We start from the raw sequence: 56,914 nt of genomic DNA on the forward strand, positions 1-56,914 counted from the left end.
CTCTGCGTGTTCATCCTGTCCGAATTCATGAAGCAGGTGTCCGACGATTTGAAGAATGCCGGCCGCATCGACGGGCTCAGCGAATACCGCATCTTCTTCCGCCTCGTCCTGCCGCTGGTGCGCCCGGCCATGGCGACCGTTGCCGTCTTCACCATGATCCCGATCTGGAACGATCTGTGGTTCCCGCTGATCCTGGCGCCTTCGGAAGCGACCAAGACGGTGACGCTCGGCGCGCAGCTCTTCATCGGCCAGTACGTCACCAACTGGAATGCGGTGCTGGCAGCGCTTTCGCTGGCGATCCTGCCGGTGCTGGTGCTTTACCTCATATTCTCGCGGCAACTGATCCGCGGCATCACCTCGGGAGCCGTCAAGTGAGTGCCTCCACCGAAAAGCCCCTGCGCGTCGTCGTTGCCGGGCTCGGCAATATGGGCCGCAGCCATGCGCTGGCCTATCACAACAATCCCGGCTTCGAGATCGCATCGCTGGTCAACCGCTCGGACGTGCCGCTTCCGGCTGAACTCTCGGGCTATGAAATCCGGCGTTCCTTCGAGGATGCGCTGCGCGAGCTGAAGCCGGACGTTGCCTCGATCAACACCTATTCCGACAGCCACGCCGATTACGCAGTCGCTGCCCTCGATGCCGGCTGCCACGTCTTCGTCGAAAAGCCGCTGGCAACGACCGTTGCCGATGCCGAGCGCGTCGTGGCGGCGGCGAAGGCCAATGGCAAAAAACTGGTGATTGGCTACATACTGCGCCATCACCCGTCATGGATCAGGCTGATCGCCGAGGCGCGCAAACTTGGCGGGCCCTATGTCTTCCGCATGAACCTGAACCAGCAGTCGAGCGGCCACACCTGGGAAACCCACAAGCAGCTGATGAAGACGACCTCGCCCATCGTCGATTGCGGCGTGCATTATCTCGACGTCATGTGCCAGATCACCGATGCCAGGCCGGTCGAAGTGCGCGGCATGGGCGTGCGCCTGTCCGACGAGATCGCCTCTGACATGTATAATTACGGCCATCTGCAGGTGCTGTTCGACGACGGTTCGGTCGGCTGGTATGAGGCCGGCTGGGGGCCGATGATTTCCGAAACCGCCTTCTTCGTAAAGGATGTCATTTCGCCCAATGGCTGCGTCTCGATCGTCATGGACGAGAAGGCGAAATCCGACGATGTCGATGCGCACACCAAGACCAATATGATCCGCGTGCACCACGCCGCCACCGGCAAGGATGGCCGCTTTGCAGCGCCGGACCAGAACCTGTCGATGAGCGGCGAGCCCGGCCATCAGGATCTGTGCGACCTCGAGCAGGCCTTTCTGCTGAAGGCCATCCGCGAGGACATCGACCTCACCCGCCATATGAGTGACGCCGTGAAATCGCTCGCCGTCTGCCTCGCGGCGGATGAAAGTGTGCGCACCGGCCGCGCTGTTACGCTGTAGGAAACGGAAGGTAACGACCAGTTGGGTTCGCTCAAAATCGAGAACGTCAAAAAATCCTTCGGCAGTGTCGACGTGCTGAAAGGCATCGACCTGGAAGTGAACGACGGCGAGTTCGTCGTTTTCGTCGGCCCCTCCGGCTGCGGCAAGTCGACCTTGCTGCGCGTCATTGCCGGGCTGGAGGACGCAACCTCCGGAAATGTGCTGATCGATGGCCGCAAGGTCGATGCCGTGCCGCCGTCCGATCGCGGCATCGCCATGGTCTTCCAGACCTACGCGCTCTATCCGCATCTCTCCGTGCGCAACAATATGAGCCTGGGTCTCAAGCAGGCCAAGACGCCGACTGAGGAGATCACGCGCCGCGTCGCCACGGCTTCGTCGATGCTGTCGCTGGAACCCTACCTCGAACGCCGGCCGGCCGAGCTCTCCGGCGGCCAGCGCCAGCGCGTCGCCATCGGCCGCGCCGTGGTACGCGAACCGAAACTGTTTCTCTTCGACGAACCCTTGTCGAATCTGGACGCTGCCCTGCGCGTCAACACGCGGCTCGAGATTGCGCAGCTTCACCGGCGGCTGTCGGCAACGATGATCTACGTCACCCATGATCAGGTCGAGGCGATGACGCTGGCCGACAGGATCGTCGTGCTGAATGGCGGCCGCATCGAGCAGATCGGCAGGCCGATGGAGCTTTACAATTCGCCGGCTAATGAATTCGTCGCAAGCTTCATCGGTTCACCGAAGATGAACTTCATCGATGGCGCGCGTCTTGGTGAGCCAAAGGCCAAGACTGTCGGCGTTCGCCCCGAACATCTTACCGTCGACGTCAAATCCGGCACCTGGAAAGGCACGGTCATCCATGCCGAGCATCTCGGCGCCGACACCAATCTCTATATCGACACGGAAAAGGCCGGCCTGTTGACCATCCGCATCTTCGGCGTCTACGACGCCGAGCCGGGTGCGACGCTCTATGCTACGCCCGATCCCGCGCGGACCTATCGGTTCGACGCGGAAGGCAAGACGCTGGCTTGAAAGCTGCTTTCGGCCGCTGCATCCTGCCTGTTGAAACGGTGCGGTGTCGATGAACGAAGAAAGCCTGAACCACCTTGCAGACTGGATCGTCCAGCGCGGTCTCGCCGGCGACAGCGAGATCGCGCTTCTGCACGGCTTTTGCGATCGCTGCGTCGAGGCCGGGCTCGATCTCTCCCGCAGCGTTGCCATCGTCGACACGCTGCACCCTGTCTATGAGGGCCGGGCTTTTTTCTGGGCACGCGACCAGCTGCTTGAAACGCCGGTCGTGGAATACGGCCCCAGCAATCAGGGCGAAGGCCTGGAGGAGTGGAAGAAGAGCCCGTTCTACCAGTTGCTTCAGAGCGGCGAGAACGAAATGCGGCGGCGGCTCTGCGACGGCGAGACCGAGGGCTTCTCCCTTTTCAGCGACTTGCAGCGGGAAGGCCAGACGGACTACCTGGCCATGGTACACCGGTTCGGCCGCGACGCCGCCATCGGCGAGCTGGACTGCATCCTGTCGCGCTGGACGACGGACCGCGCCGGCGGGTTCAGCGAAGCCGATGTCGCAGCGCTTCGGCGTCTGGTTCCTGTGCTCTGCCTGGCGATCAAATCGACATCGCTCGCGCGCATCGCCCAGTCGCTGGTGGAGGCCTATCTCGGTCGCGATGCCGGCCAGCGCGTCCTGCAGGGCCGAATATCGCGCGGCATCGTCGAAAGGATAAACGCCGTCATCTGGTTCTCCGACATGCGGGGCTATACGGCGCTGTCGGAGAGGATCGATTCCGACCAGCTCATTCCGCTTCTGGATGATTATGCGGAAATCGTCATTACGGCAGTGCAGGGTGCAGGCGGCGACGTGCTGAAGCTGATGGCCGACGGCATATTGGCTATCTTCACTGCTGACGATCCGGCCAACGCCTGCGCTTGCGCACTTCAAGCCGAAGCCGACCTTCGGCTGAGGCTGGAAGCACTCAACAGCCGGCGGTCGGCCGAAAACCAACCGGTCACCGGCATTTGTCTCGGGCTGCATATCGGCGATGTCTTCTATGGAAACATCGGCAGCAAGGACCGGCTGGACTTCACCGTGGTCGGCCAGGCCGTCAACGAGGCGAGCCGCATCGAGACGATGTGCCGCTCGGCCGGGCGCGGCACGCTCTTTTCTTCGGCATTTCGCGACACCTTGCCGGACGCGGAAAGGGCAAAACTCGTCTCGGTCGGACGCTACGCCCTGCGCGGGGTCGGCAAGGCGCAGGAACTGTTCACACTCGACCCGGAAATCGCCGGCTGACAATTTCCGGTCGGGTTTGGCTCAGGCGTCAGCCTTCACATCCTGCCGCTGCTGGCCAAGGCCTTCGATGCCGAGTTCGACGACGTCGCCCGCCTTCAGATAGCGCGGCGGCTTCATGCCCATGCCGACGCCGGGCGGGGTGCCGGTCGAGATGATGTCGCCGGGATGCAGCGACATGAACTGGCTGAGATAGGAAACGAGGTAGCGCACGCCATAGACCATCGTCTTGGTCGAGCCGTCCTGCACCTTCTCGCCATTGACGGTGAGCCACATTTTCAGGTTCTGCGGGTCCGGCACCTCGTCCTTGGTCACCAGCCATGGCCCGATCGGCCCGAACGTGTCGCAGCTTTTGCCCTTGGTCCATTGGCCGGAACGCTCGGTCTGGAAGGCACGCTCGGACACGTCATGTGCCGTGCAATAGCCGGCGACATAGTCGAGCGCGTCGGCCTCGGAGACATATTTGGCCTTGCGGCCGATGACGACGCCGAGTTCGACTTCCCAGTCGGTTTTTTCCGAGCCGCGCGGGATCAGCAGATCGTCGTCCGGACCGACAATGGCCGATGTCGCCTTCATGAAGATGATCGGTTCCGGCGGCACGGTGGCGCCGGTCTCGGCGGCGTGGTCGGAATAGTTGAGGCCGATGCAGATGAATTTTCCCGTGCCATGCACGCAGGGGCCGATGCGCGGATTGCCGGTGACCACGGGCAGCGAAGCCGGGTCGATGCGCGCCAGCCGGTCGAGTTCCTTGGGATCGATGGTATCGCCGCCGAGGTCGGCAATATGCTGTGACAGGTCGCGGATCACGCCATCCGCATCGATCAGGCCCGGGCGCTCGCGTCCCGCTTCTCCATAGCGCAGCAATTTCACGTCAAAACTCCTTCAATGAAAATCAGATCGTCCAGCCGCCGTCGATGGCATAGGCCTGGCCGGTGGTGTAGGTGGCGCCGGCAAGATAGACGGCGAGTGCAGCGATTTCATCCGGCGTGCCGAGTCGGCCCATCGGCTGGCGGGCGATGAAGGCGGCGCGCGCCGCCTCATAGTCGCCGCCGGCGCGCATACGGCTCTCCAGCGACGGGCTCTCCACCGTGCCGGGGCAGATGGCGTTGCAGCGAATGCCCTGGCCGATATGGTCGGCGGCGACCGCCTTGGTCAGCCCGATCACCGCTGCCTTGGTGGTGCCGTAGGCGAAGCGGTTCGGCACGCCCTTTATGCTCGATGCGACCGACGACATGTTGATGATCGAGCCGCCGCCGCGCTCGATCATGCCGGGCAGCACAGCGCGGATGGTGCGGATCATGGCCCGCACATTGAGGTTGAAGGCGAAGTCGAGATCGCTGTCCTTCATCTCGAGAATGGAGCCCGAATGGACGAAGCCGGCGCAGTTGAACAGAACGTCGACCGGCCCGGTCTCGGCAAAGGCTTTTTCCACTGCCGCGTCGTCGAGCACGTCGAGTTTTCGCGTCACGATACCGGTTTCCCGCGTGAGTTCGGCAAGCAGCGTCTCGTTGATGTCGGTGGCGGTCACCGCTGCGCCTTCGCGCGCAAAGGCAAGCGCAGTCGCCCGGCCGATGCCCTGCGCCGCAGCCGTAATCACCACGCTCTTGCCGGCTAATGTCCCCGTCATGCTTCCTCCCGACGCAAAGCTGGCCCCCTGGCGGACCAGGCCATCAAATTGTTTATTTATCGGTAAAGAACAAGACCAGAAGCGTCAAGCCCGATTGCCGCATGAGAAGACCGCTCAGTCGCCATAAGGAACCCAGACATTCTTCACCTCGACGGCGCGGCGCAGGAAGGCATCGCCGGCGACGAGATCTGAGCTCCAGTCGACATTCTTGCCGCCGCTGGTCCAGACCCGCTTGAGGTTGCCGATCGACTCCGCTTCGACCAGCTTGCAGGTGTCAGCATCAGCCACGCACCACAGTCCGTCGACATCGTCATGCTTGGCCAGCACCGCCGCCAGTTCGGCATGCTTGCCGGTGACGATGTTGATCGCGCCGCCTGGAACGTCGGAATATTCGATGACCTGATAGAGGTCGGTTGCCAGCAGCGCGTGCTTCTGGCTCGGCACGGCCACCACCGTGTTGCCCATGGCAAGTGCCGGTGCTGCCAGCGAGATCAGGCCGAGCAGCGGCGCCTCGTCGGGTGCGACGATGCCGATGACGCCGACCGGCTCATGCAGCGCCAGTGTGACGGCGCGAGCGGGCGGCGCATGCACGCGGCCTTCGAACTTGTCGGCCATGCCAGCAAAGGAAAACAGCCGCTCGATCGAAAGCTCGACCTCCTCGCGCGCCGCCTTGGCGGTTGCGCCGGTAAGTTGCACCAGCCGCGCTGCGAATTCGTCCGCGCGGGCGGCGAGATTTTCGGCGAGGAAATAAAGCACCTGGCTGCGGTTGTAGCCGGTGGCCTCGGCCCAGGCCTTGGCGCCCCGCGCTGCCGACACCGCATCGCGAATGTCCTTGCGGCTGCCGAGCCCGACTTCGCCGGCGAGTTTTCCTTTCCTGTCAGCGATAGCGAGCGAATAATTGCCGTCCGGCCGAACCTGCTTGCCGCCGATAAACAGCTTAGCAGTCCGGTCGATGCCGATGCCGTCGGTTTCGGCGCGCTCGGTGACCCTGTCGATCGTCGCCGGCTTGATCACCGAGCCCAGCGGCAGCTTTGCCGCCAGATATTCAAACATGCCTTCGCGGCCACCCTCGCGGCCGAAGCCGCTTTCGCGGTAGCCGCCGAAGCCGCATGCGGCGTCGAACATGTTGGTGCCGTTGACCCAGATCACGCCCGCCTTGATCTGCGGGGCTGCATGCAGCGCGAGGTTGATGTTTTCGCTCCACACCGAGGCCGCGAGGCCGTAACGCGTGTTGTTGGCAAGCTCGATCGCTTCCTCCGTCGAGCGGAAGGTCATAGCCGCCAGAACCGGCCCGAATACTTCTTCCTGAGCAAGGATATTAGCCGGCGAAACACCTGTCGCAAGCGTCGGCAGATAGAAGTAGCCCGCCGAAGGCAGGGGGCAGTCCGGCTGCCAGCATTCGGCGCCCTGTTTCGCGCCCTCGGCCACCAGCCCGCTCACCCGGTCAAGCTGGGTCTTGTCGACCAGCGGACCGATATCGGTGTTCTTGTCGAGCGGGCTGCCGACGCGCAGACGGCCCATGCGCGTCTTGACCTTGGCGATGAAGGCGTCGGAAATACCTTCCTGCACCAGCAGGCGCGAGCCGGCGCAGCAGACCTGACCCTGGTTGAACCAGATGCCATCGACCAGCCCTTCGACAGCGCTGTCGAGATCGGCATCCTCGAAGACGATGAAGGCAGACTTGCCGCCAAGCTCCAGCGACAGCTTCTTGCCCGACCCGGCGGTGGCCTTGCGGATGATCTTGCCGACTTCAGACGAGCCGGTGAAGGCGATTTTCTGCACGCCCGGATGATTGACGATCGCCGCACCGGCGTCCGGCCCGCCGGGCACGATGTTGACGACGCCCTTCGGCACGCCGGCGCGCTCGCAAATCTCGGCAAACAGAATGGCCGTCAGCGGCGTGTATTCGGCAGGTTTCAACACCACGGTGCAGCCGGCAGCCAGAGCCGGCGCGATCTTCCACGCCAGCATCAGCAGCGGGAAATTCCACGGGATGATCTGGCCGACGACGCCGACCGGCTTGTGATCCGGGAACTCCTTGTCGAGCGACTGCGCCCAGCCGGCATGATGGATGAAATGGCGGATCGCCAGCGGCACGTCGATGTCGCGGCTTTCGCGGATCGGCTTGCCGTTGTCGATCGATTCCAGCGCCGCGAACAGCCGCTGGTGGCGCTGCATGGCGCGGCCGATGGCGTAAAGCACCTTGGCTCTGGCGTAGCCGGATTGCGCGCTCCATTTCGGCAGCGCCTTGGCCGCCGCTGCGACTGCCGCGTCGATATCGGCGTCACCGGCATCGGAGATTTTGGCCAGCAGCTTGCCGGTTGCCGGCTCGCTGGTCTCGAAGGTCTTGCCGCCTGCCGCCGCCTTCCACTCGCCGCCGATGAACAGCGCCTTGCCGAAATCGCGCCCGGCGAGCCAGGCGTCGGCCTCGTTGCGGGCCTCGGGGGCTGCGTCATATTCCATCGCGGCGTAGCGTTCGAGAATGTTCATCGAAAAATCTCCCGAATTCTTTGCCGTCACGCCATCGCGTGGCGATGATTGGCCGAGTAGCGGCCGGTCAGATGATGCTCAAGCTGGCGCTCGATGTCGGTGAGCAGGCTGGACGCCCCGAAGCGGAACAGCTCCGGCTCCAGCCATGGCCGGCCAAGCTCTTCCTTCATCAGCACCAGCCAGTCGAGCGAGACCTTGGCGGTGGAAATGCCGCCCGCCGGCTTGAAGCCGATGAGATAGCCGGTGTGTTCGAAATAGGCACGGATCGAGCGCACCATGGCGAGACCGACGGGCAGCGTGGCGTTGACGCTTTCCTTGCCGGTCGAGGTTTTCACGAAATCCGCGCCCGCCATCATCGCCACCATCGAGGCGAGCATGACATTGCGCAAGGTCGCCAGATCTCCGGTGCCGAGAATGACCTTGAGATGCGCCTCGCCGCAGGCGGCGCGCATGGCGACGATCTCGTCGTAAAGCTCCTGCCATTTGGCGCCGAACACCAGCCCACGCGGGATGACCACGTCGATCTCATTGGCGCCATCCTTCACCGAGGCCTCGATTTCCTGAAGCCGGGTGGCGAGCGGCGCAAGTCCATGCGGGAAGGCGGTGGAGACGGCGGCGACATGAATGCCGGTGCCCTTCACGGCTTCAACAGCCGTGGCGACGAAGGGGTGGTAGACGCAGACAGCGGCTGGCCGGATCACCGTGTCGCCGAGGCCGAGGCCTTCCGCGATGTCGCGGCGCAGCGGGTTGATCGCCTTGGCGCAGAGCCGGCGCACGCGCTCGTCGGTGTCGTTCGAATTCAGTGTCGTCAAATCCATGCAGGCTATGGAGCGCAGCAGCCAGGCGGCCTGGTTGTCGGCCTTGATCGAGCGGCGCTTGGTGAGCGAGGCAACGCGGCGCTCCAGTGCCGAGCGGTTGACGTTGCGCATGGATTCGAGAAAGCCGAGATCGAGCGCCATGCCGGGGTTGCGGGCGATGCCGTGCACGGCGGCTGTGTTGGCGGCAACGCGCGTCGGCAACGAAGTCACCTTGAGCCCCTGGGACTCTTCGGCACCGAGATCGGCCTCAAGAAACTTGCTGCTCATCACCTCCCCTTTCACTCCACACTTTTCGTAGAGGATAGCTCGTGAAGTGACGCTTCACGAGTCCCGTGAGCCGTAATAGCGAAGAAAGCGACCCAATGCAGCTAACTTTTGACCGTATGGTCAAAACCGGCCGGTTCGCCGGTGGTATCCGAGGTCCGCTTTCCCGCGACCCGGCTCTTAGTTCTTTGCAACTGGGTGTCATCTGGCGCATATTCCGAGCATGGCAAAGCAGAAGAATCAGAAGCCCGACTACGAAAAAATGCTGCGCAAGGCAGGGATCAGGATCACCCGCCCGCGCCGCATCATCGTGGAGATATTGACGGCGACAGATGACCACCCCGACGCGCTGGAAATCTTCCGGCGTGCGGCCGAGATCGATTCCGGCATCTCCCTGTCCACCGTCTATCGCACGATGAAGGTGCTGGAAGGCCTGGGGGCCATTCACCGCCATGCCTTCGAGGGCGGGCCCTCGCGCTTCGAACAGGCCAGCGGCGAGCATCACGACCATTTGATCGATCTCGACACGGGCGACGTCATCGAATTCAAGTCCGACCGCATCGAGCAATTGCAGAACGAAATCGCCGAGGCGCTGGGCTACGATATCGTCCATCATCGGCTGGAACTCTATGGCCGCAAGCGGCGCGGGCGCTGAACCGTGCTTGCCCAGCGAAATGACATCGGCGCTACGCCGGGAGCAAACTGCGCTGCCATGCATTATGGCAGGGGCAGACCCGCGCCGTGACGTGTTGACGCGGCCGGCCCGCCGGTCGATCATCCGCCCCATAAGGTGAGGCACTTCTCAAACCAAAAACAATCCGGGATGAAAAAATGGAAAAAGCCGAAATCGGCCTGATTGGCCTTGGCGTCATGGGCTCCAACCTGGCCCTTAATATCGCCGAAAACGGCCACCCGATCGCCGTGTTCAACCGCACCACCAGCCGCACCGGCACCTTCTTCGAGGCCGCCGGCGACCTGCGCAAGATGATCGTGCCCTGCACGACGCTGGCCGAACTCGCCGAGGCGATCCAGCCACCGCGCCCGGTCATCATCATGGTGCAGGCCGGCCAGCCGGTGGACGAGCAGATCGCCGCACTTCGCCAGGTGCTTTCGGCGGGCGACATCATCATCGATGCCGGCAACGCCAATTTCCGCGACACGATCCGGCGCTTTTCCGAACTCGAGGGATCAGGCCTGACCTTCATCGGCATGGGCGTTTCCGGTGGCGAGGAAGGCGCGCGCCACGGCCCGTCGATCATGGTCGGCGGCACGGAAGATTCTTACAAGCGCGTCGAAAAAATCCTGACCGACATTTCGGCCAAGTTCGAAGGCGAGCCCTGTGCCGCCTGGCTCGGCACCGGGGGTGCCGGGCATTTCGTCAAGACCATCCACAACGGCATCGAATATGCCGACATGCAGATGATCGCCGAAATCTACGGCGTGCTGCGCGACGGGCTTGGCATGAAGCCCAAGGAAATCGGTGCGGTTTTTGCCGAATGGAACAAGGGCCGGCTGAATTCCTACCTGATCGAGATCACCGCGACCGTTCTTGCTGCTGACGATCTCGATACCGGAAAGCCGATCGTCGAGATGATCCTCGACCGTGCCGGCCAGAAGGGCACCGGCAAATGGTCGGTGATCGAAGCGCAGACGCTCGGCGTTTCGGCAACCGCGATCGAGGCCGCCGTTTCGGCCCGCATTCTGTCATCGCTCAAGGACGAGCGGCTGGCGGCGGAGAAGGCTTATGGCACCGGCGGCGTCTCGAAGTTTTCGGGCAATCGCGACAAGGTCCTGCACGACCTGGAACTGGCGCTGTTCGCCGGCAAGATCGCAGCCTATGCGCAAGGGTTCGCGGTGATGGACGCAGCCTCGAAACAGTTCGGCTGGAACCTGCCGATGCCGACGATCGCCAAGATCTGGCGCGCCGGCTGCATCATCCGCTCGCAGTTCCTCGGCACGCTGGCCGACGCTTTTGAGAAGAGCGGCGCGCTCGCAAACCTTTTGATGGCACCGGCTTTCATCGAGATGATGAAGGAGGCGCACCCCTCGCTGCGCCGCATCGTGGCGCAAGCCGCCGAAGCCGGCCTGCCGACGCCGGCGCTGTCGTCGGCGCTGGCCTATTTCGACAGCTATCGCCAGGGACGCGGCACCTCCAACCTGATCCAGGCGCAGCGCGATTATTTTGGCGCGCATGGCTTCGAGCGCATCGACGCGCCCGGCGCACATCATGGTCCGTGGGCCGGCGGCGGCTGAGCCTTCCCAAGCTCCAGAATGCAAAAGGCGCAGCCGGCAATCCGGTTGCGCCTTTTTTTGTTTTCAGCGAATGCGCGAAAATTACTTCTTCCGCACCGGCCCCGTGCGCTCGGCTGAGCGAGCCCACAGATTGATGTCGGCCTCGCGGGCGTACTGATCGATCTCAGCAAGCTCGGCATCCGAGAAATCCGGGTTCTTCAGCGCACCGACGCAATCTTCCACCTGCTCCGGCCGGCTGGCGCCGATCAGCGCGGAGGTCACGCGCCCGCCGCGCAGCACCCAGGCCAGCGCCATCTGTGCCAGCGTCTGGCCGCGCTTCTCGGCAATGGCGTTCAGCGCCTTGATGTTGGCGAGCGCCTTGTCGTTGAGGAACTCCTGGCGCAGCGACTTGCCTTGCGCGGCACGGCTGTCTTCAGGGATGCCCTTCAGATATTTCGTCGTCAGCATGCCCTGCGCCAGCGGCGAGAACACGATCGAGCCGACGCCCAGCCCGTCCAGCGTATCGAGCAGCCCGTCATCCTCGACCCAGCGGTTGAGCATGGAATAGCTCGGCTGGTGGATGAGGCAAGGCGTGCCGAGCTCGCGCAGGATCGTGGCGGCCTCGCGGGTGCGCTGCGAGTTGTATGACGAGATGCCGACATAGAGCGCCTTGCCCGAGCGCACGGCATGGTCGAGCGCCATCATCGTTTCTTCCAGCGGCGTCTCCGGATCGAAGCGGTGCGAATAGAAGATGTCGACATAGTCGAGACCCATGCGCTTGAGGCTCTGGTCGAGACTCGCCAGCACATATTTGCGGCTGCCCCATTCGCCATAAGGCCCCGGCCACATGTCGTAGCCGGCCTTGCTGGAAATGATCAGCTCGTCACGCAGGCCGGCGAAATCGGTACGGAGGATTTCGCCGAAAGCGGTTTCGGCCGAGCCGGGCGGCGGGCCGTAATTGTTGGCGAGATCGAAATGGGTGATGCCAAGGTCGAAAGCCTTGCGGCAGATCGCCTGCTTGGTCTGGTGCGGCGTATCATTGCCGAAATTGTGCCAGAGCCCGAGCGAGATCGCCGGCAGCTTCAGGCCGGAGCGGCCGCAGCGGTTGTAGCGCATCGTCTCGTAGCGGTTGTCGGCGGGATGCCAGGCCATGGTGATTTCCTTAAAAGATTGGGTGCGTCCTTCGAGGCTCGCTGCGCTCGCTCCTCAGGATGAGGGAGGTTGGTGCTACTATAAAGATCAGGAAAGTTGGCGCTATCCTTCACTCGGATTCTGCCACCCTTCGACCAGATCCTGATGAGCACGCTCTCCAGAACCTGGCTTGAAGCGCACCAACCTCCCTCATCCTGAGGTGCTCGCGAAGCGAGCCTCGAAGGACGCACCTATCATTCATTCATCGTCCGAAACAACCTCGCTTTTCGGGCGCTTTATTTCTTCGCCAGCAGCGCCTTGGCTTCCTTGATGCCAAGCGCTGCTGGCCGCTCGCAGCTGGTCTGCATGTCGACGAACTTGCCGCTGTCTCCCGATTTCAGGATGCCGGTCATGATGTCGACGACATGCAGCGCAAGGTCGAGCGAGCAGCGGTGCGGCCGTCCCTCCCGGATGGCGATCGCCATGTCGGCAAGGCCCGCCGTGCGATAATTGGCCATCGGTCCTTGCGAATGGACTTCATTGGCCTTCTGGAAAGGATGGTCCCATTTCGGCAGCTTCTTGGCCGGCTTGCTGCCCTTGGTGTAGCGCAGGTCGCCGCCGAAGAAGTTGGGATCGGGCATGTAGAGCGTGCCGTTCTCGCCATAGAGCTCCATCGGCGCATGGCCGCTGTGCCAGACGTCCCAGCTCGCATTGAAGGTGATCACCGCGCCATTCTCAAACTCCAGCAGGGCGTGGATGGTCGTCGGCGTCGAGACAGGGATTTTTTCGCCGGCGCGCGGCTTGGAGCTGATCGTCCGCTCCTTGGCGGGAATAGCAGTCAGTGCCGCCACCCGCTTCACCGGCCCGATGAGCTGGACCAGGTTGGTGATGTAATAGGGTCCGAGATCGAGGATAGGCCCGCCGCCGGGCAGGAAGAAGAAATCCGGGTTCGGATGCCAGTGCTCCATGCCGTGGCTCATGACATGGCAGGTGCCGCTGGTGATCTTGCCGAGCTTGCCGTCGTCGATCATGTGGCGGGCAAGCTGGTGCGATCCGCCGAAGAAGGTGTCGGGCGCAGAGCCGATGCGCAGCCCTTTTTTCTCGGCCCGCTTCTTGAGGTCGAGCCCTTCCTTGACCGAGAGCACAAAGGGCTTTTCCGAATAGACATGCTTGCCGGCGTCCAGCACCTGCTTCGACACCTCATAGTGGGCCGCAGGAATGGTGAGGTTGACGACGATGTCGATATCGTCGGCCTTGAGCAGCCCATCGACGCTCTCGGCGCGCAATGAGAACTCCTTGGCCCGCGCCTTTGCAGCTTCTTCATTTATGTCGGCGCAGGCGCGCATCTCCATGCCGCGAAACAGCGGCGACAGCTTGAAGTAAGCCTTGGAGATGTTGCCGCAGCCGATGACGCCGATCCCGAGTTTCTTTGCCATGATCGTCGTCTCCTAGAAGCTCTTGGCGGCTTCGAGCGAGCGCCGGGCGAAGCGCTCGAAATTGTTCGGATTGTCCTGTTCCATGATGAAGTATTTTGCTGGTGTCCGGTCGCGCAGCACGGTGGTCAGCGCCCTCCAGTCGATCGTGCCGTGGCCGACATCGGACCAGCCATCCTCGTCCAGTCCTTCGCCGCTGCGGGCAATATCCTTCACATGCACAGCAACGATGCGCGAGCCGTATTTGTCGATCCACGCCATGGGATCGGCACCGCCGCGAACGATCCAGGCAATGTCGGCTTCCCAGCCGATATCGGGAGCCGTTTCGAGAATATGCGTCAGGGGCACGGAGCCGTCCGGAAGTGCCGCGAATTCGAAATCGTGATTGTGCCAGGCGAAACCGAAGCCGGCCTTCTTGGCCTTGTCGCCCACCGCGGCCAGGCGCTTGCCGAAAGCCTGCCAGCCTGCCGCATCGGTCGGGCGCTGCTCAGCGACCAGATAGGGGCAGACCAGAACCTTCATGCCGAGCGTATTCGCGATTTTTTCAGCACTGGCGAAATCGTTCTCCAGCATGTCGATGGAAAAATGCCCAGTCGGCATGACAAGGCCGTTCTTGTCGAGTTCGGCACGCAGGCCGGCGGGATCGTCATAGACGCCGCCAAAGCCTTCGACTTCCCGGTAACCGAGCCAGCCAAGCGTTTTGACGACATCGTTCCAGGGCTGAAAATTGCGGGCGCTGTAAAGTTGAAATGACCAGTTCATGCCGATTGTCCGTGTTTGATGTTGGGAGTTCAGATGCGGTTTCCGGTGGGAGCGTCGAACAGCGAGGCGCGCGCCGGATCGAAGCCGACGATCACGCGGTCGCCGACTTTCAGCGGCTTTTCCGCCTCGGCGCGGAAGGTGAGATTGCTGCCGCCAAGCTTGGTCCAGACGAGCATGTCGGAGCCCATCGGCTCGATGATGTCGACCTGGATTTCGCGCGAGAACGGCAAGGCGGTCGCCTGCTCGCCATGGGCGATATGTTCGGGCCTGATGCCGAATATGCAAGCGCCGGCGCCGGCGGCGGACTTGTCGAAAGCATAGCGATCGAGCGGCACCGAAACGCCATCCGCCTTGAAATGCGGCTTCTCGCCGCCTTCGAGCTGACCGCTTATGAAGTTCATGCTCGGAGAGCCGAGGAAGTCGGCGACGAAGCGATTGACCGGACGATTGTAGATCGCCTGCGGCGCGTCGAGTTGCTGGATGACGCCGCCCTTCATTACGGCGATGCGGTCGGCGAGCGTCAGGGCCTCGATCTGGTCGTGGGTGACATAGATCATGGTGTTGGCCAGCCGCTGGTGCAGGCGCTTGATTTCGACGCGCAGTTCCGAGCGCAGCTTGGCATCGAGATTGGACAGGGGTTCGTCGAACAGGAAGACGTCGACGTCGCGCACGAGCGCGCGGCCGATGGCGACACGCTGGCGCTGGCCACCTGAGAGCGCGGCAGGCTTTCGCTTCAGCAACGGCTCGATCTGCAATATCTCGGACGCGCGCGCGATGCGCTTGGCAATCTCTTCCTTCGGCAGCCCCGCCGTCTTCAGGCCGAAGGACAGGTTTCCCTCGACACTCATCTGCGGGTAGAGCGCGTAGGACTGGAACACCATGCCGATGCCGCGGTCCTTCGGCTCTTCCCAGGTGACGTTCTTGCCGTTGATGAAGATCTGTCCGTCGGAAATATCGAGCAGGCCGGCAATACAGTTGAGCAAGGTCGACTTGCCGCAACCGGACGGCCCGAGCAGCACCAGAAACTCGCCTTGGGCGATATCGAGGTTCAGCGCCTGAAGCACCTGCACGTTGCCGAAATTGAGCGACAGATCCTTGATCGAGACGCTGGGCTTGCCTGCCGCCATGACCATCAACCCTTGACCGCGCCGGCGGCGATGCCGCGCACGAACAGCTTGCCGGAAGCGAAGTAGACGATCAGCGGCACGAGGCCGGTCAGGATGGTTGCGGCCATGTTGACGTTGTACTCCTTCACGCCTTGCACTGAATTGACGATGTTGTTGAGCTGCACGGTCATCGGGTAGGTGTCGGGCCGCGTGTAGACGACGCCGAAGAGGAAGTCGTTCCAGATACCGGTGACCTGCAGGATGACCGCGACAACGAAGATCGGCAGCGACATCGGCAGCATGATCCGGAAATAGATGCCCCAGAAGCCTGCGCCATCGACGCGGGCGGCTTTGAACAGCTCCTCGGGGACCGAGGTAAAGTAATTGCGGAAAAGCAGTGTCAGGATCGGCATGCCGAAGATGGAATGGACGATGACGAGGCCCCACAGGCTGCCATAAAGGCCGATTTCCCGCAGCAGTATGACGATCGGATAGATCATTACCTGATAGGGAATGAAGGCGCCGACGATGAGGATGGTGAAGAAGAGATCGGCGCCCTTGAAGCGCCAGTTGGCGAGCGCGTAGCCGTTGATGGAAGCGAGCGCGATCGACAGGATCACCGACGGCACGGTGATGCGCACCGAATTCCAGAAGCCGCGCGAAAGGCCGTCGCAGTTCAGGCCCGTGCAGGCCTGCGACCAGGCTTTGACCCAAGGCTCGAAGGTGATCTCGACCGGCGGCGAGAAGATGTTGCCGAGGCGGATTTCGGGCATGCCCTTCAGCGACGTGACGACCATCACATAGAGCGGCAACAGGTAATAGACGGCGACGACTATAAGCGTGCCGTAGAGAAAGATGTTGCGGCGGGAAAAAGTCCGGCGCGGCTTTGCTCCGCGCGGACCGTCCTCAATCCGGGTCGCGGCTGCGGCGGGCGCCATGTCGAGGACAGCGGTATCAGCCACGCCGCGCCCTCCCGAATTCAAGATAGGCCCATGGCACGACCACGATGATCACGCTGAGCAGCATCATGGTCGAGGCGGCAAAGCCCTGGCCGAGGTTCTGGGCGAAGAACATATAGTCGTAGACATATTTCGCTGGCACTTCGGAAGCGATGCCGGGGCCGCCGCTGGTCTGGGCGACGACGAGATCGTAGACCTTGATGATGCCCGAGGCGATGATGACGATGGTGGTGATGAAGACGGGCCGCATCATCGGAATGACGATGAAGAGGTACGTCTTCCACATCGGGATGCCGTCGACGCGCGCCGCCTTCCAGATGTCCTCGTCGATGCCGCGCAGGCCCGCCAGCATCAGGCACATGACAAGACCGGTGCCCTGCCAGAGTGCGGCAATCAGGATGCCGTAGATGACGATGCTGGCATCGTAGAGCGGGTTGAAGGTGAAGCTTTCCCAGCCGAGCCCGCGCACCACGGCCTGCACGCCGAAATCCGGGTTGAGCAGCCATTGCCAGACCAGCCCGGTGACGATGAAGGACAAAGCGAACGGGTAGAGGAAGATGGTGCGGAACGTATCCTCGAAGCGGATCTTCTGGTCGAGAAGGGCCGCAAGCAGGAAGCCGATCGCCAGCGAGAAGATTAGCGAGAGCACGCCGTAGATGGCAAGATTCTCGACGGCCACGGTCCAGCGCGGTGCTGCCCAGAGCCGGTAATACTGGTCGAGCCCGACGAAATTGAAGCGCGGCAGAAGCTTCGAATTGGTGAAGGAATAGAGCACGGTCCAGGCGGTGCCGCCGGCGAAGACCACGACCGCCGTGAGGATCATCGGCACGGAGGCGATCTTGGCGCTCAGGTTCCTGAACAACTGGCTGGGGCGCTTCGGATAGGTTTCGCTCACAGCAATCCTTTCGGATATGAGGCCGGAACACACCGGCCCGTTTCAGACGGGCCGGTGTGCAGTGTCGTCAGCGAGATCAGTCGGCGCTCGAGATGATGTCGGCAAAACGCTTCTGGGCGTCTTCGACAGTCAGGCCCTGATTGGAGAAGAACTCGGAGAAGAGATCCTCCTTCTGCTTCTGGGTGTCCTGCGACATGAGCTGGTCGGTCCAGGGCATGACATCGCCCTTGGCCAGGATGTCGAGGCCCTTCTTCATGCAGTCGTTGGCGGTGTTCAGGTCGACGTCGCCGCGCACCGGCAGCGAGCCTTTCTTGAGGTTGAACGCAACCTGCGTCTTGGGGTCGAGAAGCGTCGTCGCCAGCGCTTCCTGCGCCTTGGCTTTCGCCTCGTCCTTCAGCAGCGGGAAATAGAATGCGTCGCCGCCGGTCGCGATCATGGGGTTGAGGCCAAGCCCCGGCAGGCAGGAATAATCCTTGCCGGCCACCTTTCCGGCAACCTGGAATTCGCCCTGCGCCCAGTCGCCCATGATCTGGCCGCCGGCCTTGCCGGTGATGACCATGTTGGTCGCCTGGTTCCAGTCCTGCACATTGGTGCCCTTCGACATCTTGCGGGCATCGTCGGCGGCCTTGAAGACCTTGCCGATCTCGGGCCCGGCGGCAAATTCCGCATCCTTGTCCTGATAGACTTTCAGGAAGGTGTCCTTGCCGCCAACTGCGGCGAGCAGAACGTCGAACGCACCGGACGCCTGCCAAGGCTGACCACCGACCGCCAGCGGCACGATGCCGGCCTTTTCGAGTGCCGGAGCAGCAGCCACGAACTCGTTCCAGTCCTTGGGCACGGCCACGCCAGCCTTCTCGAACGCTTCGTTGGACAGCCACAGCCATTGCCATGAATGGATGTTGACCGGCACGCAGTAGATCTTGCCGTCGATGGTGCAGCTGTCGAGCAGGCTCTTCGGCCGAACGATCTCGGTCCACTTTTCCTTGGTGGCGATATCGGTGAGGTCGCGCATCAGCCCGGCCTGCACGAGTTCCTCGGCCTGGCGGCCGTGGTTGAACTGGGTGGCGCCCATCGGGTCGCCGCCGGTGATGCGGCTGATCATGATCGGGCGGGCGGTGCCGCCGGAACCGGCAATGGCGCCGTCGACCCAGTGATTTCCCGTCGCATCGAAGGCCTTGGCAAGCTCGGCAACCGCAGCGGCCTCGCCACCGGAGGTCCACCAATGCGTCACTTCGAGATCGGTCGCCGAAGCGGCGCCGGCAGTCATGAATGCAACCCCCGCTGCAAGCGCAGCGGTCGTGAGACAATAACGCATCGTCACTCCTCCCTGAAATCTGAAACGTTACAGCCCGGCACGCTATGCGAAGAAAAATGACTTCGCAACAGAAGAGTGGCCTGCCGCCGTGATTTTTTCGTGCTCCGAATAAATATCACGCAACCACCTGCCAGAACCGCAAATGCAAAAATCCTTGCTGCATCGCAATAAATCGGCAGAAATTTGCTTTTCGAATCAAAGCTGCGACACGTTTCATCGCGCCTTGCCGGCTAACCAGCCGTTCCGCGACCGCGCCAGCCTTAACCATGCTTGAAGGCCGATCGATTCCGCACCGCACCATTTTCTGAAACGTTACAGGTATTGCGGGAAACACTTGCAAGGTCCAAGGTTAGAGTGCGATATGCGGGCACTCCGGGGAGCCGCAGGCAACGGCAATGAATGACAGACCACAATCCGACAATCCGACAGGCCCGGCCTCTTCCAGAACGGACGAGCGGCCGACGCTGAAGACGATCGCCTTCATGACCGGGCTTGGGGTCACCACGGTTTCGCGCGCCTTGAAGGATGCGCCGGAAATCGGCGTGGAGACGCGCAAGCGCGTCCAGCTCGTCGCCCGCCAGGTCGGCTACCGCCCGAATCGCGCAGGCGTCAGGCTGCGCACCGGCAAGACCAATGTCATCAGCCTGGTGCTCAATACCGAGGAGCAGGTCGGCGGCTTCGTCTCCGACATGATCTACGGCATTTCAGAACATCTGGCGCAGACGCCCTATCACTTCATCGTCACGCCCTATTCGCGCACCAACGATCCGCTGGAGCCGGTGCGCTACGTGGTCGAGACGGGCTCGGCGGACGGCATCATCATCTCGCGCACCGAGCCGAACGACGCCCGCGTGCGCTACATGGTCGAGCACGGCTTTCCCTTCACCACCCATGGCCGCACCCATATGGGGATCGAGCATCCGTTCCACGATTTCGACAACCGCGCCTATGCGGTTCAGGCGGTACGCAAGCTGAAGGCGTTGGGGCGCAAGCGCATCGCCCTGCTCGCGCCGACGCCGAACCTCAGCTATTACCGGCACATGCGCGAAGGCTTTCTCGCGGCTTTGGCCGAATGCGAACTGGACGAGATTTCCTTCAGCACGGCCAATCTGGACCAGTCGATCGACGAAATCCGCGAGCACACCAGGGAATTGATGCGCCGACGCACGCCGCCTGACGGCATCGTCAGCGGCAGCGGCTCGGCGACATTCGCGCTGGTCGCAGGCACGGAAGATGTCGGGCTTTCGGTCGGCGCCGATGTCGCCATCGTCTCGAAACAATCGTCAAAGCTGCTGCATCTGCTGCGGTCGAATATCTACGTCGTCAACGAAGACATCCGGCTCGCCGGCCGCGAACTCGCGCGCTCCGTTATCGGGGCGATCGACCGCACGGCGGTGAGTTCACTGCAGAGCCTGAGCGTGCCGGAGGCGGTGGAGACGTGGTAGCCGCCTTCACCTTTGCCTCTTTATGATCTTCAAGCCGCCTTGTCGCGGACCTGATAATCCTTGATCGCAGCGAAACGGATCGCCTTCCAGCGCTCGGCCTCGTAGTTCAGCGAGAACTCGTGCTGGGCGAGGAACACCGGATCGCCGTCAAGATCGCGGGCAATGTCGCCGCGATGCGATTCGATGAAGCGCAGCAGATCTTCCTTGTCGTCGGCATCGATCCAGCGGCAGACCGAGAACCGCGCCATCTCGAAATCGACCGGCAGCGTATATTCCGCAGACAGCCGCTCCTTCAGCACATCGATCTGCAGCGCGCCGACGACGCCGACGATGGCCGGCGAGCCGTCCTCCGGCTGAAACAGCTGGACGACGCCTTCCTCGGCCATCTGCTGGAGCGCTTCCTTCAGCTTCTTCGCCTTCATGGCATCGCCGAGCCTGACGCGGCGCAGGATTTCCGGCGCGAAGTTCGGCACGCCACGGAACAGAATGTCCTCACCCTCGGTCAGCGTGTCGCCGATGCGCAGCGTGCCGTGATTGGGAATGCCGACGACGTCGCCGGCATAGGCCTCGTCGGCAGTGATGCGCGAACGGGCGAAGAAGAACTGCGGCGCAGACAGGCTCATCTGCTTGCCGGTGCGCACCAGCTTGGCCTTCATGCCGCGCTGGAGCGTGCCGGAACAGACGCGCACGAAGGCGATGCGGTCGCGGTGGTTGGGGTCCATATTGGCCTGGATCTTGAAGACGAAGGAGGTCATCTTCTCCTCCGTCGCCTCGACCTTGCGCGTGTCGGCCTCCTGCGCGCGCGGTGCGGGACCGTAATCGCCCAGCGCTTCGATCAGATCGCGTACGCCGAAATTGCGCAATGCCGACCCAAAATAGACCGGCGTCAGGTGCCCTTCGCGAAAAGCCTTCAGGTCGAACGGCCGGCAGGCCTCGCGCGCCAGGTCCAGTTCCTCGATGAAAGCCGGCCGGTCATTGTCGGGCAGCAGGCCGGCGGCGCGGTTGGAATCGGGGCCGTTGACCGGCGTGCGCTCCTTCTCGTCGTCGCCGCGGCGCACTGCGTTCTGGGCGAGATGATAGGTGCCGGCAAAGGTCTTGCCCTGGCCGATCGGCCAGGTGATCGGCGCGGTGTCGAGCGCCAGCTTCTGCTCGATCTCGTCGAGGATTTCGTAGGTGTCGCGCGCCTCGCGATCCATCTTGTTGACGAAGGTGACGATCGGGATGTCGCGCATGCGGCAAACCTCGAACAGCTTCAGCGTACGCGGCTCGATGCCTTTCGCGGCGTCGATGACCATGACGGCGCTGTCGACCGCCGAGAGCGTACGATAAGTGTCGTCGGCGAAGTCCTCGTGGCCGGGGGTGTCGAGCAGGTTGAAGACGTTGTCGCCATATTCGAAGGTCATCACCGAGGTGACGACCGAGATGCCGCGCTCGCGCTCGATCTTCATCCAGTCCGAGCGGGTCTGGATGCGGTCCTTCTTGGCCTTGACCTCACCGGCAAGCTGGATGGCGCCACCGAACAGCAGCAGCTTTTCGGTCAGCGTCGTCTTGCCGGCATCCGGGTGCGCGATGATCGCGAATGTGCGGCGCCTGGCAACCGCCTTGGCTATGTCTTCAGCCATTTACGATGATCCTGTTGATGCGCGGGCTTCTAGCAGCACATCGGCAGGCTGTCGAATACGAAATGGCGGGAGACGTACGCTCAGGTGCCGATCGGATGGAACCGCCTGACGGCAAGGAACCCCGTCACGATGAAGAACAGCAGCACGATGCCCTGGACGATGGCGAAAGGCGGCTCGGAGCCGGTGGGCGCCAGCGCGTTGAACGCCGGGATCTTCAGGAACGACTGCACCACCAGCACGAAGCAGTTGAGATAGAGCGCGATCACCGCCGTCACGACATAGATCCATCGCCACGAGCCGGCGAGATGATAGCTATAGCGCGCCGCGATTGCCGCAATCAGCAGGATCATCGACAGGATGCCGAAAGCGATTGCCGGCGTGAAACCGTTGAACGGAAAGAGAAAGCCGGTGACGCTGGTCAGCACCGTGGTGAGCAGGAAGATGAGCGTCCAGCCATCCATGCGCTGAGACTTCAAAAGCCCGTAGAGAACGACCAGTCCCGTGACGATGCCGATAAGACTGATGATGACATGAAGAAGAGTGAATGTGGAAAGCGACATTCCAAGCAGCATTGCCTTGTCCCCTCAAACAACTTTTTCTACGGAACGCCTGCGCTTCGGTTTTGTAAAGACCCCCTATTCTCAATAGGCGGGATAGATATGATCAACGGCGGACGAAGCCGCCCTCTGTAAGCGTGAGCGCGGCTAGATCGATGCCCTGTTTTTGGAATAGGTCGCTGTAGTTCTTTGCAGCGCTGCGCTGAAGCGATTCATCGCCGGACTTGCTGATGTGAATGCGGTTCGCCATCACAAGCACGGTGTTGTAGATGAGGTCTTCCGCCGCCTCCTGTTTCTGCCCGTCGGTCATACGGCTGATCTTGGGATCGGCGATCATCGCGGCGCGCATCGTGTCGCGCACCGCCTTGATGGACCGGGCGCTGAGGGTCTCGACATTGTTGACGAGCGCCCAGCTCGCGACGAGATAGGCGGTGTAGGCATCGGCAAGATTGCGCGCATCCAGCCCGTTGGGCCGGGCGATCTCGGCGCCGTAGCCTTTCAGCCAGTCGGCCTTCAGCGCGGCGTCGACGATTGCTGCCTGGGCAGGATTGGATTGCACCAGCTGCGACCTGAAGCGCGCCTTTACCTTGGCTGACACGGCGGGATCCCTGCGAAAGCCGAGTGTGCGCAGGGCTTTCTTGCCGGCCGTCGAACCCGGCCGCCTGGCGTTGGCTTTCGCATTGGCGTTGGCGACGCTGGCCATTGCCGACTGCGCGACATAGCTGTTCGTAAGGTCGATCGAATCGTTGAACATGACCATGCCAAAATCCTGCGAATGGCCGCCGCCCATGGCAAGCATCAGGCCGATCAGGGCGCCGGCAAGGGAACGCATTCGCATCATGTTCCTTCCTCCTGTCTCGTGGCGGACGGGCTCAATCGGTGACGCCGTCGCAGGTGGTTTCCTGATTGGCGCAGATTCGGCGGAACCATGCACGGCCTTCCTGCGGCTCGATCTTCAGCCGGCTCACGGCTTCCGCATCGGCGGCGAAACTGACAAGCGCCCAATCTCCGGCACAGCCTTCTACGGAGCGGATATCGGCGACATCGGTCAGCCAATTGTCGCCCAGATCGAAAACGCGATTGCTCGATGCGTCGGGACGTTCATAGCCGCGCGCGGACTGCACCTGGAACCGCACCGCCTCGCCGCTTATCCAGCCGCGACCGGAAAAGGTCGGTCGCGACGGCAATCCGGTGCGGTTCGGATCGTCGCGTGCATTTTCGACAAGCAGCCATTTTTCATGTGATCCGACAATGGAAAGCGCGATGCCGTAACGATGGTCGTCGCTATCGACATAGGCAGGCAGCACGCCCAGAACCGGCGAGGCCGCATCGGGTTTTTCGTGAATGTTTGCAAGCGCGTCAGAGCCCGCGACGGACCAGCCTTCGAGGTTGCAGGCACCGTCGGCTGCCGTCTCGGCACGCAATGGCTGCGCCAGGAGCGCTGATATGGCCATCACCGCGGCAGGCAAAAACCAATTGGTTGTCGCGCCCATCTCTCACGCCTCCCTGGAAGACGGCAGCCGAGGATCGGGAGCCTCCCTGCCTGATGACGCCCTGCCAAGAAAGACGAACATGAGCAGGAGATGCGCGGCCGCGAAGCCTACGGAAAGCCAGAAGAAAGGCGACCATGCTGCCGTTGACACCAGCATCGTGAGGGCGGCATTGAAGATGAAGCCGAGAGCGTCGATCGCGAAGCCGCAGATGACAAGAACCGCTGCCATCGCGATCATGACCGACCGATGCCTTGGCAGAAACAATGCGGCCGCAAGCGACACCGGGTAAAGAACGGCATTCAGCCAGCCAAAGAAGGCGTAGAAGACACCGGCTCCCTGCTTATCCGAGGCGGGCTCGCAAGTATCGACCGCGCCGCAAATAGCATCGGTGATGGCGCCGATCATGATGTGCAGTTTGAAATAGGCCAGCGTGGTGCCTGCGCCGAGCGCAAGAACAATCCAGAAAACTATATACGCCCAGCGCCCCGCTGAAGATCCAAGATCGAAGCCCCGCATGAAAACCCGTCTTCAGTTCCTCTTGGACCAACTATATGCATGCTTTCCGGGCAGCGCCATCCTTTCCAAAAGAGGTAACTACGAGCGAACATCCCGGTATTTTCTATGGCCGACCGAGCCCTGCTTCGGCACTATCGACGGCATGCTGAAGGGAACCGAATCGCGATGAAAGTTCTGGTGACGGGAAGTGCTGGCCATCTCGGCGAGGCGCTGGTGCGCAGCCTGCGTGAGCAAGGGCACGAGGCCATCGGGCTCGATGTTCTGGCGTCGCCCTCCACGGCCGGTGTCGGCTCGATAACCGACCGTGCCTTCCTTCGGCGTCACATGCAGGGCGTGCAGGCGGTGCTCCATGCCGCCACGCTGCACAAGCCGCATGTCGCCACCCACAGCCGGCAGGATTTCGTCGACACCAATATCAGCGGTACGCTGAACCTGCTGGAGGCGGCGGCTTCGGCAGGCGTCAGCGCTTTCGTCTATACCAGCACGACGAGCGTCTTCGGCGATGCGCTGGTGCCGCCGGCAAGTGCTCCCGCCGCCTGGATCACAGAGGATGTGAGACCGGTCCCGAAGAACATCTACGGCGTGACCAAGGCGGCGGCAGAGGATCTGTGCCAGTTGTTTTCAAGAAACCAGAAGCTGCCGGCAATCGTGCTGCGCACCTCGCGCTTCTTCCCCGAGGAGGACGACGACAGCGATGTGCGAAAAACCTATCCCGACGATGCCAACGTCAAGGTCAACGAGTTCCTGAACCGGCGCGTCGACATCAGCGATATCGTCGATGCGCATCTGCTTGCCATCGAGCGCGCGCCGGCGATCGGCTTCGGCAAATATATCATCAGCGCCACCACGCCCTTCCTGCCGGAGGACCTGGCCGAACTGCGCACCGATGCGCCCGGCGTCGTGCGGCGGCGGGTGCCGGGCTATGAGGCCGAATACCGGCGCCGGGGCTGGACGATGTTTCCGGGCATCGGGCGCGTCTATGTCAATGAGCGCGCCCGGCGCGAGCTCGGCTGGCAGCCGCGCTACGATTTCGCCTCGATCATCGAACGGCTGAAGGCGGGCGATGATCCACGCAGCCCGCTGGCACAGGCCATCGGCTCGAAGGGCTATCACGACGAGGTTTTTGCCGACGGTCCTTACCCGGTGAATTAGCTTTCAGGCCGGGGCGCGTTGGCGAGTGGCTGGCGCAGAGATCGCCGCTGCCTCCGGCTCGAACGGCCGGATCGTCATCGCGTCTGCCGTCATGGTGACGAAACTCGAAGGCGGGATCGGCTGCCAGTTCGGGCCTTCGCGGTCGAACGGTTCGGAGACGAGGCAGCGGCCGCCGGACTCGCGGAACGAGCCCGCATAAAGCGTCGGCGCATGGGCGTCGGTGGAATAGCGGATCGCGTAAAGCGTCTCGCCATCGGAAAAGGCGGCGGTGAGCTTCAGCGCCGGCTCCAGCCCGGCACGGCGGCAGGCTTCCAGCACGCGCGCCGTCGCGCGGGACGCAGCACCCTGCGGGTCTTCCGCCAACCCCTCCTGAAGCATCATCAGGAAAAACAATTCGGAATCGGTCGTGCCTTCACGCTGGTCGTAGAGCATGTCGCTGATCGAATTTTCGAGGCCGCGGCGCACGCGCTCGAAGCCGCCGATCTGGCCATTATGCATGAAGGCCCAGCGGCCCGACACGAAGGGGTGGCAGTTCATGCGGCTGGTGGCGCCGCCGGTCGCGGCGCGGACATGGGCCAGGAACAGGCCGGACCGGATCTGCCGGCACAGGCTCTTCAGGTTGGGGTCCGACCATGCCGGAAGGATGTCCCGGTAAAGGCCGGGCTCGGGCCGCGCGCCATACCAGGCGACGCCGAACCCGTCGCCATTGGTCGGCGACTTGGCCTCCAGCGCATGGTGGCTCTGGGCGATCAGCGAATGGCAGGGCGCGGCGACGATGTCTTCGAGAAAGACTTCAGGTCCGAGATAGGCCGCCCATCGGCACATCGATTTACTTGCCCCTCAAGCATGGCCCCGAAAAGTTGCAGACTTTTCGGATGAAGGTCATGCGTTTTTCGCGCGATTATGCGTCCGCTCGTAGAGCTGGCGAATGATCCCGCTCGCCGTAGATTCGAACAGGAAGGGTAACAAAGCGTGAATGAGGGCGGCGAAGGCGGCCAGGAACAGCTTTCCCGAGAATTTGCCGGCAAAGGCCATGTGCTCGAAATAGGTTTCATCGACAGAAGCCGGATGATGGGTGAAAATCCTTGCGACGCGGTTCATGTCTGTCTCCCATTTCTGATTTGACGAGACACTAGCGCGCTTGAAGTGACGATTCGTCCCAATTTGTCCTTGCCTGAAGGATAATTTTGGGACATTCATCCCAAATGAGCGATAAAATAGATACGATCGATCGAAGATTGCTCGCCGAACTGCAGCGGGACGGGACGCTTTCGGTCGATCAGCTTTCCGAACGCGTCGCCCTCTCGCGCAATGCCTGCTGGCGGCGGGTCAAGCGGCTGGAGGATGACGGCTTCATCACCGGGCGCGTAGCGTTGGTCGACGCCGAAAAGCTCGGCCTCGGCCTCTCGGTCTTCATCATCGTGCGCACCTCGAATCACGACCCCGAATGGCTGGTGAAGTTTCGCAGCGCGGTCACCGCATTTCCGGAAATCACCGGCGTCTACCGCATGTCGGGCGACCTCGATTATGTGCTGCGCGCCCGCGTGTCGGACGTGAAAGCCTATGACCGCCTCTACCAGCGGCTGATCGCCAGGGTGCCGCTGTCGGACGTTTCCGCCTCCTTCGTCATGGAAGAGATCAAGGAGACGACGGTCGTTCCTGTCGAAATCCGTTGAAGGAACGGCCACTGGAATTGACGAAACCCTCAAGCCGGACGATAGATCGCGCCATGAAAACGGCTTCCCAAAATTCTCCTGTCGTCGGCGTCGTCCGGCTTTCCCACAGCAATGGCCTCGACCTGCCGGCCTATGAGACGGCGGGGGCGGCCGGCATGGACCTGCGCGCGGCGGTGCCTGAAGACCGGCCGCTGCTGATCCTGCCGGGCAAGCGCGCTCTGGTGCCGACCGGGCTGATCCTCGAAATCCCGGAAGGTTTCGAAGGGCAGATACGGCCACGCTCCGGCCTTGCCTTCAAGCACGGCATCACCTGCCTCAACACGCCGGGCACGATCGACAGCGACTATCGCGGCGAGGTCAAGGTTCTGCTGGTCAATCTCGGCGACGAGGACTTTGCCGTCACGCGCGGCATGCGCATCGCCCAGATCATCTTTGCTCCGGTGACGCGCGCCTCGATCGAGGAACGCAGCCTTGCCGGCTCGACCGAGCGCGGCGCCGGTGGCTTCGGCTCGACGGGCAGCGCGTGACGACGCCAAAGCTCGTCATCTTCGATTGCGACGGCATCCTGGTCGACACCGAGCGGCCGGCCAACGAGTTCATGGCGTCCGTGCTCACGCAGCGGGGCTTTCCGGTCACCTATGAGGAATGCCGGCGGCGCTTCGTTGGCCGCTCGCTCGTCTCGGTCCAGCAGGAGATCGAGGCGACGGGCATTACGATCGGCAATTTCGTCGACGACATCTATGCCGAGCTGCCGCGCATTCTCGATGGCGTGCAGGCCATTCCCCATGTCGAGACTTTCATCCAGACTGTTAAGGCAGCAGGCATCCCCTTCTGCGTCGCCTCCTCCGGCAAGCCGGAAAAGATGAAGATGACGCTCGGCGGCACCGGGCTTCTGCCCTATTTCGAGCATGCCATGTTCAGCGCGACGATGGTAGAACGCGGCAAGCCATTCCCCGACCTGTTCCTTCACGCCGCCCGACAGATGGGCCTTTCGCCTGCTGATTGCATCGTCATCGAGGACACCGTCGCGGGCGTCACGGCGGGCGTGTCAGCCGGTATGCGCGTCTTTGCCTATCACGGCGATCCGCACTCGGACCGGGATGGAATGGCGGCGTCGGGCGGTATTCTGTTCGACGACATGCGCGCGCTGTCAGGATTGATTCCGATCGCCTGAATCGGGTTTGCCGTGCCACAATCTCCAGCGTAGACTTGGCTTCAATTCACCCTGATCGAGGTCATCTGCAATGGACAAGGGCGCGGTTTTTCGCAAGCTCCATGAGGCGCCGGGCGCCTTCGTCATCCCCAACCCATGGGATATCGGCACCGCCAAGCTGCTGGCAGCCTCGGGCTTCAAGGCGCTGGCCACGACCAGCGCCGGCTTTGCCTTTTCGCGCGGCCTGCCCGACGGCGGCGTGCCTTTCGACGTCATGATCGCCCATTGCAAGGAATTGTCCGGCGCAACGGACCTGCCGGTTTCGGCCGACCTGGAAAAGGGCAAGGGCGACAGCCCGGAAAGTGCTGCCGAAACCATCTTCGCCGCCGAAGCGGCAGGCCTTGCCGGCTGCTCGATCGAGGATTTTTCGGGCGATCCGGCCAAGCCGGTCTACGAGTTCTCACATGCGGTCGAGCGCGTCACCGCCGCGGTGGAGGCAGCGCGCGCGCTGCGGCACGATTTCGTCTTCACCGCACGGGCGGAGAATTTCCTGCGCGACAACCCCGATCTCGACGACACGATCGCGCGGCTGCAAGCTTTTGAGCGGGCGGGTGCCGACGTTCTCTATGCGCCGGGCATCACCGACATCGACACGGTCCGCAAGATCTGCTCGGCGGTGTCCAAGCCGGTCAATGTGCTGGTCGTGCCGGGTTTCACCGTGGACGGGCTCGCCCAGGCCGGCGCGAAACGCATCTCGCTCGGCTCGAAGCTGACGACCTATGCCTTCGGCATGCTGCAGAAGGCATCGCGCGAAATGCTTGATAACGGCACATTCGAGTTCTCACGCGACGGCATGGCCTTCGGCGCATTGCAGACCATGTTCTCGACAGCCGACGCATGACCGAAAGCATCACCGTCGTCGACATGCACACCGGTGGCGAGCCGCTTCGGATCGTCACCGGCGGCTATCCCAAGATTCCCGCGGGCACGATCCTTGAGAAGCGGGCCTATGTGCGGGACAATCTCGATCACCTGCGCAAACTGCTGATGTTCGAGCCGCGCGGCCATTACGACATGTATGGCGCGCTGCTGGTAGAACCCGACCTGCCGGGCGCGGACTTGGCTGTGCTGTTCATGCACAATGAGGGCTATTCGACCATGTGCGGCCACGCCATCATCGCGCTCGGCCGCTACGCGATCGATCAGGGCATCGTCGCGGCGCAGGAGCCGGTGACCACCGTCAACATCGAATGCCCCTGCGGCATGGTCGTCGCCTCGGTTGAGGTGAAGGACGGCAAGTCGGGTGCCGTCTCATTCGAAAGCGTGCCGGCATTTCTGTTTGCGCGCGACCAGGGTGTCGACCTGCCGGGCCATGGCAGCATCGCCTTCGACATCGCCTATGGCGGCGCGTTTTATGCCCTTGCCGACTGCCGCCAGTTCGGGCTGGAATTCGGCCGGAACCGCGCCCGCGATTTCGTCGACGCCGCAACCGCGCTGACCGAAACGCTGAAGCGGGATTTTCCGCTTTCGCATCCCGATCACGACGATCTCGCCTTTCTCTACGGCACGATCCTGACCGATGGCGGCGACGGCTCGGCCGGCCGCGCGACGAAAAACGTCTGCGTCTTCGCCGAGGCCGAGGTCGACCGCTCACCGACCGGCTCCGGCGTCACCGCGCGGCTGGCGGCCATGCATGCAAAGGGCGAACTGGCAGTCGGCGAGACGCGCCTGTTCGAAAGCATCGTCGGCTCGCGGTTCACCGGCTCGGTGGCAAGGACCACCAAAGCTGGCATGCATGACGCAATCGTCGCGCGGGTCGGCGGACGGGCTTTTTACTCCGGGAAAGCCGAGTTCTTTCGCGAAGAAGACGACGAATTGGGTCGGGGATTTCTGGTGACGTGATTGCCTACTCGGGTTTCGGCACCGCGACCTTCTCCCCTAAGTACAAAGGCTATCGCGTAAACACCCCCACCCCTAACCCCTCCCCACAAGGGGGAGGGGAACCGGTCTGCATCTCCACATGGTGAAAATCTTCTGCGATTTCGCGCTGCGTCGAGGTCGGCAAAGTTCCCCTCCCCCTTGTGGGGAGGGGTTAGGGGTGGGGGTTTCATGAGGCGCGCCATTCGTCGCGATTTCCCTGCCGTGAGGGGCAGTTTCATCTCAAACCATTTCCGTTCTCTTCTGCCGACACCATCTTGTGCAGATGCACCATCATGGCGGCGGCAAAGAGCGGCGTCAGCAGGTTGAGCAGGGGCACGGCCAGAAACGCCGCTATCACCAGTCCGGCCATGAACACCGTGCCGGCATATTTGCGCCGCAGCGCCTTGGCCTCGGCTTCCGGCCGGAAGCGCATGGCGGCGAATTCGAAGAATTCGCGACCGAGCAGATAGCCATTTACGACGAAGAAGGCGCCGATATTGACCCCCGGCACCAGCAGCAAAAGCAGGGCGAACAGATTGCCCAGGACGACGATACCGAAGAACTTCAGCGACAGGATCAGCGCCCGAACGGCAGGCACCGCGCGGCCGGGTTTGTCCTGCGGATAATCGTTTCTTTCGACCACCTCGGCAACATCATCCAGAAACAGGCCGGCTACCACGGCCGTCACCGGCGCAATCAGCAGGGCCAATCCCAGCGCCAGCCCGATGCCGGCGAGGATCGCGGCGATCAGGCTGAGCCAGCCGGCCCAGGATGGAAATCCCGGCAGCAGCGCATCGATCCATGGCAGGGCCAGCGCATCGAAGGCCTGATGCAGGCCGAACCACAATGCGGCCAGCGCCAGCAGCGTGATGCCGATCGTCTTGAAAAACACCGTGCGGAATTCAGCGGTGAAGAGTTTGCCGGCGGCGGCGCGGGCGGCGTCGAGGATCATCGGCAACAGTTCCTTTCGCGTCCAGAGGGCGCTTGCAACCGCCGAGAGATAGGCAGGCTTTCTGCCGACCGCAAGAATGCGCAGCCGGCAGGCTTTGCAAAACCGCCCCGCATTTCCGGTCGACCATGATCTTTTGTGAAAATCCGGTTCCACTTTTCAAGATCATGGTCTAGACCCACGCGCGGCCGGTGTGCCAAAGGAATTCATCTTTCCTGCGCGGTTCTGCGGAGATTTTCATGAGCCAATATGACGTGCTTTGCATCGGCAATGCCATTGTTGACATCATTGCCCAATGCGACGACGCCTTTCTCACGGAAAACCGCATCATCAAGGGGGCGATGAACCTGATCGACGCCGAGCGCGCCGAGCTGCTCTACAGCCGCATGGGCCCGGCGATCGAGGCTTCGGGCGGCAGCGCCGGCAACACGGCGGCGGGCGTGGCGAGCTTCGGCGGGCGCTCGGCCTATTTCGGCAAGGTATCCCGGGACCATCTCGGCCAGATCTTCACCCACGACATCCACGCCCAGGGCGTCGCCTTCGACACCAGCCCGTTGACCGGCACACCGCCGACGGCGCGCTCGATGATCTTCGTCACGCCCGATGGCGAACGCTCGATGAACACCTATCTCGGCGCCTGCGTCGAACTCGGCCCGGACGATGTCGAGGCCGACAAGGCGAGCGGTGCAAAGGTCACCTATTTCGAGGGCTATCTGTGGGACCCGCCGCTGGCCAAGGAAGCGATCCGCCTCACCGCCGGCCACGCGCACGCCGCCGGCCGCGAAGTGTCGATGACGCTGTCCGACCCGTTCTGCGTCGACCGCTACCGCGACGAATTCCTCGACCTGATGCGGACCGGCACGGTCGACATCGTGTTTGCCAATGAGAGTGAGGCGAAATCGCTCTACCAGACCGAATCCTTCGAGCAGGCGCTGGAGCTGATCCGCAAGGATTGCAAGATCGCAGCCGTCACCCGCTCCGAGCTCGGCTCGGTGATCGTGCGCGGCGATGAAACCGTCACCGTCGATGCGATCGAGATCGAAAAACTCGTCGACACCACCGGCGCGGGCGATCTCTACGCCGCCGGTTTCCTGTTCGGCTACACGGCAGGCCGAAGCCTCGCCGATTGCGGCAAGCTCGGCTCGCTGGCAGCCGGGCTGGTCATCCAGCAGATCGGCCCGCGCCCACGCAAGAATCTGCGCGAGGCCGCCGAGCAGGTCGGGCTGATCTAACGCCAGCCCGTTCCGGCCGTTCTCAGAGACTGTTTCGAAACTCGCTTTGGCGAGTCATGTGGTGGTGGTTTCGAGAACCGTAGCGCAGCGGACATTCGGGTCCGTGAGCAACGCATGACCCCGAAATCGGAATCGATTTCGGAAAGAATCATGCGCCAAGCAAAGTTCTAGAGCGTCCTTTGCGCGTCCAACCGGACGCGCAAAGGACGCTCTAGTAAGCGCAGAAAACGCCATCAGATGGCCGCCAAAGTAGAGTTTCCAAACGGTCTCTCAAGCTCCCGTCACGCGCCAGATGGCATCACCGGCGTCGTCAGCCACCAGAAGCGAACCATCCGGCCCGATGGCGACGCCCACGGGACGGCCGTAGGAAACCTTTTCGTCCGGGGCGAGGAAGCCGGTCAGTATGTCCCGCGCCGGGCCGGACGGCTTTCCCCCCTCGAACGGCACGAAGACGACGCGGTAACCTGACAGTTTGCTGCGGTTCCACGAGCCGTGCTGGCCGATTGCCATGCCGTCCGGAAATCCCGGCAGCGTGCCGGCCGGCATCCAGCACAGGCCGAGCGACGCCGTATGTCCGCCGAGCGCGAAATCCGGCTGGATGGCACGAGCCACCAAAGCCGCATCCTGCGGCACGCGGTCGTCCACCGTCTGGCCCCAGTAGCAGTAGGGCCAGCCGTAGAAGCCACCATCCTGAACCGAAGTGAGATAGTCGGGCGGCGTCTCGTCACCGAGGCCGTCGCGCTCGTTGACGACCGTCCAGAGCACGTTCGTCTGCGGCTCCCAGGCGAGCCCGACCGGATTGCGCAGGCCCGCGCCGAAGATGCGGCCCTGACCGGAGGCGATGTCGTATTCGTAGATCGCCGCGCGGCCTTTCTCGGCCTCCATGCCCTCATCACCGATATTGCTCTGCGATCCGACGCCGACATAGAGCCTGGTGCCGTCGCGGCTGGGAAGGATGCTGCGCGTCCAATGGCCGCCCGGCTTGAAGTCGAATATTTTTTGGCCGGTAGCCGAAATCTGTGTCTCGCCGGTTCTATAGGGAAAGGCCAAGAGGCCGTCAGTGTTGCCGACATAGAAAGTGTCGCCGACCAGCGCCATGCCGAAGGGCTGGTTGAGCCCGGAGAGAAAGACTTCCCGCGTCTCGGCAACTCCGTCGCCATCCGCGTCGCGCAGCAGCGTGATGCGGTTCGCGCTGACGCCGACGGCGGCGGCCCGCTTCATGGTGCTGTACATCGCATAGTCGAACGCCGAGCGTATGCCGCCGGGCGTGCTCAGTGCCTCGGCGATCAGCACGTCGCCATTCGGCAGAACCTCGATCCAGCGGGGATGCTGCAATCCGCGCGCGAAGGCGTTGACCTTGAGGCCGGGCGCGGCAACCGGCGTCCGCCCCTCATGCCAGCCCCTTGCTGTCGGCATCTTCAGCGTCGGAATGCCTTGCGGTCTGGCTGGCGGAATCGCCGGCCTGTCCCCGACAGCCTGCGGCAAGGCCTGGTCACCCCGATGACGCAACAGGATCACGCCTGCGCCAACCATTGCAACCAGCCGCGCAAAGATGTCCGAAAAGGCCATTGATATTCCCGCTCATGAATGATGGCGGCAGGATTACACAAGTTGAACGCGGGTTGAAACCCGGCACAGCAAAACTGGCTGCGCAGAGCCCTGCAGTTCTGTCGCCAGGATCGTCAGATGGTCTCGAAAAAGCGAAGCGCCTCCGCGCTTTCGCCGGGTATGGCAGAGGAGTGATCGCCTTCAACGATGGCACGGCGCACATCCAGGCCGGCCGCACGCGCCCGCGATACCGTCAGGCGGACGGCGTGATCGCTGTTCATCTCCTTGCTGCCGTGGAGCATCAGCACCGGGCACTTGAAGCTGCCGGCAAAACAGACCGGCGAGCGCATGTCGAACTCCTGCGGATCATCGGCATCGAAGCGGATGTCCTCGGGAAAATGGCGGAAGAAAGCCCGCGCGTCCGGGTTGCCGGCATAAGCGGCGGCTGCCCGGAAGGGGTGCCTGCTCATGGCCGCAAGCAAGGTCAGCGTTCCGCCGACGCTATGCCCCGCAATGTAAAGGCGGGCCTGATCGACCCCCGGATAGGCCCGCAGGACGTCGGCGGCGGCAAGAACGTCGGCCGTCTCGTCATAAAAGCCCGAAAAGCTCCCCGGCAAGCCGTTCTCGCCGCGCATGGCGGGGATCATCGCCACATAGCCCGCTTTCACGAAGGGATGCGCAAGATCGTCCCAATGGCCCGGCCACAATGCGTTGCCGCCATGCAGCACGAGCACGCCCGGCCGGGGCCTCGACACATCGGCGTTCTCCGATACCCACGCGGCAAGCCTGAGCGGGCCGGACCTGTAGTCCAGCCGGCGGGCGCCATGCGGCGGGGAAAGCGGCTGCGGCGGATCGGGCGACGGGCCAGTCTGGGTCAGATGCGTGCGAAACCGCTCGCGCGCCACCGCATAGTCCTCGCGAACGAGCTTCGGCTCACCTTCGGCCCTGGCGGCGGTTGCAGGAAGAAGCAACCCGGCAGCGGCTGCATGGGAGAGAAAAGCCCGGCGGTCCATCTTCATGAGGAGCGCGTCCTGTTTCGATCAGCAAAGCCATCGCCGATTATTAAGCCGGTTTCACGGCCCTCCCTAATTTTGAGCGCTGCGTGACGGAAATCAACTGCCTGCACCGCCAGTTGCGGCGGCTACGGCGTTCACATTGTCGCTACTTCGGATTGAAGAAGCGCCGGACAAAGGATGGCGTCCGCCGCAAGGCAGACGCCGGAGAGCCTACGCGCCGGGTGGTTTAGAGGGAACATCCCCTCGCCGGCTTCAAAGGCCGGCGTAAAGCTCCGCCGCATTCTCGTAGGTGAAGCGCAGCGGCACCGCGCCCTCGACCATCCACGCCTGAACCGTCTCACCTGCCATCAGCCGGGAGGCGTTGTCGGTATCGGCAACCGCGCCGCCATAGAGCCGGTTGGCGAGGTTGAGGATGCCGGTCTGGTGCATGGCGACGCTGCCGCTGCCGCAGGCATCCTTGACCAGCACGACACGCAGGCCGGTTGCCACCGCATGCTTGACGGTGGCGTCGATGCAGGCTTCCGTCCAGACGCCGGCGACAAAAACCCATTCGACGCCGCGCTCGCGCAGCAGTGCCGCCAGCCGGCCGTCGCCAAAAGCGCTCGCCTCGGATTTTATCAGCAGCGGCTCGTCGCCCAGCGGCGCAACCTCGGGGCAGATTGCGGTGAGCGGATCGTCCTTGTCGCTGAAATAGGAACGGCCATCGGCAAGAACCGGGTGAAACGGCCGCCTTGCCGCCGCATCCACGACATAGGCGAAATGCAGCACCGGCACGCCGGCGGCGCGCGCGGCCTCCTGCAACCGCACCACATTGGCCAGCACCCGGTCGTAATCCACGGCGAGCAGGCGCGGATCGCCGCGATGCTCCTCCTGCAGGTCGATGCAGAGCAACGCCGCCTTCATTGGGTCGAGGGACAAGGAGGCTTTCATGCAGACAATTCTCCGCAGCAATATCTGCTGCGGATTAACAGCCTGCCCCGGTTCGCTGCGCTATCCGTGGAGCGACGCGGTCGAGCGGTTTTCGGCCTCTCACGCCCCCGCGTTATACGCCGCGATTGCCGCCATGTTGACGATGTCGGAATCCTTGGCGTTGAGCTGCACGATCTGCACCGGCTTGTTCAGGCCGACCAGCAGCGGGCCGATGACGGTGGAGCCACCGAGTTCCTGTAGCATCTTGGTCGAGATCGAGGCCGAGTGGAACGCCGGCATGACCAGAACGTTGGCAGCACCCGACAGGCGGCAGAACGGATATTGCTGCTGCATCAGCCGGTGGTTCAGCGCGACGTCGGCGGCCATTTCGCCGTCATATTCGAAATCGACGCGGCGCTTGTCGAGGATTTTTACTGCCTCCTGCACCCGCTCCGAGCGCTCACCCTGCGGGTGGCCGAAGGTGGAATAGGCAAGCATGGCGACGCGGGGCTCATAGCCCATGCGCCGCGCGAAGCCGGCAGCTTCCTCGGCGATGTCGGCGATCTGCTCGGCATTGGGCATGTCGTGGACGGCGGTGTCGGCGACGATCACCGTGCGGCCACGGCACAGCGCGATCGACACGCCGATGACGCGGTGTCCCGGCTTGGCGTCGATGACGTGGCGCACATCGTCAAGCACGGTGGAATAGTTGCGGGTCACGCCCGTCACCATGGCGTCGGCATCGCCCAGCGCGACCATGGTCGAGGCGAAGTGGTTGCGGTCGTTGTTGATCAGGCGCTGGCAGTCGCGGAACAGGAAGCCTTTGCGCTGCAGGCGTTCATAGAGATAGTCGGCATAGACGGCGTTGCGGCGCGACAGCCGCGCATTGATGATCTCGATGCCCGGCTTGTCGAGATCGACGCCGGCATGGCGGGCGTTTTCCTTGATGACATCGTCGCGGCCGACAAGGATCGCCGTGCCGAGCTTCTGGTTGGCGTAGGACACCGCCGCGCGCATGACCTGCTCCTCCTCGCCCTCGGCGAAGACGACGCGCTTGGGCTGGCGGCGCACACGGTCGTAGATGCGCTGCAGCGTCGAGGCGATCGGGTCGCGGCGGGCCGAAAGCTCGTTGGCATATTTGCCGAGATCGAGGATCGGCCGGCGCGCGACGCCGCTTTCCATCGCAGCCTTGGCCACTGCCACCGGGATGGCCGAGATCAGGCGCGGGTCGAACGGCACCGGAATGATGTAGTTGGGACCGAATTTCGGCCGCATGCCCTGATAGGCGGCGGCGACATCGTCCGGCACGTCCTGCCGTGCCAGCGCGGCAAGCGCCTGCGCGGCGGCGACCTTCATCTCGTCATTGATGGTGGTTGCCCGCACATCGAGCGCACCGCGGAAGATATAGGGGAAGCCCAGCACATTGTTGACCTGGTTCGGATAGTCCGAGCGCCCGGTCGCCATGATCGCATCGGTGCGGATTTCCGCCACTTCCTCCGGCGTGATTTCCGGATCGGGATTGGCCATGGCGAAGATGATCGGGTTTTTCGCCATCGACTGGATCATCGGCGTGGTCAGCGCGCCCTTGGCCGACAGGCCGAAGACGATGTCGGCGCCGTCGAGCGCGTCGGCCAGCGTGCGCGCATCGGTCTTGGCGGCGTGGGCCGACTTCCACTGGTTCATGCCTTCGGTGCGGCCCTGATAGACCACGCCCTTGGTGTCGCACAGGATGACGTTTTCCGGCGTAAAGCCCATCGACTTGATCAATTCGATGCAGGCGATTCCGGCCGAGCCGGCGCCGTTGCAGACGAGCTTGGCCGTCTTCATGTCGCGGCCGGTGATCTCCAGCGCGTTGATGAGGCCGGCCGCGGCGATAATCGCGGTGCCGTGCTGGTCGTCGTGGAAGACCGGGATATCCATCAGCTCGCGCAGGCGCTGCTCGATGATGAAGCAGTCAGGCGCCTTGATGTCTTCCAGATTGATGCCGCCGAAGGACGGCCCGAGGAAGCGGACGCAGTTGATGAATTCGTCAACATTCTCGGTATCGACCTCGAGATCGATGGAATCGACATCGGCGAAGCGCTTGAACAGCACCGCCTTGCCTTCCATCACCGGCTTGGAGGCCAGCGCGCCGAGATTGCCGAGGCCGAGGATGGCCGTGCCGTTGGAGATGACGGCGACCATGTTGCCGCGCGTCGTGTAGTCGAAGGCGCGGCTCGGGTCTTCGGCGATGGCCAGAACCGGCACGGCGACGCCCGGCGAATAGGCGAGCGACAGGTCGCGCTGCGTCGCCATCGGCTTGGTCGGGTTGATCTCCAGCTTGCCGGGTCTGCCGGAAGCGTGGAAATCGAGCGCCTCCTCGGCGCTGACAGAGGGGCCTGCGTTGTCGGATTTCTTGCCGGATGCCATGATTAAGCGCAGTCCCTTCCCTAACGTGCTTCTTTTTGTGGAGTGTTCGGGATTAAGGCTACACTTCCGCTCTGTAAACCGCCAAGCAGGACAAAGCTCTTTTTTGGATGAGACAGTGAACGACGAAACGCCGATCCGCATCGAAGGCAGCTCGCCCGCTTTGAACGCGGCAGCCGCCACGCCGATGATGGAGCAATTTATCGAGATAAAGGCGGCGAACCCGGATTCGCTGCTGTTTTATCGCATGGGCGATTTCTACGAGCTGTTCTTCGACGACGCGGAAGCTGCCTCCCGCGCGCTCGGCATCGTGCTGACCAAGCGCGGCAAGCACCAGGGCCACGACATTCCGATGTGCGGCGTGCCGGTGCATGCGGCCGACGACTATCTGCAGAAACTGATTGCGCTCGGCTTTCGCGTCGCCGTCTGCGAGCAGATCGAGGACCCGGCCGAGGCCAAGAAACGCGGCTCGAAATCGGTGGTCAAGCGCGACGTCGTCCGGCTCGTCACACCCGGCACGATTACCGAGGAAAAGCTGCTGGCGCCGTCGGAATCGAGTTTCCTGATGGCGCTGGGGCGGGTGAAGGGTGGAGCGGACACAAGAGGCGGGGAGCGCGCTAGCGCGACAGGGAACCAAGGAAGCTATGCGCTGGCCTGGATCGAGCTTTCGACCGGCATTTTTCGCGTTGCCGAAACCTCAGCCGACAACCTGCTCGCCGACATCTTTCGTGTCGACCCGCGCGAGCTGATCATTGCCGAGCCGGTGTTCTATGACGAGGAGCTGAAGCCGGTCTTCGATCTCGTCGGCCGCGTCGCCAGCCCGCAACCGCCGAGCCTGTTCGATTCGGCCTCCGCACCTGCCCGCATCGCCCGTTTCTTCGAGGTGGCGACGCCCGACAGTTTCGGCACATTCTCCCGCGCCGAGCTTTCGGCGATTTCGGGCATCGTTGCCTATGTCGAGAAGACGCAGAAGGCCGAGCGCCCGCCGCTGTCACGGCCTGAACGCGAGCAGTCGGGCTCGACGCTGTTCATCGACCCGGCGACGCGGGCCAATCTGGAGCTGCTGCGCACCATGGGCGGTAGCCGCGAGGGCTCGCTGTTCAAGGCGATAGACCGCACCGTCACCGGTGCCGGCGCGCGGATGCTGGCCGACCGGCTGATGTCGCCGCTGACCGACCCCAAGACGATCAACCAGCGCTTCGATTCCATCGCCTTTTTCCTTTCCGAGCGGCGGCTCTCCGAAAGCCTGCGCGCCTGCCTGAAAGGCGTGGCCGACATGCCGCGCGCGCTGACGCGGCTGGCGCTGAACCGCGGCGGCCCGCGCGACCTCGGCGCGCTGCGCTCGGGTTTCGAAGCAGCCCTTGCGCTGCGCACGCTGTTCACCGACGTCATCGCGCCCGCCGAGGTGACGGCGGCACTGGAGGCGATCTCGGCGCTGCCGATCCGCTTTGCCGACCATCTGACGGCAGCGCTTGGCGACGAACTGCCCTTGCTTAAGCGCGACGGCGGCTTCGTCCGCTCGGGCTACAATGCCGAACTCGACGAGATGCGGGCGCTGCGCGACGAATCGCGCCGGGTGATCGCCGGCATGGAGCGCGACCTGATCGAGGAAACCGGCATCCGCTCGCTGAAGATCCGGCACAACAATGTGCTCGGCTATTACATCGAGGTGACCGCCAACCATCAGGCGATCATGATGGGCACGGACGACGCCAAGGGTCGCTTCATCCATCGCCAGACCATGGCCAACGCCATGCGCTTCACCACCACCGAACTTGCCGAGATGGAAACCAAGATCGCCAACGCCGCCGAGCGCGCGCTGTCGATCGAGCTTGGCGTGTTCGACACGCTGGTGGCGGAATCGGTCGGCCATGCCGACGTGATCCGTTCAGGAGCGGCAGCTCTTGCCGTGCTCGACGTGTCGGCCTCGCTTGCAGTACTGGCGCTTGCTGAAGCCTGGTGCCGGCCGGTGGTGGATGCCAGCCTTGCCTTCGAGATCGTCGGTGGGCGTCATCCCGTGGTCGAGCAGGCGCTGCGGCGCGCGGCGGCAAATGAATTCGTCGCCAATGACTGCGACCTGTCGCCGGAAGGCGGCGCCAAGGCCGGCGCGATCTGGCTGCTGACCGGCCCGAATATGGGCGGTAAATCGACCTTCCTGCGCCAGAACGCCCTGATCGCCATCCTCGCCCAGATGGGCTCTTACGTGCCGGCGAAATCGGCCAGCATCGGCGTGGTCGACCGGCTGTTTTCCCGCGTCGGCGCCTCCGACGATCTGGCGCGTGGGCGCTCGACCTTCATGGTCGAGATGGTCGAGACCGCAGCCATCCTCAACCAGGCCGGCGAACGCGCGCTGGTGATCCTCGACGAAATCGGGCGCGGCACCGCGACCTTCGATGGCCTGTCGATTGCCTGGGCGGCTGTCGAATATCTGCACGAGAAAAACCGCTGCCGCTCGATCTTCGCCACGCATTTCCACGAGATGACCGCACTCGCCGGCAAGCTGGAGCGGCTGCACAACGTCACCATGCGGGTCAAGGAATGGGAAGGCGACGTCGTCTTCCTGCATGAAGTCGGCAAGGGTGCCGCCGACCGTTCCTACGGCGTGCAGGTGGCCCGTCTTGCCGGCCTGCCGGACGCCGTGGTGCAACGGGCCAAGGACGTGCTGCACCAGCTCGAGGCCGGCGAGACATCAGGGAAGGCCGACCGCCTCGTCGACGACCTGCCGCTGTTTTCTGCGGTGGTGAAAAAGGAAACGCCTGCCCCGGCGAAGAACGACGCGCTGGGCGGCGCGCTCGCGGCTCTCAATCTCGATGAAATGACCCCACGCCAGGCGCAGGAGGCGTTGTATCGGCTGAAGGAGATGCTGGGGAAGGGGTGAGGAACGTCGCGTTCGATTGCAGTTTTATTGTTCAAGCTGCCGCTCGACGTTGCCCCCCTCTGGCCTGCCGGCCATCTCCCCCACAGGTGGGGAGATCAGCCTTCATGACGACTTTCGCCAATCTGCAGCGTGGCAGAGTGGGCCTTCAGCGTTGCAGAAAGGGCGGCGCGAGCAAAGCTGCTAATCTCCCCACCTGTGGGGGAGATGGCCGGCAGGCCAGAGGGGGGCGCGAAGGAATGCGGCAGACGTGGTTTGGGTTGCCACCATAGCGTAGCAGCCATCAAGCCTACTCCACCCACATCCCATCGCCCCAGTCCAACTTGCGCGCAGACTTGAACGCAGCCCCCTCGCGCCGGGTGATGAGCCTTTCGCCAACTGAGCCATCCGCCTCGCACAGCTTCAGCCGAACCATGCCGCTACTCGCCTGCGGCGGTGCCAGCACGCGCGCATCGGGCCCATCTGCAGGCACACGCGACGCCGCGACAAAAATATACTTCTCGTCCTCCCACGGCACCTCGCCGCCCTTGGCCAGACGGTGCAGGCGCGAGCGGGCAACGCGGCGGGAGAAGTGGCACCAGTCGGGTGTAACCAGCGGGCAAGCTACCTGATGCGGGCAAGGCGCTGCAAGATGCGCGCCGGCTTCGATCAACCGCGCCCGCACGCGTAATATGCGCTGCCAGCCGGCCGGCGTGCCGGGCTCGACGATCACCAGCGTGCCCGTCGTCAGGCTCCACAACCGGTCGATCAGCGGATCAATCTTTGCCGGGTCGAGTTCGTCCAGCACATAGGCCAGCGTCACCAGATCGACGGGTTGCAAATCGCGCAGACCGCCGCTCACATCGGCGGCGACATAGCGCGCAATTGTTGGCGTAGCATGACCGGCTAGCCCCGCTCCAACCGCGCGGATGGACGGGCTGGTCTCGACCAGAACCGCCTCCTCCAGGCCGTCCCAGCAATCGCGCGCCGCCCAGAACGCCGTGCCGGGACCGGCGCCGACATCGAGCAGGGTTTTGGGCGAGAAGTCCGGCAGGCTTTCCGCCACCATCTCCATGCTGGCGCGAACCGCAGCAAAAGTCGCCGGCAGCCGCGTCGCCAGATAGGCTTTCGCCGCGAGATCGTCGGAAAGATGCAGCCTGCCGTCGCGCGTCTCGGCGCGATAGCGGCGCGACAGCGTGTCCGCCGCCTGCTTCAGCTTCGGCAGCGGGATGCCTTCCAGAACCTGATCGACCGCCTGCCGAAGCGGCGCGGGAAGTTCCATACCTGTTAGTTTCCCTCTTGGGGCGGGACGACCTTCTTATTCCTGAAGCATGATCTTGCCCCAAAAAGTCTGCAACTTTTTGGGATCATGCTTTAGGCGCTGCCGAATTTCCGTGACGCGTCGAGCGCGAGGCCGAGCCCGACCGAGCCGAACATATCGCCTTCCACCACCGTTGCACCCGGAAAAAGCGCAAGCACGCTCTGCTTGAGCAGCGGGATCGCCGTCGAGCCACCGGTGAGGAACAGCGTCGTGATCTGCCCCGCCTTCAGACCGGCGTCCTCGAGAGTCCTGGACACCGTGGCGGTGACGCGGCCCACGGCTTCCTCGATCGCCGCATCCAGGCCGGCGCGCGTCATCGGCACGCTCAGCGTCTCGTGGGTCAGGCGAATATCCATCAACACCTCGGCGTTGTCGGTCAGTTCGATCTTGGCGCGCTCGACCTTGCCGGCCAGCGCATGGCCCTGCCTGTGGCTGACGATGTCGATCATGCGCTCGACCAGTTCCGGCCGCGCCGCCTCGTAGCGGATCTGGCGCAGGTCGGTCGCCGCCTTGGCGGTATAGAGCTGGTTAATGCGCTGCCAGGTAGCGAGGTCGAAGAAATAGCCGGCTGGCAAGTTGCGCTTGCCGTCCTTGGTCTGCGTCTTGTAGCCGAGCTCGGGCATAAGATGCGCCATGGACAAGAGCCGGTCGAAATCGGTGCCGCCGATATGGACGCCGGTGTTGGCCAGGATGTCGTCCTTGCGGTCGACGGCGCGTGCCCGCTCTGGCGAGACGCGCACGATGGAAAAGTCCGACGTGCCGCCGCCGATATCGATGATCAGCGCCAGTTCCTCGCGCCGCACGCTCTGCTCGTAATCGAGGGCAGCCGCAATCGGCTCGAACTGGAAGGCGATGTGCTGGAAACCTTGCGCGCGGGCGGCCTTTTCAAGTTGGCCCTGCGCGTCACGGTCGGCTGCCTCGTCGTCATCGACGAAATGCACCGGGCGTCCGAGCACGACGCTGGCGACTTCGCCATCGGCGGCGTGCTCCAGCCGCTGCTTCAGATAGCCGACGAAAGTGCCGATAATGTCGGAGAACGCCAGATAGCGCGCCTTGATGCGGGTCTTTTCGTGGATGAGGGACGAGCCGAGCACGCTTTTCAGCGCGCGCAGCAGGCGGCCTTCGGCATGTTCGGTATAGTCTTCGATGGCGCGCCGGCCGAAATAGGTGCCGTTGTCCTCGAAATTGTAGAAGACCGCGCTCGGCATGGTGACATGCTCGTTCTCCAGCCGCACGAGCCGTGGCCGGCCCTGATCCATGACGCCCACCGTCGAGTTGGACGTGCCAAAGTCGATGCCACCGCTGATCGGTTTCATGGGGTGCTTCCTTGTCTTTGATTGCGGCCGCGGCGCGGGGAGACAGGCGGTTACACAAGGCGGGCGACAATGTCGAGGCTGCAGGCCGGTTTTTTTGCTTGCCCCGCCACGATTTCGCACCCCATACCCACATAAGGAAAAACGCGGTATAGACGCCGCCCGGAAAGCGAGTCTTCTACTCAGGCATGGCAAAGATTCCCCTCAAGCTCGAAGAGATGGTCGACGGCGAAACCCTGCGCCGCGAACTGACGGCACTCACAGCCGAGACCGGCGGCGATGGCTCGTCGCTGGCCGTGCGCGGCAAGGTGCTGCAGCTGCTGAAAGAGACCAGCGTTGCCGGCCGCGCGGTCGCCGAAAGAATGCTGATGGAGGATGGCGGCGGCACGGCCTGTGCGGCGCGGATTTCCCATCTCATGGACGAGATCATCCGCGCGCTCTACGATTTCGCCGTCACCCATGTCTATCGCGCCAAGAACCCGTCATCGGCCGAGCGCATGGCGGTGGTGGCCGTCGGCGGCTATGGCCGCGGCACGCTGGCGCCCGGTTCCGACATCGATCTCCTGTTTCTCCTTCCCTACAAGCAGACGCCGTGGGGCGAGCAGATCGTCGAATACATGCTCTACATGCTGTGGGACCTCGGGCTGAAGGTCGGCCACGCCACCCGCAACATCGAAGAGTGCCTGCGCCTGTCGCGCGGCGACATCACCATCCGCACCGCCATCCTCGAAGCCCGTTTCATCTGGGGCGAGGAAAAGCTCTTCAACGAACTGCTTTCGCGTTTCGACAAGGAAGTGGTGAAGGACACCGGCCCTGAATTCGTCCAGGCCAAGCTGGCCGAACGCGATGACCGCCACGCCAAGGCCGGCGAAAGCCGCTATCTCGTCGAGCCCAACGTCAAGGACGGCAAGGGCGGCCTGCGCGACCTGCAGACGCTGTTCTGGATCGGCAAATATTTCTACCGCGTCCGCAATGGCGATGAGCTGATCGACCAGGGCGTTTTCACCCGCGCCGAATACAACCAGTTCCTCAAGGCCGAGGATTTTCTCTGGGCGGTGCGCTGCCACATGCATTTCCTCACCGGCAAGGCCGAGGAAAGGCTGCATTTCGACATCCAGCGCGATATCGCCGAACGGCTCGGCTATACCAGCCATCCCGGCCTGTCGGCGGTCGAGCGCTTCATGAAGCACTACTTCCTCATCGCCAAGACCGTCGGCGACCTGACCCGCATCTTCTGCGCCGGTCTGGAGGAGGAGCAGGCCAAGCATGTGCCGGGCTTCAACCGCATCTTCCTGACCTTCTCGCGTCGCCGCCGCAAGCTGGCCGGCACCACCGACTTCATCGTCGACAATCACCGCATCAACGTCGCCGACGATCATGTCTTCGAGCGCGACCCGGTCAACATGCTGCGCCTGTTCTGGTTCGCCGACCGGCACGGGCTGGAATTCCACCCCGACGCGCTGAAGCTTTTGACGCGGTCGCTGTCGCTGGTCGACAAGAACCTGCGCCGCAACAAGGAAGCCAACCGGCTGTTCCTGGATATCCTGACGTCGGACCGCAACCCCGAGCTCAATCTGCGCCGCATGAACGAGGCCGGCCTGCTCGGCAAGCTGATCCCGGATTTCGGCCGCATCGTCGCGATGATGCAGTTCAACATGTATCATCACTACACGGTCGACGAGCATCTGCTGCGCTGCATCGGCGTGCTGTCGGAAATCGAACGCGGCGACGGCGAGAAAATCCACCCGCTGTCGCATTCGTTGATGGCGGGGCTGAAGAACAAGCGTGAGGCGCTCTACGTCGCCGTGCTGCTGCACGACATCGCCAAGGGCCGTCCCGAGGACCATTCGGAGGCCGGCGCACGGATCGCCCGTCGTCTCTGCCCGCATATGGGGTTGTCGGCGGCCGACACCGAGACCGTGGCATGGCTGGTGGAAAACCACCTCGTCATGTCGATGACGGCACAGACGCGCGACCTCAACGACCGCAAGACGATCGCCGATTTCGCCGATCTGGTGCAGTCGGTCGAGCGCATGAAGCTGCTGCTGATCCTGACCGTCTGCGACATTCGCGGCGTCGGGCCGGGCGTGTGGAACGGCTGGAAGGGCCAGCTTCTGCGCACGCTCTATTACGAGACCGAGTTGCTTCTGACCGGCGGCTTCTCCGAAGTGTCGCGGGCGCAGCGTGCCGGACAGGCACGCGAAAGACTGGCCGAGGCCCTTGCCGATTGGCCCGAGAACGAGCGCAAGCGCATCGTCGGGCTGCCCTATGAGAACTACCTTCTGGCTGTCGATCTCAAGGACCAGATCCGGCATGCCCAGTTCATCCGCGAGGCCGATGCGGCGCAGAAAAAGCTCTCGACCATGGTGAAAACCCATGAGTTCGAGGCGGTGACCGAAATCACCGTGCTGGCGCAGGACCATCCGCGCCTACTCTCGGTGATTGCGGGTGCCTGTGCGGCAGCCGGCGGCAACATCGTCGACGCGCAGATCTTCACCACCTCCGACGGGCGGGCGCTGGACACAATCCTTATTTCCCGCGAATTCGACCGCGACGAGGATGAGCGCCGCCGCGCCGAGCGCGTCGGCCGGCTGATCGAGGATGTGCTGTCCGGCAAGAGCTGGCTGCCGGAAATGATCGAGAAGCGGACCAAGCCGAAGCGCGGCGCCAAGGCCTTCCGTCGCGAGCCGCGCGTCGATATCCGCAACACGCTGTCGAACCGCTTCACCGTCATCGACGTGTCCGGCCTCGACCGGCCGGGCCTGCTGTCGGAAATCACCGGCGCGCTGTCCGACCTGTCGCTGGACATTGCGTCCGCGCACATCACCACCTTCGGCGAAAAGGTGATCGACACTTTCTATGTGACCGACCTGACCGGCCAGAAGATCGACAACCCGACCCGGCTCCAGACCATCCGCACCAGGCTGATCGCCACGCTCGGCGGCGAGGCTGCCGTCCAGCGCGCAGCCAAGGCCAAGGCGGCAGCGGAATGAGCGCCGCGCCGCTATTCTCCCCCCTCGAGGGGGAGATGTCGCCAAAGGCGACAGAGGGGGTCGGCAGACGCCGCGCTCGACGCAAAGGAACGTCGAGCACTGCCGCACCGACCCCACCCGGCCGCTCGACGGCAGGGCAATTGGATATGGCACGGCCTACCCCCACTCCGTCGCGCTTCGCGCGCCACCTCTCCCCCTCAAAAGGGGAGAGGAAGGGAGCCAGCCTCGCGGCCGTGTGGTTCCTCTCCCCCGTCGATCGGGGGAGAGGTGGCTCGGCGAAGCCGAGACGGAGTGGGGGTCGAATTTCACATGCAATCGCCTCCCCCTCGAGGGGGAGGGAGACCACCCCATGAGCCTGATCAAGAAATTCGCCACCGTCGCGTCCGGAACGCTGATGAGCCGCGCCTTCGGCTTCATCCGCGAGATGCTGATGGCGGCGGCGATCGGCACCGGGCCGATTGCGGATGCCTTCTACGCCGCCTTCCAGTTTCCCAATACGTTTCGCCGGCTGTTTGCCGAAGGCGCCTTCAATGCCGCCTTCGTGCCGCTCTTCGCCAAGGAGATCGAGGCCAACGGCACCGATGGCGCCAAGCGCTTTTCCGAAGAAGTCTTCGGCGTCCTGTTCACCGCACTTCTGGCGCTGACCATCGTCATGGAACTGGCGATGCCGCTGCTGGTGCGCTTCGTCATCGCGCCGGGCTTTGCCGACGACGCGCAGAAATACGATCTCACCGTGGCGCTGGCCACCATCATGTTCCCCTATCTCATCTGCATGTCGCTGGCGGCGATGATGAGCGGCATGCTGAATTCGCTGCGCCGCTATTTCGCTGCGGCAATCGCCCCGGTATTCCTCAATTTCATCCTCATCGGCGTGCTGGCCAACGCCTGGCACAAGGGTCATGACGGCCTGACCGTCGGCTATGCGCTGTCCTGGGGCGTGCTGGCGGCGGGGCTGGTGCAGCTCGCCATCGTCTGGATCGCTGTGCGCCACGCCGGCATCTCGATCGGCTTTCGCCGCCCGCGCCTGACGCCCAACGTCAAGCGCCTGCTGATCCTCGCACTGCCCGCCGCCATCACCGGCGGCATCACCCAGATCAACCAGCTCATCGGCACAGCCATCGCGTCGGGGCAGAACAGCGCCGTCTCCTCGCTGGCGCTGGCCGACCGCGTCTACCAGCTGCCGCTCGGCGTCGTCGGCGTGGCGGTGGCCATCGTGCTCCTGCCGGAACTGGCGCGCGCGCTGAAATCCGGCAATCTGAAAGAGGCCGCCAATCTGCAGAACCGCTCGGTCGAGTTCACGCTGTTCCTGACCTTGCCGGCAACCGCCGCCCTACTGGTCATGTCGGAACCGATCGTGCGCGTGCTCTACGAGCGCGGCCAGTTCGCCGCCACCAACAGCACGCCGACGGTCGCCGCGATCCTCGCCATCTTCGGCCTCGGCCTGCCGGCCTTCGTGCTGATCAAGGCCTTCACGCCCGGCTATTTCGCCCGCGAGGACACGCGCACGCCGATGATCTTCGCCGCGATCTCCGTGGCGGTGAACATCGCCGTCGCGCTGACGCTGTTTCCCGAAATGGGCGCGCCGGGCATCGCGGTTGCTTCCGCTATTGCCGGCTGGGTCAATGCGGCCATGCTCTTCGGCGTGCTGATCAGGCGCGGCCACTGGGGCACCGATCTTCCGCTGCTGACCCGCATCCCGCGGCTGGTGCTGGCGGCAGCGGTGATGGGCCTTGCGCTCTATTTCGCCATCCAGTGGCTCGCGCCCTACCTCGCCTCGTCCTCGCCGGTCTACACGCAGGCCGCGACGCTGGCCATTCTGGTCGGCGCCGGCACGCTGATCTATTTCATCGTCGCCTTCGGCACCGGCGGCGCCGATATCGGCATGCTGCGGCGGAGTATCAAGCGGGGGAGAGGAAAGCCGCCCGCGCCGGAACCGGAGTGACGCCTACGCGGCGCGCGGTTGGATCTTGGCAAGTTCGTCACCGAGCCGGCGCTTTTGCTCCATGAGCTCGAAATCATGCTGAAGACCGAGGAAAAACCCTTCCGATATGCCGAAATAGCGGGCCAGCCGCAGATCGGTATCGGCGGTCACCGCCCGTTTGCCCAAGACGATCTCGTTTATCCGACGCGGCGAAACGCCGATGGCGCGCGCCAGCGCATTCTGGCTCAGATGCATAGGCTCCAGGAACTCGGACAGCAGGATCTCGCCGGCATGCGGATTGTGCAGATGCTCGTCAGTGGTAATCGGTGATTTCGACATCGCTCGGCTGCCCTTCCTTCCATTGGAAACATATGCGCCACTGATCGTTTATCCTGATCGAGAATTGCCCTTTGCGATCTCCTTTCAGGGCCTCAAGCCTGTTGCCAGGCGGCACGCGCAGATCGTCCAGTTGCCGCGCCTGATTGATGAGCCTGAGCTTGATCAGCGCCTTGTTCTGGATGTCGGGCGGCAACCTGCGGCTTCGCAGACCATTCCATATCTTCTCCGTCTCGGGATCAGCGAAGCTTGCAATCATTACTCAATATATAACGCATAACGTTATAAGGTGCAACGGAAGACATTTGAAGCCACTTGATCGCATCCGCGCCTTCGTTCATAAGCGCGCATCGATTTTCGCCGCGCGCGAAACGGCCCTCCACAAGCCACGAGGAACACAAATGACCGCCTTCAAGCCGCTCGTCTTTTCCGGTGTCCAGCCGACGGGCAATCTCCATCTCGGCAATTATCTCGGCGCCATCCGCCGCTTCGTCATGCTGCAGGACAGCCATGACTGCATCTACTGCGTCGTCGACCTGCACGCGCTGACCATCGCGCCCGACCCGGTCGAGCTGATGAAGGCGACGCGCGAAGTGACCGCGGCGTTCCTGGCCGCCGGCATCGACCCGAAGAAGCACATCGTCTTCAACCAGAGCCGGGTGATGCAGCATGCCGAGCTGGCCTGGGTGTTCAACTGCGTCGCCCGCATGGGCTGGCTGAACCGCATGACCCAGTTCAAGGAAAAGGCCGGCAAGGACCGCGAGAACGCTTCGGCGGGCCTGTTCGTCTATCCGAGCCTGATGGCTGCCGACATCCTCGTCTACCGCGCCACCCATGTGCCGGTTGGCGACGACCAGAAGCAGCATCTCGAGCTGACCCGCGACATCGCCCAGAAATTCAACAACGACTATTCCAGCCGCATCGCCGATCTCGATGTCGGCGTGGAGATGATGTCGGGCGAGGAGAAGGTGAACGGCTTCTTCCCGCTGACCGAGCCGCTGATCGAGGGCCCGGCGCCGCGCGTCATGTCGCTGCGCGACGGCTTGAAGAAGATGTCGAAATCCGACCCTTCCGACCTGTCGCGCATCAACCTGACGGACGATGCCGAGACGATCTCCAAGAAGATCCGCAAGGCCAAGACCGACCCGGACGGCCTGCCGTCGGAAGCGGACGGGCTGAAAGGCCGGCCTGAAGCCGAAAACCTCGTCGTGCTCTATGCCGCCCTTGCCGAAACCAGCAAGGACCAGGTGCTCGCCGAATTCGGCGGCCAGCAGTTTTCCGCCTTCAAGCCGGCGCTTGCCGATCTTGCCGTTGCCAAGCTCGCGCCGATCGCCACCGAGATGCGCCGCATTTCGGCCGATACCGCCTATATCGACAGCGTGCTGAAGGACGGCGGCGAGCGCGCCGGCAAGCTTGCAGAGACCACCATGAAAACGGTGCGCGAGATCATCGGGCTCGTCAGCAGCTGACGAGCCGCCGGCGCCTTGCTTCCAAACCGCCTAGTGACCCCCGAAATGTCAGCAGCATTTCGGGGCCATATGCTGGCGCTTGCCGATGGCGGGCGCCAATGGCAGATTGCGCCGAAACAGGCTTTCCCGCGATAGGGTTGGAAAATGGTCTCTAAACGTCTCAGCCGGGAAGCCGGACACCGACGCAAATTCCTCGCGATCATCGACGACACGCCGGAATGCGAGCGCGCCGTGGCCTACGCCTCGCGCCGCGCGAAAAGCACCGGCGGCGTGGTCGTGCTGCTCTACGTCATCGAGCCCGGCGATTTCCAGCACTGGCTTGGCGTCGAAAAGATCATGCGCGAGGAGGCGACGGCCACCGCCAAGGCAGCACTGGACACCTATGCGGTGAAGGTGCGCGAGACGCTGGGTATCGAGCCGGAACTGGTGGTGCGCGAGGGCAAGCCGGCCGAACAGATCCATCTTTTGATCGAAGAGGACCAGGATATCGCCATCCTGGTGCTTGCGGCGGGTGCGGCCAAGGAAGGACCGGGACCGCTGGTTGCCTCGATTGCCGGCAAGGGTGCCGCCTTCCCCATTCCCGTCACCGTCGTGCCGCAGAATCTTTCCGACGAAGACCTTGAAAGCCTGGCCTAAGCAAATCATCTGTCCGGCAGGGTTGCCGACGACCGGTTTCGCTTGAATGTCGCCGGCATAAAGCCTATTTAGAATTATTCCAAACTATACGCACGGAGATGCGGCCATGTTCATCCAGACCGAGGCGACCCCCAATCCCGCCACGCTGAAATTCCTGCCCGGCAAGGAAGTCCTGCTCGAAGGCACGGCCGATTTCCGCGATGCAGACGCTGCGCGCGAAGCCTCGCCGTTGGCCGGCCGCCTGTTCGACATTCCGGGCGTGACCGGCGTGTTCTTCGGCTATGACTTCGTCACCGTCACCAAGGACGGCCCGGACTGGCAGCATCTGAAGCCGGCAATCCTCGGCGCGATCATGGAGCATTTCATGTCCGGCGCGCCGGTGATGGCCGTCGGCGGCCAGGCGGCAACCGACAAGGCCGACCAGAGTGGCGAGTTTTTTGGCGAGGAAGACACCGAGATCGTCGCCACCATCAAGGAACTGCTCGACACCCGGGTTCGCCCGGCCGTGGCGCAGGACGGCGGCGACATCACCTTCCGCGGCTATGAGAACGGCACCGTGTTCCTGCACATGAAGGGCGCCTGCGCCGGCTGCCCGTCGTCCACCGCGACGCTGAAACACGGCATCCAGAACCTGCTGCGCCATTTCGTGCCCGAGGTTCAGCAGGTCGAACAGATCAGCTGATTTTTAGCCGCACCAAAAACCTCTAAAAAACAAAAAACCGGGCCAAAAGCCCGGTTTCCTGTTTTGGACGTCCGTGTTGCCGAGACGGTCCGTGTGCAGTCTGTCGCCACTTTCACCATCCGAAAAGCCTGCAACTTTCCGGACGGCCCCCTAATTCGTCAGAGCAATTCCAGGAAAAGTGTGAAACGGCTTTCCGTCCGGAACTGCGTAAAAACAAATACTTAGAGCACCACCACCTTCGCGCCGACTTCGGCACGATTGTAGAGATCGATGATGTCCTGGTTCATCAGGCGAATGCAGCCTGACGACATTGCCTTGCCGATGGAGAACCATTCCGGCGTGCCGTGGAGCCGGTAACCGGTGTCGCCACCCTTGTTGAACAGATAGAGCGCACGCGCGCCGAGCGGGTTGGTCAGGCCGGGCGGCATGCCCTGGCGCCATTTGGCGAGCTCGGGCTGGCGGCCGATCATCTGCGAGGGCGGCGTCCAGACCGGCCATTCGCGCTTCAACGCCACGCGCGCCGAGCCCTTCCACTCGAAACCTTCGCGGCCGACGCCGATGCCGTAACGCATGGCCTTGCCTTCCGGCAGCACGAAATAGAGGAACTTGTTGCTCGTATCGACGATGATCGTGCCCGGCGCTTCCGCCGTGTCATAGCGCACGACCTGGCGATGGAACTGCTTGGGCACCTTGTAGATCGGGATCGTCGGAAGCTGGTAGCCTGCGTCGGTGCGCGTGCCGTAGTCGCCCGAGAAAGTCCTGAGCCCGCCGTCGAAAGTGCAGCCTGCCAGGGCTGTAGTCAGCGCCAGGGCTGCCGCAACGAAAAGTGGTTTCATGCGCATGAATAAATCCGCTGCTCCAACCCGACCACGCCGGCCCGATTCGGGCCGCATTTTCGCCTTCATTCTTAACGGGCGTTTTTAACCATTGCCAAGAGCACGGCCCCGCCAGCGCGGGCTTGACGCACGGGTAAGTTGAGGCTGTGGCGCTTTTGCAACAGAATTGGCGGGGTTTTGGGTGGAGAGGGGAAAATATCTGGCACGCCTAAGAGCCTGCAAATTTCACAAGCTACGCCAGAGAGATCGCGAGGAAGTCCACGGTGTGGCAATAGAGGATGTCGCAGAGAAAGCGTCTACAAACGCAAAGGTCGGGCTAAGAACCGGCACCACGAGTCCTGCGAGGAGAAATCACCCTTCGCCGTTCCAGAAGTTCTTCTCGCCGTTTCTTGTTCACTTCCATACGACGATTAGATTTCGGTCTTACCGCCATAGGATTTTTTCTCGCTTCTGTTGAGTGGATCGACTGCCCCAATGTTGCCGTCTGCTGGTCTAGCATTTGCAGAGCATCACGATAAAAGTCGCCAGAAGCCCGGCTATCCTGGCGTTGTAATTCCAAACTCTGGGATTGCAGTTCAAGACTTTCCTTCTGAAGTTTGATCGATTGATGCTGCAAATAGATGCCAACCAGCGCAATCAAGGCGGTCAGTGCAGGCATGCCCAGAACCATGAATCTCTCGAAGAGTCGACCCAGCACCGGGTCGAGTTCTTTGGCCTCGCGGACGGCCGTCTCTGGCGTTATTTCTCCGGCGCGCGCTCGTTCTCCGATATAGCGCAATCGAGCGAGAATCTCGGCAGTCAAGGGCGGACCTGAGACAAGTTCGAACTGATCGCCATGCACATTAAATGTGCCTTCAGCCAATTTCGCCAAACGCCCACATTGAGGGCACGTCATGCTGGTGCCCCTTATGGTAACATTGGAGGAATTCTCAATGTGAATTCCTCCGGCCCCGTCAAAAACGAGATCGCAGTCAGCGCAGTGTCCGGGCACGTTTGGCATGATGCGGAAGGTATGTGAGTCGATGAATTTGTTAAATACACGACCTCCCAAAAACAGGTTCAAAACGAGAACATTCGGTGGCACACTGTCCCCATGCCTATTGTCCTGCCGATTCCCGTCAACCCGCTTGTCGATGGCCGCCAGTCCGAGCGTGCGATGATCGTGCGGCGCGGGGTGCAGCGGCTGTTGATGCAGATGGGCATGCATGTGCTGCCCGAACTGTCGCTGGCAACCGGGCGGCGGGCCGACCTCGTCGCGCTGACGCGGCAGGGCGACATCTGGATCATCGAGATCAAATCGTCGATCGAGGATTTCCGCGTCGACCGCAAATGGCCGGACTACCGGCTGCATTCGGACCGGTTCTTCTTTGCCACGCACCCGGACGTGCCGGCGGAAATCTTTCCCGAGGAATGCGGGTTCATTCTCTCCGACGGCTATGGCGCGGAGATCATGCGCGACGCGCCCGAGCACCGCATGGCGGCGGCGACGCGCAAGGCGCTGATGCTGCGCATTGCGCGGGCCGGTGCGGCGCGGTTGTTGGCGGCGGAGCTTGCGGGTGTTTCGGTGCCGGCGCTGGAGGGTGAGAGCGAGTAAGTTTTCGCGGGAGCGATTGCAACGCCGCCCCCCTCTCCGTCGCGCTTCGCGCGCCACCTCTCCCCCATTTCATGGGGGCGAGGAACCCAGGTTCTGGAACGCCGCGACCTCGGCGGGTGCCGGTTCCTCGCCCCCGCAAAGCGGGGGTCCGAAGGACGGGCGAGACCCACGGCTCGCCCCGGCAAGGTGGCTCGGCGAAGCGCGACGGAGAGGGGGTTTACGTCGTAGGCGCTACCGAAAGCGCGCGAAAGAAACCCTTACCTCGGCGCGCGCTTGGCCAATATCCGCTGCAACGTCCGCCGGTGCATGTTGAGCCGGCGTGCGGTCTCAGACACGTTGCGCTCGCACATTTCGTAGACGCGCTGGATATGCTCCCAGCGCACGCGGTCGGCCGACATCGGGTTTTCCGGCGGGGCGGCGCGCTCGCCGCCGGTGCGGGTGAGGGCGGCAAAGACGTCGTCGGCATCGGCCGGCTTCGACAGATAGTCGATGGCGCCGAGCTTCACCGCGGTCACGGCGGTGGCGATGTTGCCGTAGCCGGTGAGGATGATGGTGCGGGCGTCGTCGCGTTTCTCGCGGATCGCCGCGACCACGTCGAGGCCGTTGCCGTCGGCTAGCCGCATGTCGACCACGGCATAGGCCGGCGCATGGGCGCGCGCCTTGGCGACCGCTTCCTCGACGCTCTCGGCGGTCTCGACCTGGAAACCGCGGGTTTCCATGGCGCGGGCCAGTCGGGTCAGAAACGGCTTGTCGTCATCCACGATCAGCAGCGAGGTGTCGCCGCCGGTAATGCTGCCATCAACTGTTTCTTCCGCGATCATCATCGTCCATCCATCTGTCTAATTTTTAAGCGAATATAAGCGTGTAACGCCTGTTTTGCCACTGCGCAGGGTTAAACGCCGTCCTTTCAGGCGAAACAGCCTTTATTTTCACGGTCTCTAAGCGGTATCGAACATCGAGGACGATGCCGAGCCGGGGTTCAGGAACACTTCGCGCGGCCAGTCGATCTGCACCACCGCACCCTTGCCGCGCTCATTGGCATTGTAGAAGGCAAGCGTGGCGCCGGAGCGTTCCAGCAGCGTCTTGGCGATGAACAGGCCGAGCCCGAGACCCCCGCCCGACTCCGGCCCCTGCCGCGTCGACATATAGGGCTCGCCGATGCGGTCGATGATCTCGGGCGGGAAGCCCGGCCCGTCATCGACGATCTCGAAGACGACGCTGCGGTCGTCCCAGCGCCAGCGGATGGTGACTGCGCTGGCGGCGAAATCGACGGCATTCTCGACCAGATTGCCGAGCCCGTAGATGACGCCCGGATTGCGCCGCCCGACCGGCTCCGCGCCGATGCGCTCGCCCGGCTCCAGCTTTATCGAGATGCCGAAATCGCGATGCGGCGCGATCACCTCCTCGACCAGCGAGGTCAGCGGCAGCCGCGCCAGATGCTCCTCGCTTTCCGACGACAGGCTGGTCAGCCGCTTCAGGATCTGGCGGCAGCGTTCGCTCTGCGAGCGCAGCAGCGTCACATCCTCATGGAACTTGGTGTCCTTGCCGAGCGCGCGTTCCATCTCCTTGGCCACCAGGGCGATCGTCGCCAGCGGCGTGCCGAGTTCGTGCGCGGCGGCGGCGGCAAGCCCGTCCAGCGCCGACAGATGCTGTTCGCGCTGCAGCACCAGTTCGGTGGCGGCGAGCGCGTTGGCCAGCAGCCGCGCTTCCTCGGCAACGCGCCAGGCATAGATGGCGGTGAAGGCGATGCTCGACATCACCGCCGTCCACATGCCGGCGACATAGACGAAGGGCATGGCGAGCTCCGCACCTGCCGTCCACGGCAGCGGCAGATGAACGAAGACCAGCAGCGTCGCCATCGCCATGACGAAGCCGCCGAGCAGTGCGGTCATGCGCAGCGGCAGCGAGGTCGCGGAAATCACCACCGGCACGGTCATCAGCAGCGAAAACGGATTGGTCAGCCCACCGGTCATGTAGAGCAGGCCGGCAAGCTGGAGCGCGTCGAAGGTGAGGATACCGAGTGCTGCCAGCGGCTGCAGGCGGTGCGCGGAGGGAAAGCGGAAGGTCAGCAGCAGGTTCAGCCAGGCCGAGCAGGCGATCAGCGCAAAGCACAGGCTCACCGGCAGCGGGTAATCGAGCCAGTAGGCGACGAACATCACCGTGACGCTCTGGCCGATGATCGCCAGCCAGCGCAGGCGGATCAGCGTGTTCAGCCTCAGGCGGTGGGTCTGCTGGAAATCGGGCGTTTGCAGCTTCTTGATCATGCCGGCTTTATGCGCTGGAGAGGCGTTGTGCGCCAAGCGCTATTTGACGCGGGGTTTTGCCCGCGCGGTGGCTGCCGTGGCCAGCGGATCGTCGGGCCAGACATGCTTGGGATAGCGCCCGCGCATGTCGGAGCGCACATCGGCCCAGGAGCCGCGCCAGAAGCCCGGCAGGTCGCGCGTCGTCTGGATCGGCCGGTGCGCCGGCGACAGCAGTTCCAGCGTCAGCGGCACCGTGCCGTTGGCGATCGATGGATGCTTGTCCAGCCCGAACAGCTCCTGCACGCGGATCGCCAGAACCGGCCATTCGCCCTCATAGTCTATCGGCACATGGCTGCCCGAAGGC

53 protein-coding genes (2 of these 53 only partly in view) are annotated in these 56,914 nt (G+C 63.2%); 21 read left to right on the forward strand and 32 right to left on the reverse strand.

Translation table 11 applies throughout. From position 1 onward, the window contains the following. The 4 genes in view from BM413_RS06570 to BM413_RS06585 are tightly spaced (at most 49 nt apart) and all read left to right on the forward strand, a layout consistent with a single transcriptional unit that may run on beyond the window. Positions 1-375: the end of a carbohydrate ABC transporter permease gene (locus BM413_RS06570; protein ID WP_091911577.1), read on the forward strand. 465 nt of this gene lie to the left of the window's left edge; 375 of the gene's 840 nt are visible here — the last part of the coding sequence; its start codon lies off the left edge, out of view; the stop codon is at positions 373-375. Then, a complete protein-coding gene (locus BM413_RS06575) occupies positions 372-1,439 on the forward strand; it encodes a Gfo/Idh/MocA family protein (RefSeq protein WP_091911579.1) in 1,068 nt (355 codons plus the stop codon). The genes BM413_RS06570 and BM413_RS06575 overlap by 4 nt, the downstream gene beginning before the upstream one ends. 21 nt (positions 1,440-1,460) lie before the next feature. Beyond that, complete coding sequence (locus BM413_RS06580; RefSeq protein ID WP_091911581.1) at positions 1,461-2,462, forward strand: ABC transporter ATP-binding protein; 1,002 nt, start codon at positions 1,461-1,463, stop codon at positions 2,460-2,462. 49 nt (positions 2,463-2,511) lie between these two features. Continuing rightward, a complete protein-coding gene (locus tag BM413_RS06585) occupies positions 2,512-3,729 on the forward strand; it encodes an adenylate/guanylate cyclase domain-containing protein (RefSeq protein WP_091911582.1) in 1,218 nt (405 codons plus the stop codon). Between the two features lie 21 nt (positions 3,730-3,750). On the opposite strand, the gene BM413_RS06590 is transcribed toward BM413_RS06585, so the two are convergent. The 4 genes from BM413_RS06590 to deoC all read right to left on the reverse strand — a co-directional run bounded on the left by BM413_RS06590 (position 3,751) and on the right by deoC (position 8,928). After that, positions 3,751-4,596: a fumarylacetoacetate hydrolase family protein gene (locus BM413_RS06590; protein WP_091911584.1), complete on the reverse strand. Its 846-nt coding sequence runs from the start codon at positions 4,594-4,596 to the stop codon at positions 3,751-3,753. Between the two features lie 22 nt (positions 4,597-4,618). Continuing rightward, complete coding sequence (locus BM413_RS06595; protein WP_091911585.1) at positions 4,619-5,353, reverse strand: SDR family oxidoreductase; 735 nt, start codon at positions 5,351-5,353, stop codon at positions 4,619-4,621. 114 nt (positions 5,354-5,467) lie between these two features. Beyond that, positions 5,468-7,843: an aldehyde dehydrogenase family protein gene (locus tag BM413_RS06600; protein WP_091911587.1), complete on the reverse strand. Its 2,376-nt coding sequence runs from the start codon at positions 7,841-7,843 to the stop codon at positions 5,468-5,470. A gap of 26 nt (positions 7,844-7,869) precedes the next feature. Further along, positions 7,870-8,928 (reverse strand): deoxyribose-phosphate aldolase, encoded by a 1,059-nt coding sequence (gene deoC / locus BM413_RS06605; protein ID WP_091911588.1) that lies wholly within the window; start codon positions 8,926-8,928, stop codon positions 7,870-7,872. A 220-nt stretch (positions 8,929-9,148) separates the two neighbouring features. Between deoC and BM413_RS06610 the strand changes: the two genes are divergently transcribed. Further along, complete coding sequence (locus BM413_RS06610) at positions 9,149-9,580, forward strand: ferric uptake regulation protein (RefSeq protein ID WP_091911590.1); 432 nt, start codon at positions 9,149-9,151, stop codon at positions 9,578-9,580. A gap of 176 nt (positions 9,581-9,756) precedes the next feature. Continuing rightward, a complete protein-coding gene (gene gndA / locus BM413_RS06615) occupies positions 9,757-11,178 on the forward strand; it encodes an NADP-dependent phosphogluconate dehydrogenase (RefSeq protein ID WP_091911592.1) in 1,422 nt (473 codons plus the stop codon). Between the two features lie 81 nt (positions 11,179-11,259). Here the strand turns inward: gndA and mgrA are convergent, their stop codons facing one another. The 7 genes from mgrA to BM413_RS06650 all read right to left on the reverse strand — a co-directional run bounded on the left by mgrA (position 11,260) and on the right by BM413_RS06650 (position 18,758). Further along, on the reverse strand, positions 11,260-12,309 hold the full coding sequence (gene mgrA / locus BM413_RS06620; protein WP_091911593.1) for an L-glyceraldehyde 3-phosphate reductase: 1,050 nt from the start codon (positions 12,307-12,309) through the stop codon (positions 11,260-11,262). A 275-nt stretch (positions 12,310-12,584) separates the two neighbouring features. Further along, a complete protein-coding gene (locus BM413_RS06625; protein WP_091911595.1) occupies positions 12,585-13,724 on the reverse strand; it encodes a Gfo/Idh/MocA family protein in 1,140 nt (379 codons plus the stop codon). A gap of 12 nt (positions 13,725-13,736) precedes the next feature. After that, a complete protein-coding gene (locus BM413_RS06630; protein ID WP_091911596.1) occupies positions 13,737-14,483 on the reverse strand; it encodes a sugar phosphate isomerase/epimerase family protein in 747 nt (248 codons plus the stop codon). A 29-nt stretch (positions 14,484-14,512) separates the two neighbouring features. Beyond that, positions 14,513-15,610, reverse strand: a complete 1,098-nt coding sequence (gene ugpC / locus BM413_RS06635) for an ABC transporter ATP-binding protein (protein ID WP_091911758.1) — start codon at positions 15,608-15,610, stop codon at positions 14,513-14,515. 5 nt (positions 15,611-15,615) lie between these two features. Then, the gene (locus tag BM413_RS06640) at positions 15,616-16,527 is read right to left on the reverse strand and encodes a carbohydrate ABC transporter permease (protein ID WP_091911761.1); all 912 of its coding nucleotides are present in this window, start codon (positions 16,525-16,527) and stop codon (positions 15,616-15,618) included. A gap of 16 nt (positions 16,528-16,543) precedes the next feature. Further along, the gene (locus tag BM413_RS06645; RefSeq protein ID WP_091911759.1) at positions 16,544-17,443 is read right to left on the reverse strand and encodes a carbohydrate ABC transporter permease; all 900 of its coding nucleotides are present in this window, start codon (positions 17,441-17,443) and stop codon (positions 16,544-16,546) included. A gap of 76 nt (positions 17,444-17,519) precedes the next feature. Then, on the reverse strand, positions 17,520-18,758 hold the full coding sequence (locus tag BM413_RS06650) for an ABC transporter substrate-binding protein (RefSeq protein ID WP_091911598.1): 1,239 nt from the start codon (positions 18,756-18,758) through the stop codon (positions 17,520-17,522). Positions 18,759-19,153: 395 nt separating this feature from the next. On the opposite strand from BM413_RS06650, the gene BM413_RS06655 reads away from it, so the two are divergent. Further along, entirely contained in the window at positions 19,154-20,203 is a 1,050-nt protein-coding gene (locus BM413_RS06655; RefSeq protein WP_091911599.1) for a LacI family transcriptional regulator, read from the forward strand. A 29-nt stretch (positions 20,204-20,232) separates the two neighbouring features. On the opposite strand, the gene BM413_RS06660 is transcribed toward BM413_RS06655, so the two are convergent. From BM413_RS06660 to BM413_RS06680, 5 genes are all read right to left on the reverse strand, one after another. Beyond that, positions 20,233-21,825: a peptide chain release factor 3 gene (locus tag BM413_RS06660; protein ID WP_091911601.1), complete on the reverse strand. Its 1,593-nt coding sequence runs from the start codon at positions 21,823-21,825 to the stop codon at positions 20,233-20,235. A gap of 80 nt (positions 21,826-21,905) precedes the next feature. Continuing rightward, entirely contained in the window at positions 21,906-22,397 is a 492-nt protein-coding gene (locus BM413_RS06665; protein WP_091911603.1) for a hypothetical protein, read from the reverse strand. A gap of 91 nt (positions 22,398-22,488) precedes the next feature. Further along, positions 22,489-23,223: a DUF6683 family protein gene (locus BM413_RS06670; RefSeq protein ID WP_091911605.1), complete on the reverse strand. Its 735-nt coding sequence runs from the start codon at positions 23,221-23,223 to the stop codon at positions 22,489-22,491. A gap of 31 nt (positions 23,224-23,254) precedes the next feature. Next, complete coding sequence (locus BM413_RS06675) at positions 23,255-23,875, reverse strand: hypothetical protein (protein ID WP_091911607.1); 621 nt, start codon at positions 23,873-23,875, stop codon at positions 23,255-23,257. A gap of 3 nt (positions 23,876-23,878) precedes the next feature. Further along, a complete protein-coding gene (locus BM413_RS06680) occupies positions 23,879-24,391 on the reverse strand; it encodes a hypothetical protein (RefSeq protein WP_091911608.1) in 513 nt (170 codons plus the stop codon). Between the two features lie 165 nt (positions 24,392-24,556). On the opposite strand from BM413_RS06680, the gene BM413_RS06685 reads away from it, so the two are divergent. Further along, complete coding sequence (locus tag BM413_RS06685) at positions 24,557-25,543, forward strand: NAD-dependent epimerase/dehydratase family protein (RefSeq protein WP_091911610.1); 987 nt, start codon at positions 24,557-24,559, stop codon at positions 25,541-25,543. 3 nt (positions 25,544-25,546) lie between these two features. Here BM413_RS06685 and BM413_RS06690 read toward each other — a convergent pair whose 3' ends face one another. Both BM413_RS06690 and BM413_RS06695 read right to left on the reverse strand, forming a co-directional pair. Beyond that, positions 25,547-26,368: a class II glutamine amidotransferase gene (locus BM413_RS06690; protein WP_091911612.1), complete on the reverse strand. Its 822-nt coding sequence runs from the start codon at positions 26,366-26,368 to the stop codon at positions 25,547-25,549. 57 nt (positions 26,369-26,425) lie between these two features. Next, positions 26,426-26,644 carry a DUF6356 family protein gene (locus BM413_RS06695; RefSeq protein ID WP_091911614.1) on the reverse strand — a complete coding sequence of 73 codons (219 nt, stop codon included), beginning with the start codon at positions 26,642-26,644 and terminating at the stop codon, positions 26,426-26,428. Between the two features lie 104 nt (positions 26,645-26,748). Between BM413_RS06695 and BM413_RS06700 the strand changes: the two genes are divergently transcribed. From BM413_RS06700 to BM413_RS06720, 5 genes are all read left to right on the forward strand, one after another. Beyond that, complete coding sequence (locus BM413_RS06700; protein WP_091911615.1) at positions 26,749-27,219, forward strand: Lrp/AsnC family transcriptional regulator; 471 nt, start codon at positions 26,749-26,751, stop codon at positions 27,217-27,219. 53 nt (positions 27,220-27,272) lie between these two features. Next, positions 27,273-27,746 carry a dUTP diphosphatase gene (gene dut, locus BM413_RS06705; RefSeq protein ID WP_091911618.1) on the forward strand — a complete coding sequence of 158 codons (474 nt, stop codon included), beginning with the start codon at positions 27,273-27,275 and terminating at the stop codon, positions 27,744-27,746. Further along, positions 27,743-28,393 carry an HAD family hydrolase gene (locus tag BM413_RS06710; RefSeq protein WP_091911620.1) on the forward strand — a complete coding sequence of 217 codons (651 nt, stop codon included), beginning with the start codon at positions 27,743-27,745 and terminating at the stop codon, positions 28,391-28,393. The genes dut and BM413_RS06710 overlap by 4 nt, the downstream gene beginning before the upstream one ends. Positions 28,394-28,463: 70 nt before the next feature. Further along, positions 28,464-29,273, forward strand: a complete 810-nt coding sequence (locus BM413_RS06715; protein WP_091911622.1) for an isocitrate lyase/PEP mutase family protein — start codon at positions 28,464-28,466, stop codon at positions 29,271-29,273. Next, positions 29,270-30,274 carry a proline racemase family protein gene (locus BM413_RS06720; RefSeq protein ID WP_091911624.1) on the forward strand — a complete coding sequence of 335 codons (1,005 nt, stop codon included), beginning with the start codon at positions 29,270-29,272 and terminating at the stop codon, positions 30,272-30,274. The genes BM413_RS06715 and BM413_RS06720 overlap by 4 nt, the downstream gene beginning before the upstream one ends. Positions 30,275-30,527: 253 nt before the next feature. On the opposite strand, the gene BM413_RS06725 is transcribed toward BM413_RS06720, so the two are convergent. Next, complete coding sequence (locus BM413_RS06725) at positions 30,528-31,244, reverse strand: sulfate transporter family protein (protein WP_091911762.1); 717 nt, start codon at positions 31,242-31,244, stop codon at positions 30,528-30,530. Between the two features lie 236 nt (positions 31,245-31,480). On the opposite strand from BM413_RS06725, the gene BM413_RS06730 reads away from it, so the two are divergent. Continuing rightward, a complete protein-coding gene (locus tag BM413_RS06730; protein WP_091911626.1) occupies positions 31,481-32,473 on the forward strand; it encodes an adenosine kinase in 993 nt (330 codons plus the stop codon). Positions 32,474-32,743: 270 nt separating this feature from the next. Here the strand turns inward: BM413_RS06730 and BM413_RS06735 are convergent, their stop codons facing one another. The 4 genes from BM413_RS06735 to BM413_RS06750 all read right to left on the reverse strand — a co-directional run bounded on the left by BM413_RS06735 (position 32,744) and on the right by BM413_RS06750 (position 38,355). Further along, positions 32,744-34,042 carry a PQQ-dependent sugar dehydrogenase gene (locus BM413_RS06735; protein WP_091911628.1) on the reverse strand — a complete coding sequence of 433 codons (1,299 nt, stop codon included), beginning with the start codon at positions 34,040-34,042 and terminating at the stop codon, positions 32,744-32,746. Between the two features lie 113 nt (positions 34,043-34,155). Further along, entirely contained in the window at positions 34,156-35,040 is an 885-nt protein-coding gene (locus tag BM413_RS06740; protein ID WP_091911630.1) for an alpha/beta hydrolase family protein, read from the reverse strand. Between the two features lie 249 nt (positions 35,041-35,289). Then, a complete protein-coding gene (locus BM413_RS06745; RefSeq protein WP_091911632.1) occupies positions 35,290-35,967 on the reverse strand; it encodes an isochorismatase family protein in 678 nt (225 codons plus the stop codon). A 99-nt stretch (positions 35,968-36,066) separates the two neighbouring features. Beyond that, positions 36,067-38,355 (reverse strand): NADP-dependent malic enzyme, encoded by a 2,289-nt coding sequence (locus BM413_RS06750; protein ID WP_091911634.1) that lies wholly within the window; start codon positions 38,353-38,355, stop codon positions 36,067-36,069. Between the two features lie 133 nt (positions 38,356-38,488). On the opposite strand from BM413_RS06750, the gene mutS reads away from it, so the two are divergent. Next, complete coding sequence (gene mutS, locus BM413_RS06755) at positions 38,489-41,230, forward strand: DNA mismatch repair protein MutS (protein ID WP_348272891.1); 2,742 nt, start codon at positions 38,489-38,491, stop codon at positions 41,228-41,230. 286 nt (positions 41,231-41,516) lie between these two features. On the opposite strand, the gene BM413_RS06760 is transcribed toward mutS, so the two are convergent. Together BM413_RS06760 and BM413_RS06765 are read right to left on the reverse strand one after the other, a co-directional pair. Further along, a complete protein-coding gene (locus tag BM413_RS06760; protein WP_091911636.1) occupies positions 41,517-42,488 on the reverse strand; it encodes a small ribosomal subunit Rsm22 family protein in 972 nt (323 codons plus the stop codon). Between the two features lie 92 nt (positions 42,489-42,580). Next, positions 42,581-43,843, reverse strand: a complete 1,263-nt coding sequence (locus BM413_RS06765; protein ID WP_091911638.1) for an Hsp70 family protein — start codon at positions 43,841-43,843, stop codon at positions 42,581-42,583. Between the two features lie 185 nt (positions 43,844-44,028). Between BM413_RS06765 and BM413_RS06770 the strand changes: the two genes are divergently transcribed. Together BM413_RS06770 and murJ are read left to right on the forward strand one after the other, a co-directional pair. After that, a complete protein-coding gene (locus BM413_RS06770; RefSeq protein ID WP_091911640.1) occupies positions 44,029-46,833 on the forward strand; it encodes a [protein-PII] uridylyltransferase in 2,805 nt (934 codons plus the stop codon). Positions 46,834-47,182: 349 nt separating this feature from the next. Continuing rightward, on the forward strand, positions 47,183-48,775 hold the full coding sequence (gene murJ / locus BM413_RS06775; protein WP_091911642.1) for a murein biosynthesis integral membrane protein MurJ: 1,593 nt from the start codon (positions 47,183-47,185) through the stop codon (positions 48,773-48,775). Positions 48,776-48,778: 3 nt separating this feature from the next. Here murJ and BM413_RS06780 read toward each other — a convergent pair whose 3' ends face one another. After that, entirely contained in the window at positions 48,779-49,093 is a 315-nt protein-coding gene (locus BM413_RS06780) for a HigA family addiction module antitoxin (RefSeq protein WP_091911644.1), read from the reverse strand. After that, positions 49,068-49,349 (reverse strand): type II toxin-antitoxin system RelE/ParE family toxin, encoded by a 282-nt coding sequence (locus BM413_RS06785; RefSeq protein ID WP_091911646.1) that lies wholly within the window; start codon positions 49,347-49,349, stop codon positions 49,068-49,070. Before BM413_RS06785 ends, BM413_RS06780 begins: the two co-directional genes overlap by 26 nt. Positions 49,350-49,491: 142 nt before the next feature. Between BM413_RS06785 and trpS the strand changes: the two genes are divergently transcribed. From trpS to BM413_RS06800, 3 genes are all read left to right on the forward strand, one after another. Further along, positions 49,492-50,559 carry a tryptophan--tRNA ligase gene (trpS, locus tag BM413_RS06790; RefSeq protein WP_091911766.1) on the forward strand — a complete coding sequence of 356 codons (1,068 nt, stop codon included), beginning with the start codon at positions 49,492-49,494 and terminating at the stop codon, positions 50,557-50,559. 144 nt (positions 50,560-50,703) lie between these two features. Continuing rightward, positions 50,704-51,195 carry a universal stress protein gene (locus BM413_RS06795; protein ID WP_091911648.1) on the forward strand — a complete coding sequence of 164 codons (492 nt, stop codon included), beginning with the start codon at positions 50,704-50,706 and terminating at the stop codon, positions 51,193-51,195. A 106-nt stretch (positions 51,196-51,301) separates the two neighbouring features. Further along, positions 51,302-51,877, forward strand: a complete 576-nt coding sequence (locus BM413_RS06800) for a NifU family protein (protein ID WP_091911650.1) — start codon at positions 51,302-51,304, stop codon at positions 51,875-51,877. Positions 51,878-52,098: 221 nt separating this feature from the next. On the opposite strand, the gene BM413_RS06805 is transcribed toward BM413_RS06800, so the two are convergent. Both BM413_RS06805 and BM413_RS06810 read right to left on the reverse strand, forming a co-directional pair. Further along, a complete protein-coding gene (locus BM413_RS06805; RefSeq protein WP_091911652.1) occupies positions 52,099-52,719 on the reverse strand; it encodes a L,D-transpeptidase in 621 nt (206 codons plus the stop codon). 310 nt (positions 52,720-53,029) lie between these two features. Continuing rightward, positions 53,030-53,797 (reverse strand): hypothetical protein, encoded by a 768-nt coding sequence (locus tag BM413_RS06810; RefSeq protein ID WP_175544261.1) that lies wholly within the window; start codon positions 53,795-53,797, stop codon positions 53,030-53,032. A gap of 9 nt (positions 53,798-53,806) precedes the next feature. Between BM413_RS06810 and BM413_RS06815 the strand changes: the two genes are divergently transcribed. Beyond that, positions 53,807-54,307 (forward strand): MmcB family DNA repair protein, encoded by a 501-nt coding sequence (locus BM413_RS06815; protein ID WP_091911657.1) that lies wholly within the window; start codon positions 53,807-53,809, stop codon positions 54,305-54,307. Positions 54,308-54,564: 257 nt separating this feature from the next. Here BM413_RS06815 and BM413_RS06820 read toward each other — a convergent pair whose 3' ends face one another. From BM413_RS06820 to hrpB, 3 genes are all read right to left on the reverse strand, one after another. After that, complete coding sequence (locus BM413_RS06820) at positions 54,565-55,128, reverse strand: ActR/PrrA/RegA family redox response regulator transcription factor (RefSeq protein ID WP_091911768.1); 564 nt, start codon at positions 55,126-55,128, stop codon at positions 54,565-54,567. Positions 55,129-55,245: 117 nt separating this feature from the next. Further along, positions 55,246-56,571, reverse strand: coding sequence for an ActS/PrrB/RegB family redox-sensitive histidine kinase (locus BM413_RS06825; RefSeq protein WP_091911659.1), 1,326 nt, complete (start codon positions 56,569-56,571; stop codon positions 55,246-55,248). 39 nt (positions 56,572-56,610) lie between these two features. Beyond that, a protein-coding gene (hrpB, locus tag BM413_RS06830) for an ATP-dependent helicase HrpB (protein WP_091911661.1) crosses the window boundary here: on the reverse strand, positions 56,611-56,914 show its 3' portion. It continues 2,324 nt past the right edge of the window; only the last 304 of its 2,628 coding nucleotides appear in the window; its start codon lies beyond the right edge, outside the window; it ends in the stop codon at positions 56,611-56,613.

It is taken from the genome of Mesorhizobium sp. YR577 (genome assembly GCF_900116595.1).
Taxonomy (GTDB): domain Bacteria; phylum Pseudomonadota; class Alphaproteobacteria; order Rhizobiales; family Rhizobiaceae; genus Mesorhizobium_M.

Bases quoted from the DNA above. Each gene is read 5' to 3' on its own strand.
- BM413_RS06600 (WP_091911587.1), bottom strand. From the start codon at position 7,843: ATGAACATTCTCGAACGCTACGCCGCGATGGAATATGACGCAGCCCCC.
- mgrA (WP_091911593.1), bottom strand. From the start codon at position 12,309: ATGGCCTGGCATCCCGCCGACAACCGCTACGAGACGATGCGCTACAAC.
- BM413_RS06785 (WP_091911646.1), bottom strand. From the start codon at position 49,349: ATGATTGCAAGCTTCGCTGATCCCGAGACGGAGAAGATATGGAATGGT.
- BM413_RS06585 (WP_091911582.1), top strand. From the start codon at position 2,512: ATGAACGAAGAAAGCCTGAACCACCTTGCAGACTGGATCGTCCAGCGC.
- gndA (WP_091911592.1), top strand. From the start codon at position 9,757: ATGGAAAAAGCCGAAATCGGCCTGATTGGCCTTGGCGTCATGGGCTCC.
- BM413_RS06770 (WP_091911640.1), top strand. From the start codon at position 44,029: ATGGCAAAGATTCCCCTCAAGCTCGAAGAGATGGTCGACGGCGAAACC.
- deoC (WP_091911588.1), bottom strand. From the start codon at position 8,928: ATGAGCAGCAAGTTTCTTGAGGCCGATCTCGGTGCCGAAGAGTCCCAG.
- BM413_RS06745 (WP_091911632.1), bottom strand. From the start codon at position 35,967: ATGAAAGCCTCCTTGTCCCTCGACCCAATGAAGGCGGCGTTGCTCTGC.
- ugpC (WP_091911758.1), bottom strand. From the start codon at position 15,610: ATGGCGGCAGGCAAGCCCAGCGTCTCGATCAAGGATCTGTCGCTCAAT.
- BM413_RS06610 (WP_091911590.1), top strand. From the start codon at position 9,149: ATGGCAAAGCAGAAGAATCAGAAGCCCGACTACGAAAAAATGCTGCGC.
- BM413_RS06735 (WP_091911628.1), bottom strand. From the start codon at position 34,042: ATGGCCTTTTCGGACATCTTTGCGCGGCTGGTTGCAATGGTTGGCGCA.
- BM413_RS06660 (WP_091911601.1), bottom strand. From the start codon at position 21,825: ATGGCTGAAGACATAGCCAAGGCGGTTGCCAGGCGCCGCACATTCGCG.
- BM413_RS06690 (WP_091911612.1), bottom strand. From the start codon at position 26,368: ATGTGCCGATGGGCGGCCTATCTCGGACCTGAAGTCTTTCTCGAAGAC.
- BM413_RS06675 (WP_091911607.1), bottom strand. From the start codon at position 23,875: ATGGGCGCGACAACCAATTGGTTTTTGCCTGCCGCGGTGATGGCCATA.
- BM413_RS06825 (WP_091911659.1), bottom strand. From the start codon at position 56,571: ATGATCAAGAAGCTGCAAACGCCCGATTTCCAGCAGACCCACCGCCTG.
- trpS (WP_091911766.1), top strand. From the start codon at position 49,492: ATGACCGCCTTCAAGCCGCTCGTCTTTTCCGGTGTCCAGCCGACGGGC.
- BM413_RS06740 (WP_091911630.1), bottom strand. From the start codon at position 35,040: ATGAAGATGGACCGCCGGGCTTTTCTCTCCCATGCAGCCGCTGCCGGG.
- BM413_RS06595 (WP_091911585.1), bottom strand. From the start codon at position 5,353: ATGACGGGGACATTAGCCGGCAAGAGCGTGGTGATTACGGCTGCGGCG.
- BM413_RS06655 (WP_091911599.1), top strand. From the start codon at position 19,154: ATGAATGACAGACCACAATCCGACAATCCGACAGGCCCGGCCTCTTCC.
- BM413_RS06680 (WP_091911608.1), bottom strand. From the start codon at position 24,391: ATGCGGGGCTTCGATCTTGGATCTTCAGCGGGGCGCTGGGCGTATATA.
- BM413_RS06625 (WP_091911595.1), bottom strand. From the start codon at position 13,724: ATGGCAAAGAAACTCGGGATCGGCGTCATCGGCTGCGGCAACATCTCC.
- BM413_RS06720 (WP_091911624.1), top strand. From the start codon at position 29,270: ATGACCGAAAGCATCACCGTCGTCGACATGCACACCGGTGGCGAGCCG.
- BM413_RS06815 (WP_091911657.1), top strand. From the start codon at position 53,807: ATGCCTATTGTCCTGCCGATTCCCGTCAACCCGCTTGTCGATGGCCGC.
- BM413_RS06760 (WP_091911636.1), bottom strand. From the start codon at position 42,488: ATGGAACTTCCCGCGCCGCTTCGGCAGGCGGTCGATCAGGTTCTGGAA.
- BM413_RS06630 (WP_091911596.1), bottom strand. From the start codon at position 14,483: ATGAACTGGTCATTTCAACTTTACAGCGCCCGCAATTTTCAGCCCTGG.
- BM413_RS06665 (WP_091911603.1), bottom strand. From the start codon at position 22,397: ATGCTGCTTGGAATGTCGCTTTCCACATTCACTCTTCTTCATGTCATC.
- BM413_RS06670 (WP_091911605.1), bottom strand. From the start codon at position 23,223: ATGATGCGAATGCGTTCCCTTGCCGGCGCCCTGATCGGCCTGATGCTT.
- BM413_RS06730 (WP_091911626.1), top strand. From the start codon at position 31,481: ATGAGCCAATATGACGTGCTTTGCATCGGCAATGCCATTGTTGACATC.
- murJ (WP_091911642.1), top strand. From the start codon at position 47,183: ATGAGCCTGATCAAGAAATTCGCCACCGTCGCGTCCGGAACGCTGATG.
- BM413_RS06695 (WP_091911614.1), bottom strand. From the start codon at position 26,644: ATGAACCGCGTCGCAAGGATTTTCACCCATCATCCGGCTTCTGTCGAT.
- BM413_RS06725 (WP_091911762.1), bottom strand. From the start codon at position 31,244: ATGATCCTCGACGCCGCCCGCGCCGCCGCCGGCAAACTCTTCACCGCT.
- BM413_RS06650 (WP_091911598.1), bottom strand. From the start codon at position 18,758: ATGCGTTATTGTCTCACGACCGCTGCGCTTGCAGCGGGGGTTGCATTC.
- BM413_RS06700 (WP_091911615.1), top strand. From the start codon at position 26,749: ATGAGCGATAAAATAGATACGATCGATCGAAGATTGCTCGCCGAACTG.
- BM413_RS06765 (WP_091911638.1), bottom strand. From the start codon at position 43,843: ATGAAACCGATCAGCGGTGGCATCGACTTTGGCACGTCCAACTCGACG.
- BM413_RS06640 (WP_091911761.1), bottom strand. From the start codon at position 16,527: ATGGCGCCCGCCGCAGCCGCGACCCGGATTGAGGACGGTCCGCGCGGA.
- BM413_RS06715 (WP_091911622.1), top strand. From the start codon at position 28,464: ATGGACAAGGGCGCGGTTTTTCGCAAGCTCCATGAGGCGCCGGGCGCC.
- BM413_RS06795 (WP_091911648.1), top strand. From the start codon at position 50,704: ATGGTCTCTAAACGTCTCAGCCGGGAAGCCGGACACCGACGCAAATTC.
- BM413_RS06750 (WP_091911634.1), bottom strand. From the start codon at position 38,355: ATGGCATCCGGCAAGAAATCCGACAACGCAGGCCCCTCTGTCAGCGCC.
- BM413_RS06685 (WP_091911610.1), top strand. From the start codon at position 24,557: ATGAAAGTTCTGGTGACGGGAAGTGCTGGCCATCTCGGCGAGGCGCTG.
- BM413_RS06820 (WP_091911768.1), bottom strand. From the start codon at position 55,128: ATGATCGCGGAAGAAACAGTTGATGGCAGCATTACCGGCGGCGACACC.
- BM413_RS06780 (WP_091911644.1), bottom strand. From the start codon at position 49,093: ATGTCGAAATCACCGATTACCACTGACGAGCATCTGCACAATCCGCAT.
- BM413_RS06805 (WP_091911652.1), bottom strand. From the start codon at position 52,719: ATGCGCATGAAACCACTTTTCGTTGCGGCAGCCCTGGCGCTGACTACA.
- BM413_RS06800 (WP_091911650.1), top strand. From the start codon at position 51,302: ATGTTCATCCAGACCGAGGCGACCCCCAATCCCGCCACGCTGAAATTC.
- dut (WP_091911618.1), top strand. From the start codon at position 27,273: ATGAAAACGGCTTCCCAAAATTCTCCTGTCGTCGGCGTCGTCCGGCTT.